Raw genomic sequence first — 57,671 nt, 5'->3', positions numbered from 1 at the left:
AAATGCTGTAAGGTTACGATAGATGGGATGCAAGTGACAGTACCAGAGCATATGTCTATTTTAGAAGCGGCTAGGCAAGCTGGCATCTTGATTCCGACATTGTGTCATTTGAAGGATATTAATAGGATAGGCGCCTGTAGAGTATGCATTGTAGAGGTCAATGGCAGTGTACAAACGGCATGCACTTACCCTATATCAGAGGGCTTGATGATAAAGACGAATACGGCTAAGATTAGAGCACTACGCAAGACGATCTTAGAGCTGATTATTGCAAATCACAATGCAGAATGTATGATTTGTGTGAGATCACAGACTTGCGAATTGCAAAATATTGCTAAAAATTATGGCGTTTCAGAAAATAATTTTACGAAGCAGTATAACAGTGAACCGCTGGACATGTCATCCAATTCAATCGTGCGCGATCAGTCCAAATGTATTTTGTGTGGACGCTGTGTTTCCGTTTGTCAGAATATGCAGGCTGTTGGGGCACTTGGATTTATCGGAAGAAGTGTCAACATGCATGTTGGACCACCTTATGAAAAAAAGCTGGCGGAATCGATATGTATTAATTGTGGTCAGTGTATTATAAATTGTCCTGTGGGGGCGCTGAAGGAACGCGATTATATAGAGGAAGTGCAAGCTGCTATTGAGAATCCGGCAATAACAGTGCTTGTTCAAGCAGCACCGGCGGTTAGAGCAGCAATAGGTGAAATGTTCGATTTTCCAATGGGCACTTCAGTCACTGGTAAGATGGTTGCAGCGTTAAGAAGACTTGGTTTTGACCGTGTCTTTGATACAGATTTCGCGGCGGATGTGTGCATTATGGAAGAGAGTGCGGAACTGCTCAATCGGATTAAAACAGGCATGCATTTACCACTCATTACAAGTTGTTCATCAGGATGGATTCAATTGGCAGAGACCTTTTATCCAGAATTCATGCCGCATTTATCTTCTTGTAAATCGCCTCAAAATATTATGGGTGCATTATTAAAAAGTCATTATGCTGAAATAAATGGGATTGAACCTGAGCAACTCATGGTGGTCTCAATCATGCCCTGTACAGCTAAGAAATTTGAAGCAGGTAGAGAGTCGCTTGAAGTCGATGGCATTCGCGATGTGGATTACAGCTTGACCACAAGAGAACTGGGGTACATGATTAAGCAAGCGGGAATCGAATTTGCAAACCTTGCAGATGAACAGTTTGATGATTTCTATGGTGACTCAACGGGTGCGGCAGTGATCTTCGGGACCACAGGTGGCGTTATGGAGGCTGCCATAAGAACTGTTGCAGACGTTATGAACGGTACGAATATCGAAGCGGTTGACTATAAAGAGGTCAGAGGAATTCAAGGTGTGAAAGAAGCGGAAATCAAAATTACACCTGAATTTACAGCTAAAGTTGTGGTGGCGCATGGGGGGAAAAACATAAAAAGTGTTATGGAACGACTTGCTAGGGGTGAACTCAATGAATATCATATGATAGAATTCATGGCGTGTGTTGGCGGTTGCGTGAACGGAGGCGGTCAACCTATCGTAGATGCAAGAGCAAAAATGGGTATAGAGGTTAGTGCCAAACGCGCTGAAGCACTCTATCAAGAAGATGCAAATGTCCTTCGCTATAGAAAAGCGCATCAAAACCCTTCTGTGATGAGGCTTTATGAATCCTATTTAGAGGCTCCAAATAGTCAGAAAGCACAACGTTTGTTTACTCGATGAGTATACCATAGTTTTCAAGTGTAATACGTCTGTAAAGAGTGGCTAAATCGTCATTTCCAGAAATTTCAGAGAGCATAACGCTTTTCTTAAGAAGATCCAGATAATCGTTTTTCTTTAGGCGATAAGCAGAGATGCCTTTTCGATAGTAGATATTTGCAAGACCATACAAATTTTGATGTGTTCGTGAAAATGCAATGCAGTCATCCGAAACTTGGATGACTTTTTTATGTTGATTTGAAAGATGATAATTGTAAGCCAGATTGTTGTAAATTTTGATGATCAGCTTTTGTATCCGTTCCTCAAGCGCAAAGTTTTGAAGTAGATATTTTAAGCAAAACTCAAGAACTTGATTGCTCAGCGTTTCATGTTTGACATCGTAAAGAATGATGCCAAGAAACAAAAGAATTCTAATTTCAAAAAAATTGTATTTGTATTTTTGAAAGTTGAAGGGTGAAAAGTTAATTAAGGTCTTATTAAGCGCATCTTTGAGATGAGAATAGGCTTGATTGCGCTGAACAATATTGCCATCAAAATAGATTTGGAGACTGGTCAAGTAGAGTTCAAATTGTTCGAGTTCAAGCATGTTGTATAGTGTGTTGTCAAATTGATTTTGAATTTTGAAATGTGCTAACTGTGCTTTGACCTTATCTAAGTCTTCAAGCGTGTAAGCGGTGATGATTTGGTCTGTGTGCTCATATAAATCATTCAGCGTTTGATTCGTCCTATAAGAGGGGAGTAATTTAAGAAGATCTTCTTTATAGACAAGTGACATGAGCTCTAGAGTATCGTATCTAGGCAATACACTGCCATGTTCAATTTTACGCAGCGTGTCCTCGTTTAAACCGACGGTATTTTTAACTTGAGCTTGTGATATACCTTGATTTTTACGAATTTCTTTTAAGCGGTTGCCGAAATCAATCAGGTTATAAGAAGCAAACATATAAGCCTCCTGTCAAAATCCCGACTTACATCGGGGGTATCGTTTCTGATTCTAGTTTATAATAAACCTGTGATGAATACAAGATTTGTGATCATTTTTGACCAAGTAGTTTCCCGACTTATATCGGGATCATAGGTTCTGAATTCCTTATAAAATAGCATTGAAAAATACTTTTTATTGGGAGGACGGATATGAAAAAGAAAATGATTATGGCTCTATTAGCACTTACAATTTTAACGAATGCAGGTGTTGCAACGCTTTACGTTCAAAGCAATAATGAAATCTTAGTTGGTGAAAACGCAGATGTTCCAAGACTCGTATAGAGCTTAATAATGTTAAATATGGAGACCTTACAATTTTAAACTTTCCAGTACTATTTTAAGTGTCGCTATCCTTAAGAAGTCCCTTAAAATCGATGTAATAATTGATTTAAAGGGATTTTTTTTGGTGAAATCATGGGTTTGTTCAATGAATTGTAACAATTTAGACATGAAATAGATAAGAAGTGAAGGGTAAAGTGTGGTATTTTGTTAGTAAGAACCTAACTAATCAATTGAGGAAGTGGATGAAAAGATGCGTCATGAGAATAGCCTCTTAAAACTGGAGACCCTTTTAGAAGCACTAGCTGAGCTGAAAGGTCAATGTGCAGTTCAATTGATTCACGATCTAAATTCAGATCAACTGACCGTTAAACAACTTGAGTATTTGAAACTCATCGATGAATTTGAAGCAACCACAATCAGTAACTTAGCAGAGATTTTAGATTTAAAAAAGCCGACGGTGACTGAGACCGTTCATAAACTTCAAAAACTAGATTGTGTCATGAAACATCAGTGTTCTATGGATGGGCGTATTTATTATATTACCCTGACGGATAAAGGGGAAAAACTAGCGCGATTGGATCAGAGGAGTTACAATTACTTGGTTGAAAAAATTGCGGAGAGGTTAGAAACAGAGGAAATTGAGCTGTTAATTTTATTACTTGAAAAGTTGACGATATGAGCTGAACACATAGAGAAATAAGGAGAGGAGGCTTTCATATGAGAAAAGAAGAAATTAATAAGAGGTTAAACATACTGGGTGTGACCGATATGGTTTTGTTTAAGGGCACTGAAATAACGATTCGAATTGCAGAAGAGCCCAATAGAGATTTAGAGAAAAGCCTCATGGCGGATTCGTATTATGCACTGGGGCTCACGGTAAAAAAAGCCTCACAAAGTCACCAATACCAAATGGACGATTTTTATAAAGCAGGGGTCTTGTTAACGGTAAAAAGCGTTAAGTTGGAGCAAGGTTTTTATATTTTAGATGTTATGGCCATTGAAAAAGCAAAGGTTTCTCAATTTTTTGAACTCGAAGGGGAACTTAGAGCCACTTATGCTTTTGAAGAAGATGTTGTGGATTTAGATGAAGCAACACTTCATGAGATGCTAAAGACGATTAAAACTTTGGTTAAAGAAATAAGCGTTTATTTTAAGGGATCAGAACCGTTTGTACAGTATGTGGAAGAACTCAATAACTTGCCTTTATTGTGTGGGGTGTTGCTCCAATATATGCAAGTTAAAGTTGAGGATAAGCAAGCGGTATTTGAGACTTATAGTTATAGTGATAAAGGCATGAAGATGATTGATCTCTTGATTAAGCAAAAGGAACTCTTCGCGTTTCAGAAAGAAATTTCTGAGAAATTTTCGACTGAGGCCAATCAAAATTATAGAAAAGCTTTTTTAAGAGAACAATTAAGGGCCATTCAAGAAGAACTTAATGAAACAGAAGGGATTTCTAATAAAAAAGATTTTAGAGAACGTATAGAGACTGCTCTGATGCCAGAGGACATTAAAAAGGTCGCTTATGATGAGCTCTCTAAATTTGAAGGTTTGTCACCTCAAAGTGCGGAGAGAAATGTCGTCGTCAACTACTTGGAGTTATTATTAACGCTTCCGTGGGGAAAACACAAGGCGAAAGAAATTGATATAGAAGCCGCAAGAAAAGTGCTTGATAGTGAACACTATGGTTTAAAAGAGGTTAAAGACCGCATTATTCAACATCTTGCGGTTATGAAACTCAAAAAAGAAAAGCAAGGTTCTATTTTATTGCTCGTTGGACCTCCTGGAACAGGTAAAACAAGTTTGGGTAAGAGTATTGCAACAGCACTTGATCGCCCTTATGTGAGAATGAGTCTCGGGGGGATAAGAGATGAGGCTGAAATAAGAGGTCACAGACGGACTTATGTGGCTGCTTTACCAGGGCGGATTATCCAAGGCATGAAAAAAGCGGGTCAAACGAATCCTGTATTCATTTTAGATGAAGTGGATAAGCTCATGGTGAGCAATAGTGGTGATCCAGCAAGTGCATTGCTTGAAGTACTCGATCCAGAACAAAACAATACTTTTGCAGATCACTTTTTGGAAGTGCCGTATGATCTTTCAGATGTGTTCTTTATAGCAACTGCAAATAATTTAAGGGGTATTCCAGGACCTTTATTAGATCGAATGGAAATTATTCAGCTATCCAGTTATACCAACCAAGAGAAGTTTCATATTGCTGTGGATCACTTGGTCAGCAATGTTCTTGAAGATCATGGACTTACATCCTATCAACTTCAATACAGCGATGACGCTATTTTAAAAATTATCGATGATTATACAAGAGAAGCGGGCGTTAGAGGACTTAAACGTGAACTTGCAGGTGTTGCAAGGGTATCCACTGAAAAAATCGTTTTAGGAGAGGTGGACTTGCCACTGGTGATTGATGAGGCAAAAGTAGAAGAATTTCTTGGACGGCCAAAGGCAAGACATGATTTAATTGGCAAAAACAATGCGATCGGTGTTGTGACTGGGCTTGCATGGACGCCAGTGGGTGGCGATATCCTCTTCATTGAAGGGTCGTTTATGCCAGGAAGCGGACAGATGATTCTCACGGGACAACTGGGTGATGTAATGAAGGAATCCGCAAGGATTGCACTCAGCCTTGTGAAATCGAGATTGGCGTTCCAAACTGCAAATTTTGAATTTGCAAAAAAAGACCTTCACATTCACGTGCCTTCGGGATCCATTCAGAAGGATGGGCCATCTGCTGGTGTAGCGCTTTTTAGTGCGATTTCATCCCTGGTCTTGGGTAGAAAAGTACCCTCGGATATTGCTATGACAGGTGAGGTTACATTGCGAGGCATGGTAATGCCAGTAGGCGGCATTAAAGAAAAAATCATAGCAGCTCATCGAGCAGGTGTGAAAAAAGTTTTAATACCGACTGAAAATATGAAAGATTTAAAAGATATTCCAAGTGAAGTAACAGAGGCAATTGTGTTTAAACCAATGGATACAATAGAAGAAGTCATTAAAGAACTCTTTGATCTGGATTTGCCATCAGATCAAGTGCTACAAACACATGCTTTTGGTGAGGTTCATAATGCACTATAGGCCTCTTAAATTTTAAAATATAAGAAACCCAGCGATTAGATATTTAAAGTACCTTAAAATATCTAGATCACTGGGTTTTTTATATCATTAATCTCAAATCGCAAGAGGGGACTTAAGCGATTTGATTTAAATGGATTGAGTCAGTATTTCGGATTGCATTTGTTTCATAATGCTGAGCATGACTTCATCTGTTTTCATCATGCCTTCATTAGAGAGTATACGCAAATTATCAATAGTTCTTTCAACGGTGTCTCCGATAATGCCGTTAAAAGTGGGAACACATATGTCTGCGATGGATAGAATTGCGGATTGAACTGCTGCTTGAGCGGATGTTGCGAGTTTTAGCGAACAGCCTACTTTTGCGCCATCACAAATCATGCCGCTGGTATTGGCAAGCATGTTCTTGATCGTACTGCCAAGCTGTTCTTGTGTGGCACCCATGAGCCAAGCGAGACCAACGGATGCACCTGTACCAGCAGCCACGCCACATCCACATAAAGCGGATAATCTACCGATGGCATTTTTGATGTAACTGTTGACAATATGGCTCATGGCGATGGCTTTGGCAAGATGATCATCATCAACGGGATGGAGTTCACTATAGGCAACAATGGGGAGAATGGCGGTGAGACCATTGTTACCACTGCCATTTGAACTCATTACAGGCAAACTGACTCCGTCCATTCTTGCATCAGAAGCCCCTGCTGTTAAAATCATAGCGCGTGTGGATAGGTCGTCTGTAAGCGCTTTTGAATTTTTAAGGGTACGTCCAACTTGCATACCAGATTGATGTGTCAAACCATATTCTGCAACACTCCGATTCATGGTGGCACCTTCTATTAAAAAGGCAAGTGAATCAAGGTTCATGTGCTCAATGTTTTCGATCAGGGTTGATACTGACAAATTGAAGAGTGGATTTTCTTCAGCAGTACAGGTGTTATTGTCGATGTGATCGAGTATAACTTGTTGATCTGTCGACAAGAATACAAATTGGTTATGACGGTGCATAATGATCACTTTAGCGGTACTGGTTACCGTTTTTATGGTAACTTCAATGTCAATTTTATGAGGTGTATCTTTGATATCTAGCTTGAGTATGCCTTTGACAATAAGGTCTTTGGCGATTTGTACATCTTGATCAGTTACAGTGGAAAGCACTTTTAAATCATTTTCACTTTTACCACTTGTATAGCCGAGTGCAGCCGCAATAGCGAGCCCAACTTCTCTCGTGCCTGGAATACCTACTGCGAGTCCATTTTTATAGATATTTGGACTGACAGATACGTTAATTTCTTTAAGATCACGCATATCTTTCAAAAGTTCTTTTGCTTTTGCTACTGCCAGCGCAACGGCAACCGGTTCTGTACATCCCATTGCAGGGACGACTTCCTTTTGAAGTGTTGATAAGATCAAGTCTTGAATTGCCTTTGGATTGTTCTTAAATGTATTCATCGGTTTTCACACTCCCTTAATTGAGATTTATTACTGTTAATTATATGAGTTGCAAGGATGATGCCAATGAAATCGGTCTGTTTCTGTCTTAAAATGAGACTGAAAAGCAAATTAGGAATGCAATAAAAATAAAATTCTCAAAAAGAGACTAAAAAATCTCTTAATGAGAACCTCGATAGAAAACTTTTTAGATCTTAATAGATATTGTTGTGAATTTCTGTAAAGGCTATTAATCAATGCTTAATTATGTGATAAACTGAATTTGACAATAAACATAATAAGGAGTCCGTATGCAATCTAAAAAACAGTTTAAACAGCAATCTAAAAAGAAAAAAATAAATGACCATCCAGTTTTGGATACCTTGGTATTGGCGGTTATCATTTTTTCGATGTCTGTTATACCACTACTGGTTAGAATTATACCAGTTGAGTATCCAATGGATCAATATTCTTGGTATGTGAATCAAACAGAATTCTTTGACGTATTCGCTATGATTAAGTCAGAGGCAATCGTTTTGGCGGGGATATTGTCTTTGATGCTGATCAGTTATTATTATTGGCGTGTGATTGGGGTTAATCAATTTGTAAAAGCTTCAAATATAATGGCATCATCTTATGGGGTATTGATTATATTGTCAACGGTGTTCTCGATCTCTATGTATACATCCGTGCACGGCTTTTTAGAACGTTATGAAAACGTATTCGTGTTGTTATCCTATTTGGGTGTATTCTTACTTTGCTCTGCATTTACTTGGAAGGAGGAGCTGCTCAGAAAGGTCATATTTGCATTTTTAATTTCCAATATAGTGCTGAGTATTATCGGAATCTGTCAATACAATGGGATCGATCTCATTTTTAATGAACAAATGAAGCCCTTGATTACTTCAGGTGCTATTAAAGATCTCAATTTTGATTTGACAAAATCATTTGAGTACACGGCAATATTTCAAACCCTTTATCACAGCAATTATGTGGGCCTTTATATTGCTTTGAGCTTACCTTTATTTATGACGCTTTTTCTCTATGAGAAAAGAAAATGGCTCAAGTGGATTTATTTACTCGCTAGTTTTATGATCGTGTTCAATCTCTTTGGTTCCATTTCAAGAGGTGGTATTGTAGGCGTGATTGTGGGAGTTCCCCTATTTATCATTCTAAATTTTAAAATAATATTTAAGAAGAAGAAAACCTTTGTCGGCCTAATGCTCATCATCCTTTTGGCAGTAGTGGGCATCGAGTGGTATTCTAATGGCTTTATGATGGCTCGATTTAAACAAATTATAACCGATACCCATGCGGCCAGTGCGCTTGAAAGTATTGAACTTGGGGAGAATAACATTACAATTGGATACAATGAACAATTATTTAAAATAGATATTATAAATCATGCAAGTGATAACTGGATTCTAAAATATTATTTAGAGGATCAACCTGTTTATCCTAGTGGTATAAACTCAGAAGGGCACGCTTATTTTGATGATGAAAAGCTTAAAGATATATCGTTATTTTTGTATCCAGATAATGACGCGATGAATTTGGTCGTTTTAATTGACAACGTACCTTGGATTTTTGGATATGACGCGATGCAATTGAAATACAAAAATATATATGGAAAGTACACAGAGCTACAGGTTCCAGAAATTTTTGGATTTTCAGGTATGGAAAGATTGGGGTCTGCTAGAGGCTATATATGGTCAAGATCCTTACCAGTCATATTAAAACGACCTCTTTTAGGATCTGGGCCAGAGACGTTTGCGCTCGCCTTTCCTCAAAATGATTACGTGGGCAAATATCGCGCCTATAATACAACCAATATGCTTGTGGATAAACCACACAATTTATACATCCAGATTGCAATTTCTACTGGATTAATCTCACTGGCCATATTCTTAGCGCTTGTATTTTATAATTTTAAAAATGTGTTCAGTGTGATCAAATCTCGCAGAGTACAATTTGAATTAGAAAAGAATTATCATCAAGTCTTACTCTATGGCTTCACAGCTTCAATATTTTCGTTTTTAATCGCCTCATTTTTTTCAGATTCAAACGTCCATGTATCTATCCTATTTTGGGTGATATTAGGATTGTCATATTCGATTACACGGGTTTATAAAGAAGAAGGGGCTGTCGGGAAATGAGATAACTTGATAAAAGCTTGAAAAAAAGCAAAGATTCCTCAATAAAGGTCGTTTCAACAAACGAAATTATTTGAGGAATCTTTTTTTAAAAAAACTATTTCTGTTTTTTTCACACCTAAAATACTTAATGAATAGGCCACTTTATCGTTTTGTGATAATTACAATTGTTCTCAAGAATGAACTTGGTCAAATTTATTTTTTACTACAATAAGATCCTCTAAGCTCTCAAATAAAGCGTCGACGATATCGGGGTCAAAGTGCTTATCTCGACCATCCCTAATGATTTTTAATGTTTCTTCCAAAGAGAAAGGTTCCTTGTAAGGTCTTTTTGACAGTAAAGCATCAAATACATCTGCAACGGTTACAATACGAGCACATAGTGGAATTTTTTCGCCCGAAATCCCAGCGGGATAACCAGAACCGTCATATTTTTCGTGATGATTTTGGGCAATGTCGATCCCCATAGCAAAGAGGCTTCGCCCTTTATTCTTTACATTTTCTTCAGCTTCGATTAAGACATTAGCGCCATAAATCGTATGTGTTTTCATGATTTCGAATTCTTCTTTTGTGAGTTTACCCGGCTTAAGCAAAATATAATCGGGTATTCCAACTTTGCCGATATCGTGCATTGGGCTAAATTTTACAAGGTCAGTGATATAGGCGGTTGTGAGAATTTCTTTATATTTAGGATTTTCTTTTAAAGTTTTGGCAATGATATTCACGTAACTGCTCATGCGTACTAAATGTTCACCAGTATCTTCATCTCGGGCTTCGCTTAACTTTGCAAGAGCGAGGACGCTGGAGTAAACTAAATCGTCCACAAATATATTTTTTTGAAAAGATAGGGCAATGGAGTTGCTGATGATTTTTAAATATTCTATATGTTTTTTCTGGTAGACATTGAGGTGATCACTTGAGAAAAATATAAATCCGAGAGGTTTCCCATTGGCTTTAAGTGGTAAGGTGATAGAGGCTTTTACACCATGATCCAACAGAATTTGACTGTATTTTTTGATAGGTCGATCCAAAAAATAGGCTTCAAAGTCGTTGATGATTCTAGGCTCTTTGAGAATCATGATCTGCTCTAAACTTGTTTCAGATAAGAGCACTTCGTACCCGAGAAGCGCTTCGGAAAGCCCTTGATGAGCGTGTTCTGAAATGCCATAAGAGGCGATAACTTTTGTGGGGTTACTATTTTTGAGCAATGCAATGCCAATGTAGGAATAGGGTAAAAAATGATTAAATGATTTATAGATATAATGAAGCGTGTCTGTAAAAGAATCGTAGGTATTAATTTTTTCGGTGAGTTCTAATGTCTCTGTAAAACCCACAAACATGGATTCCACTTCATCTGCAATTGCATTCCCCTGATTCAAACTATGAGAATGATCATGTTCGAGTCCGAGGTTATCAATATGTCTATAAAAAACATTTAAAGCTTTAAAGAGATCAGAGTACATTTGATACATTAAGAAACTGGTGAGGATAATAACAAACCCCATAAGTAAATAAGTCAAGTTTCTATAAATTTCGTATTGATGAATCATATGATCTTCAAATACTTGAAACATTGAATCAGAATGCAAGAGAAGTGCCTCGTTGTTTTCATTAATATAGACAAGCGCATCTTTAAATTCAAAACTCTCGTAATTAAATTCGATGACGTCTTGAATAGATTGATCAAAAGTGCTCCAAATATCTATTATGGAATTGAGCTCAGGTTCAATCTCTTTTAACAAACGCTTTGGAATTTTTATAAGTTGATCTTCCAAAGCGATAGTGCCGGTGATCAGATTTTCATAGACAGATTGATAGCTGTTTGCATCCTCGAGAAGTGTTCGCTTTATGATTAAAAGCTTTTGTCTTAAAATTTCATCTGTTTGAATAGGCATCTCGGAATTCAGTTCTTGATTAATGACATAAAGTCGATTGGAATTTTTTGAGAGAGACTGTGTCAACATACGTTGCTTGCCCAATATATTAATGACTTTTGCATTGGTTTTAAGGATTTCACCAGCATAGATCGATATGATAAAGATAGAGCTGACACCAAGAATGATAATCAGCAGATAGATCAAAAAACGCTTTTTTATAGTTGTAAATGATTTTTTGTTGTTTTTAGATTGCAAGAGAACCTCCAAATCAATTTAGATATAAAAGATAACTTGTATAGAGTTTACCATATTTTTAGAGGATAATTCAAAAAAATGAAAGGGGGGTGTTATTCATCTAGAAAACTAGATGAACAACACCCCCTCTTTAAAGCGTTTATCGATTAATGGGATCCAAAGCTTGATTTAATTTCAATACTATTTGTAGGACAAACTTCGACGCATTTTAAGCATTTGGAGCAATTAAAAGCTTCACTAGGAGTGCTCTTTTGAGCTTTATAAAAACTATAGTTTTTATCCATTTTTGTAATGTAACAAGTTTTATCACAAAGACCACAAGATGTACATGAATTTTTAGCCGTTTGGATCTTAAATAAACTATATTTATTAAAAAAGCCCTGAGCCCAAGAAATGGGACATCCTACTTTATAATAATTATACATATGTTGAGCAGATTGGTCGGCAGACATACCTTTAGTCATCCGTTCCATGATAAAGCCCATAGGGCACATCCATTTACAAAAAGTTTTACCCATAATAACACCAAGTACGCTTGCAAGACCAAAGATAAGCCACAAACTGATGTTAAAAGTGAAAATTGCAGTTACGGTGATAAAGCCGAAAAAAAGTTGAATCCATTGGCGATAGGGGATTAGTTTTGACATATAAGCTCCTTTAATACATGCGTTACCCCGGTGTGAGGGGGGTAAAAATAGTATATCATAGGTTTGTAGTAGAAATCAATCGTTATAATATGGTATGATAGAATAAAAAGGTAGGGACACGAAATGGATACTAAAGAGATACTTTTAAAATTTTCAAACGAGTTTGAAGGCGCACTTATTGCACCTCATGGGACAGCTCTAATTGGTGGTGAAGAGGGCATGCTAGCGCCTTATGATATGCTCTTAGGGGCACTTGGTTCTTGTTTATACGCTACGTTCTTGGGCATAGCAAAGAAAAAGAGAATTGGATTTGAACGCATAGAACTTCTTGTGACAGGAGAAAAGAGAACAGAGGTGCCAACCACATTAAAATGGGTCAATGTAAAGTTTACGGTCATAAATGCCGAAAAAGAATTAGGGCTGACACAAGCGGCTAAACTTGCAACAGAATATTGTTCTATCTATCAGACGATTTCACACGTGGCTGAAATGTCCTATGAAGTTGATTTTATGTAGAAGGGACTCAGATTTTTAAAAAAAGAATGCTCTATTGGATCGTTGTCCACTGAGCATTTGTTTTACCGGATCCCGTTTTCGTCTAACCGCTTGGAGCAGGTTGATTACGCCTACTCCAAGCGGGACGAAAACTATGAGATAAAAGGGAAGCATACTAGCGACTGCGTCTAAAGTTTGAACCTCTTTCGACTTGATTGTTAAAAGCGCTTAAATGGTTTTCAGAAGCATTTCCAAGGGATCCAATTACAGCTTTAACATCTGATGGAAGGTCTTCTTTTAAGAAGGCTTCATACATGGCAATGTTGTCTTTTTCATAAGAGCATCTCCTTTAATCAATCAACACATCAAAGTGTGTTTTGTTGTTTTCTTCTATGAGGACACTATACTGCTGAAATGTGAAGACAGTATGGAGATGATATGTTTTGTATAAGGAAGTGATTTAGATGAGTTTTAAAATCAATATGCCTGGCATTCAAAGTGGTCCAAGTCAGATTGGGCCTAGCAAGAGTTATTACGATGCTCAAGCTAGATTTCAATCGATATTGGAAAATAAATTGAATGTGAAAACAGCTTCGCCTATGCAGTCTGTTCAAAATTCAAGTGGTATAAATGCTGAAGATCAGGGCTTTAATGCTCAAAATGTGATGATTAAAAGTGGCGTATCGGCAGAAGTTTTAAACGAGAAATTGATGGGAACAGCTTTGGAGGGTTTGGGAAGTGATTTCGCCTTGGCAGAGCAAAAATATGGGATTAATGCATGGTTTTTAACGGGGCTTGCCATACACGAGTCTGGGTTTGGAACGAGCCGAATTTCTCAAGATAAAAACAATCTCTTTGGATTTAAGGCTTATGATGCCAGTCCGTATGCCAGTGCTACCCAGTTTACCAGTAAAAGTGATAGCATAGATAAGGTGGCGCAGTATTTATCAGAAAATTATACGGATCCTTCTGGCAAGTATTATAATGGTACTTCGGTAGATGATATTGGCAAGCGTTATGCCACAGATCCGAACTGGTCCAATGCACTTCAATCTAGAGTGGCACAATTGATGAAATTAGGTTAAATTTATAAGCTGGAAATGAGGATAGAATAGAGATGAGTAAAGTTTATTTTAAAAGGGTGATCAGTAACGATTCAGAGGCACTGAGCTTGGCGGCAAAGGTGTTGTTTGAAAAAATAATAGAGTCAACGGCTCATGTGTTCTCAAAAGAGGTCCCAATCAAGGTCCATTTTGGAGAAAAGGGCAATACCACGTTTGTACCCGCTGTGTGCTATGAGGGCATCATAGAGACGCTAAAAAAAAATAAAATTAAGCCGTCTTTCATAGAGACAAATGTGCTCTATAGAGGTTCAAGAACCACTAGAGAAAGCCATATTGCGCTGGCAAAAGAACATGGTTTCACAGCGCTTCCGATCATTATCGCAGATGGTGATCATGGGGAAGCTTATGATGAAATTGAGATTCATAAGTCTTTTTTTGAAACTTGCAAAATAGGACGAGAATTTTCTAATTATGACCAGTTTGTGGTGACGAGTCATTTTAAAGGTCACGGTATGGCTGGCTTTGGTGGTGCTATGAAGCAGTTGGCTATGGGATTTGCAGCAAGAGGCGGAAAACTTGCACAACATTCTGGGATTAGTCCTGTGGTAAAGGCTTCTAGATGTATAGCTTGTGGCTTATGTGTTCAAAAATGTGATGTGGATGCGATTGAACTCGGTGAAAAAGCGGTTATTATTCCAGAAAAGTGTGTGGGTTGTGCAGGTTGTATAGCCGTGTGTCCAGTTGGCGCTATACAGAACGATTGGAGTGGCGAAAACTTCAAAGAAAAAGTAGCTGAATATGCATATGGCGCACAGCTCGGTAAGGATAATATTTATATCACCTTCTTGATCAATGTCACTGAAGAGTGTGATTGCATGGGACAACATATGGAGCCTGTTGCTAAAGATATTGGCGTATTTGCTTCTAAAGATCCTGTGGCGATTGATACAGCATGTCTTGATATGCTCCAAAGAGAACATGGACACCCTATTTTTGATGCGGGTAGAGTGACGATTAAACATGCTGTTGAGATTGGGTTGGGCTCAGATCAAGTGGAGCTTGAAGCAATTTAGATTTGGATGATGCAGTCATTTCTGCATATAATATTTGTGATCCTAAAAAAACCCCAGAGGGCTTTTACGTGAAGTTTGATCTTCTACATCGCTAAAGCTGTTTCTGGGGTTAATCTAATTATAGGTCAATTTTAATCCTATTTTAATTCGAGTTTGTTTATAATTAAGTTCAAAGCAATCGAAACTAAGACTCTTGGCCTTGGTTCATTTGGGACATGAATGCTGCGGCCATTTCAGCAGCTTTTTTCATTTCTGCTTCAATCAGCTGTTTACAGGTTTCCGACTGACCTTCTGCGACCGTGACACGAGCACTGGTTTTAGCAACTTCTAATTTGACGAAGTCAGTGGTCAATATTTTTTCAAGTGTCTCCTTGATCATTTTTTTAGAATCGTCTTTAATTAGATATTCAGAAAATTGATCATGTATAGCGATGACAATACGACCTTCAGCATCAATTTTTATGTTTTTGATAAATAATTCGAGCATAATAATACCTCCATTTAAACTATAATTCTATTTTATTTTAGCACTTTTTAGGATTTATACAACCGTTACAAGAAAGGAATGCAAAATGAAAAACTTAATTCATAAATTAGGAAAATGGTTAGGAAATGCGTTGGGGATCATGAAACAATCCATTGAGCGCTTTCCATTGACGCTCCTTATGACGAGTGTACTCGTAATGCTTTTGATTATTTCTGTTCATGCCAATCATCCTGACGATTATCAAAACTATCTTATGGTATTTGCGCTTGCAATGCCTTTTTCGGCCATACTGAAATTGTGTTACGAAAAAACGGTAAGGCTAAACTTAGGCATTCAGGTTATTTTGACAGTGGGTTTTTTAGTAAGTTACTATCTTGTGATTCCAGAGTTTAAACCGGATTTTTTTTGGAGCCAGTATTTTGTATTATTGACATTGCTCTATGCGGTGTTTTTCTTAGTGCCCTATTTTCCGAAGCGAGAAGGACTTTCCCTTGCGTTGGTAGAGCGTGCAGGTAAATTCTTCTTAACGGCTTTGTATGCATTTGTACTCTATCTTGGACTTAATGCGGTGTTTTTTTCTATAGAGAGCTTATTTGAACTCCATTTTCCATCGGAATTACCAGCAGATTTATTCTTTTGTGTTTCCGGTTTTTTTGGTGTACCCTATTTTTTAGGCAGTTTACCTGAAGCTCAGCATCAAGAAAAGCCAGAAGCTTTTTCAAAGATTTTTAAAACACTACTGCTCTATATATTAGTGCCCATTCAGTCGATTTATACTTTGATCTTGTATGCCTATTTTGTTAGATTGCTTGTGCTTCAAACCCTCCCAGAAGGGCTTATCGGCAATTTGGTGCTCTGGTATGCATTGTTGAGTTTCTTAACACTTTTTAGTGTAAAGGATTTAAGAAATGAAGTGCCATGGCTCAATTCGTACATGAAGATTTTTTCGGTTGCGATGGTTGTGCCTATGGTGATGCTCGCCATAGCAATGGGTATTAGAATTCATTATTATGGTCTTACCATGGCAAGATATCTTTCAGTTGTGGCAATGATTTATCTTGTAATGGCGTATGTACTTTTGCCAATTAAGAAAAGAGATGTTTCTATACCGCTTTACATCGTGGCGATATGCATGCTTACAGTGAGTTTTTTTGGTATGTTTTCTTGGAATAAAGTGGTTCTTAAAGAACAGATGGGAAGGCTTGAAAACCATTTGATCGAAGCGGGGTACACATTGAATGAAAAAGCATGGGTAACACCAGATGTGGTTTCGGACGAACAACAAGAGCTGATTTCTAGCAGTTTAAATTACCTTGTGAACCATTATGAGGTAGATGAAATTGCACTATTACCTGAGGGTTTTGATCTGGAACATGCAGATCAATATTTGGGGTTTGAGCTCAAAAATCAATATTCACGTTATGAAAATCAGAATTATTTTAATAAATCCTTTGTAGAGGATCAGAATACGCCTATAGAGGTTAGAGATGTCGACTATGTCGTGATGATTAATCGATATGATACTGTATCCTATAATTTATATGAAGATCATGTGGTACTTGAAAAAACGGATCCTTCTGGGAAAACGGCGCCTTCTGGAAAAGGGGATTCGGTTGCAAGAATGAAATTGACAGTGGATGGCTTCCTTGCAGGGGAACTCGATGTAGATGCACTTGCAAGAAAAGCATATGAAGAGAATGAAAGTAGCCAAACACTTGAATTTGCAACATCGAGCGGTGCTATAATCACATTGACATTTGACTTTATCGAAATAGCTGGCACGACAAAGCATACTGGAGAATTTGACCGTATTGACTACTACCAATGTTGGTTAAAAGTAAGCAAGAAATAAACAAAAACTTAAAGTTTCCTTAATCTGCTTTTGATGTTGCTGATATATCATGTACTTATTCAATGTGAATTCAGAGTAAACATCGAGGAACTCATGGCAATTTAATGCCATATCTTGATTATGATAGAAGTAGATGAAGAGCAGAGTTTGGGAGGCAAAGATTATGAATGCAGTTATATTTGATTTTGATGGCACAATTATCAATACGAATGAACTTATTAAAGAGGGCTTAAATAATTTTGCACAGAGATACAGAGGATACAAATTGGTTGCAGAAGAACATCGAGCGCTTATTGGAAAAACGTTAGAAGATCAAATGGCTTATATTAATCCTCACAAATGGCAGTTGATGAGCAATCATTTTAAAATATGGTATACACATCATCACAATGCAAAAACCTGTGCGTTTCCTGGGATGATCCGATTAATCAAAAGCCTTTATGAACAAGGGGTGAGACTTGCAATTGTCTCTAATAACAGCACGGCTTCTCTTGACATGGGACTCAAGCATTTGGGGATTGAAACTTACTTTGAATACGTGATTACGAGAGATGACGTGGAAGAGACCAAGCCGTCTCCAGAGGGGATTCAAAAGGTTATGGAACTCATGAATCTTGAAAATCATGAAGTGATCTATATTGGGGATACTGCAAGTGATATCTATGCGGCAAAAAATGCAGAGATTCCTAATGCAATTGTTGGCTGGAGTAATATAGGGGATGAAGCGATCATGATGCTACAACCAGATTATGTTTTAAAATCGCCATCGCATCTTCACGATATTATAAAAGAACATAAGTGTCAGGTGGCATAATAAAGTGACAAGAAGCAAATACTGAAAAGTCGAAAACTCGAAGCTGGATCATTGTCTTGACCAGCATTCGGGTTTTTTTATGCGATGCAGCAGGGGCATAATAGAGATAAGGCTAAAAGTAAATCTTTTGTGAATGATCCTAAATAGCGTTGACGCCTTTTTCAAAAAGGAGTACGATGTAGATAAAAGTAATCCCGATTAAAATGATAGGATATAAATGGAGGTTGAATATGACATCAGATATAATAAAAATACGCGATTTGAAATCAAGTGTGGCAGGGCAACAAATTCTTAAAGGCATCAATCTTGATATTAAAGCAGGGGAGATACATGTGATTATGGGCCCAAACGGTGCGGGTAAATCGACGCTAGCCAATGTTTTAATGGGTCATCCAGCTCATACAGTAGATGCGGGTGAAGTGACTTTTATGAGCAAAGATTTACTGGCTATGAAAGTAGATGAACGCGCTAAAACAGGCCTTTTTCTATCGTTTCAATATCCAGAGGAAGTTCCAGGCGTAACTGTTGAAAACTTCCTTCGGACGGCTAAAAAGGAAGTTGCAGGTATTATGCCCATGGCGCTTTCTTTTAAAAAAGAACTCCAAAGCAACATGGAAATGCTCAATATGGATTCCAAATATCTTGAAAGATATCTCAATCAAGGCTTTTCTGGTGGTGAAAAGAAGAAAAATGAAATTCTCCAGATGGCTGTGTTAAAGCCTAAGCTTGCTATTTTAGATGAGACGGATTCAGGGCTTGATATTGATGCGATCAGAGTGGTCTATGAAAGTGTTCAGAAGTTATCTAGTGCAGATAACGCCATTTTAATTATTACGCATTACAACAAGATTCTCAGCTATATCACGCCTGATTATGTACATGTTCTCGTGGATGGTAGAATCGTTAGAAGTGGTGATGTGTCTTTAGCTGAGGAGATTGAGTCTAAAGGCTATGAACAAAGAGAGTGGTGATGATATGGCAAAGAAATCTTATATTGAGGAAGTAGATCGTGGAGTCTACGATATAATTAATAGAGAAGATCATAAATATAAAGCGGCGAAAGGTTTAACGGAGGAGATCATCCGAGAGATTTCAAGAGAGAAAGATGAGCCTGCGTGGATGCTTGATTATAGATTAAAATCGCTTGAAATTTTTAATGCCAAACCGATGCCCACATGGGGAGCAGATTTAAGCGAACTGGATATGGACAATATTGTCCATTATGTAAGACCGAACACGGGGATGAGTACGTCTTGGGATGATGTGCCAGATGACATTAAGCAGACATTTGACCGATTGGGCATCCCAGAAGCTGAGAGAAAGTCACTTGCAGGTGTTGGGGCGCAATATGATTCAGAAGTGGTCTATCATTCCATGAGAGATGATTTAAAGGCCAAAGGCGTCGTTTATACAGATATGGATTCTGCAGTTAAATCATATGAAGGTATTGTTAGAAAATATTTTATGACGATGATTACCAATAGAGATCATAAGTTTTCTGCGCTGCACGGTGCCGTGTGGTCTGGAGGGTCGTTCGTCTATGTCCCCGAGGGAATAGAGGTGGATTTTCCATTGCAATCCTACTTTAGACTCAATGCTAAGGGTGCGGGACAATTTGAGCATACGCTCATCGTGGTTGAAAAAAATGCCAGTCTCCATTTTATTGAAGGTTGTTCGGCACCCAAGTATTCCGTTCAAAATTTGCATGCAGGGGCTGTGGAACTCTTTGTCAAGGAAGGGGCTAAGCTCAGATACAGTACGATTGAAAACTGGTCGAGAAATATGTACAATCTCAATACAAAGCGGTGCATGGTTGAGAAGAATGGCAAAATAGAATGGGTATCAGGGTCGTTTGGTTCGAAAGTTTCCATGCTTTATCCCATGAGCATTTTAAAAGGTGAAGGTGCGTCGTCTGAATTTACAGGTATTACTTTTGCGGCTAAAGGGCAGTATTTAGATACGGGCACTAAGGTGGTTCACGCTGCGCCTAACACCACTTCAATCGTGAATTCTAAATCCATTTCAAAAGATGGTGGTCATGCCTTTTATAGGGGGTTACTCAGAGTGACTCCAAATGCCATTAATGTGAAGTCCACGGTCAATTGCGAGTCGTTAATGCTGGATAATCAGTCCAAGTCGGATACGCTTCCTATCATTGAGATCGGTAACGCAAAAGTGGATATTGGTCATGAAGCTAAAATTGGTCGAATCAGCGATGACACGATTTTTTATCTCATGAGTAGAGGGATTAGTGAAGCGGAAGCTAAGGCGATGATTGTTAGGGGGTTTGTGGAGCCGATTACAAAGGAACTCCCTCTTGAGTATGCTGTGGAACTCAACAATTTGATCAACTTAGAATTAGAAGGGACCATAGGTTAGATTAGAGGAGGCAGATATGAATTTTAGACAACATCATCAAGATGCATTTAATAAAATGGAAACGCCGGTTTGGAATCGTGTATCTTTGCCGAATGAATTGTTTCCAAAACCGAATTATAAAGTGGAAGCTTCTATTACAAGTGATTCAGATTATGTTAACGTTACAGCGTTTTGCGATGCTATTGACAGCGATGATTCGATAGCGCAACTGGAGTTTACTGCTAAAAAGCAGCTTGGACCAGTTTTTAAACATTATATAAACGGTTATGCCAATGCGGGTTATGTGGTCAAGTCCACATCCAAAGCATTTAAGCCGCCTGTGGTGGACATTCACTACGTCTTAGGCGGCGAAACACATACGCTGATTGATAATCATGTGATCATTGCAGAAGCTGGGGCTAAATTAGATGTGATTATAGACTATCATGTTGAAAAATCAGATTATAATAAATCGGAAAACACACTTGAACAAACTGCACATTACGGCATGACGCATATTTTTGCAAAGCGCGGTAGTCGCGTGAGAGTGTTTAAATTACAGCGTTTAAATAAATCAGCCTATCATTTTGATCAAGTGTTTGCAAGTGTGGAAGAGAGCGCTGTAGTGGATGTTTTTGATGTCCAAGTGGGGAGCCAATTTAAAGCCATTAGCCATGAATTTGACTTAAAAGGCAGACATAGTGAAGGCCATATTAAAAGTATTTATTTTGGAGATCAGGATTCGAAATTAGACTTATCCTTTACGATGAATCACCGTGGGAAAAAGTCAAACTCCAGTATCTTATCTAAAGGCGCACTGGATTCAAATGCGTTAAAAGTGTTTAGGGGCAATTTGTTCTTTGAAACGGGAGCGAGTCAGTCCGTGGGCAAAGAAGAAGAGTTTGTAATGCTCCTTGGAGATAACATCAAGTCGGATTCTATCCCTGCGCTGATGTGTGCTGAGGACGATGTCATCGGGGCACATGCTGCCAGTGTTGGACAGGTTGATCTCAATAAACTTTTTTATCTCATGAGCCGAGGTTTTTCTGAAATAGAAGCTAAAAAGTTGGTGATTAAAGCCTCTTTTGAGGAAATTTTAAGCGATGTACCTTATGAGGCATTTAGAGTGACAGTAGCTCATGAAGTGGACAGAAGAGTGTGTTGATAGAGGTTTGTGATTGGAGGTTAAGCATGAACGAAAAGGCTTTAGAAAGTGCTTATAGAGCTCATTTTCCAGTTTTCAGGGTGCATCCCGATTTGATTTATCTCGATCATGCAGCAACGAGTCAAAAGCCCTTGAGCGTTGTTGAGGCAATACAGAATCAGATGGTGTCTGAAAATGGAAGTCCACATAGAGGTGCACATCAACTCAGCGTAAAATCAACTGAAATTTACGAGGGGGGCAGACAACAGGTGATGGCTTTTATAGGAGGCCTTGATCCGAGAGAAATTGTATTTACGAAGAATACGACTGAAAGTTTGAATTTGATCGCTTATAGTTATGGGATGACCTTTTTAAAACCAAAGGATGAAATTGCAATTTTGATTTCATCGCATCACAGCAATATTGTGCCTTGGCAAGTGGTGTCTCAAAAGACAGGTGCAAAGCTGGTCTATCTGTTGGTAGATCAAGAAGGAAAGCTTCCAGAGACAGAACTTAAAAAAATAAATGAGCGTACCCAAATAGTGACTTTTCCTTGGGTCAGCAATGGTATAGGGACAAAATTGGAACCCCGACAATTGATCAAGAAAGCACATGAAATGGGGGCGATAGCCATAATTGATGCGGCACAGGTGGCTGGACATGAACGCATAAATGTAATTGAATTAGATGCAGATTTTCTTGCTTTTTCAGGACATAAGATGTTTGCACCTCAGGGGATCGGTGTTCTATACGGCAAGTATGAACTGTTAGACAAGATGCCACCCTTTTTAACAGGAGGTGATATGATTGAATATGTCACTTGTTTCGAGACGACCTATGAAGCAGTGCCTAAGCGATTTGAAGCAGGCACTCAAAATGTCAGTGGTGTGAAAGGATTAGTAGCGGCGATTGATTTTATAGAACAGATTGGACTGGATGCCATTAAAACGCATGAACATAAGCTGACACAATATATGATGATGCGGTTAAAAGAACTGTCTTTCATCACGATCTATGGGCCGGAAACCTTGAACGATCGTGGCGCGCTTGTGGTCTTTAATGTAGAAGGCATTCATCCACATGATGTGGCTTCTATTTTAGATGATCACGGCATTGCTATTAGAGCTGGTCATCACTGCACTCAACCATTGATGCAACATCTGGGATTAACGGCAACGTGTCGAGCAAGCTATAGCATCTACAATTCAGAACGCGATGTGGACGATTTGGTGAAAGCACTTTATAAAGTAAGGCAGGTGTTTGGATATGATGACTGATTCGATTTATACAGAAATTATTATGTATCACAATAAAGAGGGACACAACAAGCACTTGCTTGATCATCCTTCACATGTGGAGCGTGGACACAATCCTAATTGTGGGGATGATCTGACGCTCCAAGTGGAAGTGGAAGCAGGGTTCATAAAAGATGCCTCCTTTGTGGGGAATGGTTGTGCCATCAGCACAGCAGCGATGTCTATTATGATTGATTTGGTTAAGGGAAAATCTGTAGAAGATGCAAATCAACTTGTAAAAGACTATTTAGAAATGATCAGAGGGCATGAACTTTCAGCGGAGGCGCTTGAAAGCTTAGAGGATGCACAGATCTTTGCATCGCTTCAAAAGATGCCTGCACGTGTGAAGTGTGGCACTTTGGGATGGCATTGTATGCGTGTTGTTTTGGAATCTCAAGATTCAAGTGAATCCAAAATAACTTTAGATCACAATATATAAAATGAAAGTTAGAGGGTTTATGCGAAACGGACTTTTCACACTTTAACCCGTGAAGTTTTTGAAAATAGTTTTAAGGTCCAGTCTCTTTAGTATGTGTCATTATGTGCATACTAAAGAGACTGGATTTTTTGTGATGAAGATTTTGTGCTGGAGATATCTGTATGGATTTTGGGTATCCATAGTTATAGCGAAATATATTCGTGATATAACCCTTGAGGAGATGTCCCCCACTTCTCTAAGTGGGGGTTCATATTCCTAATTCAGTGGGAGTCCAAACTTCCACTGAATGCAATCCGATAGGATTGTGCAAGTGTTACGAAGGTAGCGAAGCGGACTGAGTATACGCTTTGATTATGGGTATACAGTCAAAATAATATTGGGCATAGAAATTTAGCAGGGACGGTGTTTATATGTATGACATTAGAGATGTTTTGAGCAAAGGCATTGAGGTTGCAAAGAAAAAACGAGCTATTTATGAAAAAATTAAAGAAAATAGTGGCGATGTTAGAGTCAGAATGATGGTTCAAGTGATGATTATAGCGGTAGATACAGATATCAAACACTACCAAAATATGATCGCCAATATCACAGATGAGATGGCAGAGGCTATTGATTTTGGCACATATGATAAAATTTCTTCGCTTGTAAATCAGTTTTCACGGCTTTTCACGGCGCCTCAGATTAGGGACCGCAAGATTCTGTTGGATTATGCTATTGAGATTGAGAAATCTATTTATGCACTTTTGGTAGACATAAAAGGCAGATTGGTAACCAGTGAGCTCATAACCAGTTCTATTTCGTATTATGTTTTAATTGAAATGATAGAGACAAAACAAGCCTTTATTACAGAACTTGAAGCATTTAAGCAGATTCAGAACACCACTTAAAAACATTTGGTGTCTTTTTTTGGACGTTCTATGCAAAAAAATATAAAGGATAATCTTTATATGCTATAATGACTCAATACTTTAGCCTTAAATTCGGATGTTTTACTCTAATCATATACAAAGGTGTATTAAAGAAGACCTAGTCTTGAGGGGGTCTTCTTTATATGAATTTAAATGGTGTTATGTTATAATAATTCTAATGTTTATTCATGCGCTGATTGGGTTATAAATGATACGAAACAAAAACAACGGAGGTTTTTTATGAGTGTTAGAAAACAAGAGCATAACCTTTATGCTTTGAGCATACATATGAAGTATGGAGAGGTGCTGCATATTGATGACATCAGTAAGGAAAGAAAAGATAGCTATTTAAAACTCTGCACAGAGCCTAATACCTCTATTATAGTAGAAGATGATGACAGTATTCGCAACCTGTTAAGCCAAGACGTGGCAAAAATATCGGTGAAAGAGTACTCACATGAGTATAGAGGTTATTTTTTTCCTATGAAAAAAGGACTTTTATCAGAAAGTGCGATTGGTAGACGCTTTTATAGTATGACGATTAAGCTCTTTGTGTTATTTTCAGTATTAATTGTTTTAGGCATTTTGGGTCTTAAAGTCGCTGAAGGCACGTTCGTAGATGTGATGTTTGATCCGATCTTGCTAAGGGCACTCTTAAATGAAATGCTCGATAGGATAGGCGAGCTTTTTAAATATACGATTATTTTAACAATACTTTCCAATTTGTTGGATTACGGATTGAGCTATAAAGCTTATTTTCCAGTGAATCAAGAGGGTACAGAGCCCATTGAAATCACAAGAGTGAGTAATACAGCGGTAGTGCTGGTCTTCGCACTTTGCTACGCGATTGCTGTGAGGATTGTGAGTGCCGTGTTTTTGCTTTAATTAAAATTTGAATAGGGTTATAAAAGATGGGGATAGAGCTTGTCTTTTTATGCATAAAAGTTATAGTATATCACAGGAGGATTTGAATGAAAAAAATAAGTTTGTTACTTGTAACGACGATGTTGTGTATGACGCTTTTCTTGACAGGGGGATTGGCATATGCAGTGGTGCCTTATTCAGGTGAAGTGATCGCTTTGGGGTTAAATGGGGCAATGGGAATCATCATTGGACCAGGTGAGAAAATATATGTTTCTGATTATAGTGGGAACAAGATCGTCAAGATGGATAAAGATGGTTCTAACCTTACGACGGTGACGACAAATGTGTCCCAACCAGTAGGGATTGCTTTTGATAGCAGTGGGAATTTGATTGTAGCGGAACATTCGGGCCAAAAAATTGCAAGCATCGATTTGGTAGGCAATAAAACGATTCTTAAGGGTACTGGTCTTGGGTTAATGACGGGCCTTGTTGTGGACAGTAACGACAAAATATATGCAGCGGATTATACTAATGGTAAAATATACAAAATGGATGCAGATGGTTCTAATAGTGCTGTATTCACAACTTTTTTAATTGGATCAACACCAAATTCGACCTCGCTTATTGGTATGGGCATTGATGTGAACGATAATCTTTATATAGCAGATCAAAGAAATAATAAAATCGTAAAAGTGGATTCAAGTGGTGTGCAATCGGATTTTGCAAGTGTAAATTCTCCGTACTGGGCCTCAGTAGGAAAAGACGGTTATGTGTATGTTTCTTCGGCAACGGATAAATCAATTCAAAAATTTGACTTATCAGGCACTAAAATTGAAACCTATAGTACTGAAACCTATACGCCTTGGGGGACCCAAGTTGATACTGGCGGGAGTATTTATTTTACTTCCAATAGCACGAGTGTCAATAGAATCTTGGGTTATGCGGATACAGTAGATAGAATTCATGTAAAAATAACGCTATTATATGATATGGTCAATGGCCCAGCAGATCCATCTGCATTTACATTGAGTGGCGTTTCATCCAATCCTCAAGTGATAAGTGCAGTGGTCAGTGGTTCGGTGATTGATTTAACTTTAGATTCTAATATTGAATCTACAGATACAGCGGTAAAGGTGAGTTACACGAAAACAGGGACGAATAACCTTGTTGAGCAGGGCACGAGTACAGAGGTTGATGCGTTTTCAAATTTGTCCGTTAAAAATCACATCGTCAGTGTGACCAGTGTGGGAACGCTTTCGACAATCCATGTGGATAACGGAACTGAATTAAGTGCAGTGGCTTTACCAGCGACAGTTTCGATTAATTTGAGTAATTCAACCCCGTCCACCACCAGTGCAGCAGTGGTATGGGATGGTGGTACGCCTGCTTATGATGGCAATACTGCAGGGACGTATACTTTTAGTGGCGCTTTGAGTTTAGGGCATGATGTCTACAATCCAAATAACTTAAAAGCAAGCGTTAGTGTTGTAGTGGCATCTCCTGTAATGCCAACGATCACAACCATGAGTGCGATAAACGTCATCACAGTGCCAAATGGCACAGTGCTCAGTGCAGTGGGATTGCCAGCGACGGTTTCGTTTAGTTTGAGCAATTCAACCACAAGCAGTGCAGCCGTGGTATGGGACGGCGGGACGCCACCATATGAGGGCAATACTGCTGGCACCTACGTGTTCGCGGGAACGATCGCATCGTCAAGTGACTATTTAAATCCAAACAACTTAAAGGCAAGTGTTAATGTTGTAGTGGCATCTCCTGTAATGCCAACGATCACAACCATGAGTGCGATAAACGTCATCACAGTGCCAAATGGCACAGTGCTCAGTGCAGTGGGATTGCCAGCGACGGTTTCGTTTAGTTTGAGCAATTCAACCACAAGCAGTGCAGCTGTGGTATGGGACGGCGGTACACCACCATATGAGGGCAATACTGCTGGCACCTACGTGTTCGCGGGAACGATCGCATCGTCAAGCGACTATTTAAATCCAAATAACTTAAAGGCAAGTGTTAATGTCGTGGTACAATCATCAGGGGGCAACGATGATGATAAATCTAGTGGAGGAGGATCATCGTCTTCTTCTGGAGCCGTTATTGATAATGCAATGGTTGAAGTCAATGGTGTGAAGCAAAAAGTTTCTAATGAAGCAAGAACGATTGAAAATGGTAAATCTAAAGTAAAAGTGATAATAGATGATGTGTCTATGCAAAAGGTACTGGATGAGTTGCTCAAAACAGCAGCCGGTTCACAAACACCTATTAGAAACTTGGCGACGATTAATGTACAAGATACGACAGCAGATTCCACCGTAATTGGTCTTAACGGCGCCACGGTAAAACAAATGGATCAAAATAAATTTGATATTTTGATTAATGCGGGCAATAAAACTTATAGAATTCCAGCGGAAGAATTAACCGTAGATGCAATTGCAAGTAGGCTCGCAGTGGCTCAAGATAATTTGAAAAGTATTCAGTTTTATATTCAGCTGGATCATTTCACCACAGCAGAACAAGCTGAGATCACTCAAAAAATAGGGGACAATAATGGAAAAATAATGGTGCCACCTACTCAATTTAAAGTATCTGCAGTTGTGACTCGAAATGATGGGACGACTGAGACCGTTGCCATTGACACCTTCAAACAGTATGTAAAAAGAGGATTTGAAATGCCAGAGGGGGTAAATATCTCGGATATCACCACTGGGATTGTCTTTGATCCTGAGCGTACCTACAATCAAGTACCGACAAGAGTATACACTGAAAATGGTAAAATATATGCAGAAATTAATTCTTTAACCAATTCAATTTATTCTGTGATCAGCAATCCGATAACTGTGAATTCAGTGGAGGGACATTGGTCTGAATCAACAGTGAATGATATGGCATCGCGCCTCATTCTTGTGAATTATGATCAATTTAATGCAGATCAAAATGTGACAAGAGGAGAATTCGCCACCTATATGGTTAGAGCGCTTGGACTTTACAGAAGTGATGCTAACTTTGAAACTACATTTACAGATATTAAAAAGACGGATCAGAACGCTATTGGAATTGCACTAGCAAGCCATTGGGGATTCGTCAGTGGTTATGAAGATGGTTCTTTTAAACCAAACAGTGAAATAACACGAGAAGAAGCCATGGTGTTATTTTCAAAGGCAATGGAACTTGCAAATTATGAGGGGATTGCTGGATCTTCAGGTTTTAAAATCGAAGACAATGAAAGTGTTTCAAATTGGTCAAAACCGTATATTCAAAGTGTATTGGATGGGAAGGTCTTTGTAGGGCGTTCCGATCATGATTTGGGATTAAAAGAGAATTTAACGCATGCAGAAACTTTAGCAGCACTTAGAAACCTTTTAATCAAAGCGGGACTAATCAATGAGTAATAGAGATTCAGTATAAAAGCAAAAAAAAGCCTCTGTCATGAACTGACAGGGGCTTCGTTTTAGTTGTTTTTCTGAGGCTTTGACGATGATTTGGATTGGGAAGCCTGTTTGTTTTTAGCATTTTGTGCTGTTTCCCAAGCTTGATAATCTTTAAGCAGGCGAAGAGCCCTTTTAACTTTTTTATCCTTAACACTTGAAGTGTCTTTGAGAATTCTTGACATGTGCATCATCTGAATTTCAATATATTTAGGATTATTAAGTGGATTAGAACTAGGTGCTTTTTTAGATTTTTTAAGGGATGCGGACATGGCTTCCTTAAACATCAACAATTGAAAACTGTTTTTCTTTTGCTTAGGCACTTGCTTTGACGTTTCATAGACTTGTGTAAATAGTTTTTCTAGATTCTTTTTTTGGTATTGATACAATGCGAAAGCGCCGCCAATCGCTAAGACTAAAATCACACCAATAATGATCATACTTGTTGTACTCATTCTGCACACTCCTTTTAGCTAATACAATTACTATTTTAACATGTATTCAGTAAGAAGAGAATTAAAATTAAGATAAAATGTCTATAAAAATTTTATCAACAGACTCTATTAGATGATCTTTTCGCCTTGGTATACTTCGCCACCGGCATCCTTTAAAAACCCATAGCGTTCCGTCCATAATGTTTTGTATTTAATGGCTTGCGCATGAACCGCTGAAATGTCTGTCTCTAATGTTTTTGTTACTTTCCCAGGAACGCTGAGCACAAGAGAAAATGGTGGCACTCATGCCGATAAGGCAGTGGTCTTCTATCGTACATCCGTGAACTACAGCATTGTGACCAATAGTGACATAATCTCCAATTTGGGTATAAATGCATTATAGCAATTAAACAGAAGAAAGGGATGTGACTTTATGAGAGATAAATTGCGATCAATTCTCGGCATAGAAATTAGTGCAGACGCAGATGAACACATGAATATACAGGATCGAAATACAGTGTTTAATTTCGGCGTTATTTATTTACTTGTTCAATTGTTTTTTTATTCATTTGCTAGTGGATTGCATGCGGGTATGGCGGGGAGTTTCTGTAATGAAATCGTCTTTGGTGGCATTCTGATATTCTTAATCGCTTTGAAATTCAGCAAAAAAACATTTTGGGTAGAGGGATTCTTGATCTTTTTAATGATTACAAGGGCTTTTGATTTCGTCATGTCTCCGAGTTCTGTACAATCTGCTTTGATGATTACCTTGATGGTTTTTATACTTTATTATTTTGTACTGGATTTCGTAAGGTTACTTTTTCCGATGGGCATACTTGGGAGTACCCTGTTGATGGGCTTTTTTTATAATGGCACTAATGAACGCGACAAAATTTTTAGCATTGCTTTGGTTTTATTGCTTTCTGTTTTGGCGACATTCTTTGGTAGAGATCGGTATTTTGCACATCATAGAAGCATTCAATTGACTCAAAAGCAAGAAAAACTTATGGATGAACTCAACGTCGCCAATTATCACTTAAATGGGGAGCTCTTAAAGCAATCGATTCACCTTATGAATATCGAAGAAGCGGAAGCGAAGTTTAGAGCTTTAACAAGTGCTATAAATGCAGCTATTTTTCTCATGAATGAAGAAGATCATGTGGTTTATTCCAACCATTGGCTTTACAATAATTACGGCATTCGAGTTGATTCTGTTCAAGTGATGAGTGATTTCAAAAAAATATTTACTGAAGAAGCATACGGACGGTTACATGCTTCGTATCGAGCGACGCAAAAAACATCAGAAAGCACAATCTTGAGAGAAATTCCGCTTAGACTTTCAAATGATGTTCAGATTTGGCTAAATGTTAAATTTACCACTGTGGACACAAGCGGTGTGTTGATCACAGGTTTTGATGTCACTGAGCGCAAAAGAAATGAAGAGCGGATTGAAAAATTATCGGCGGTTAAAGACATCTTGATCAAATTGAATCCCCTGATGCTTCAAAAGATGGAGATGATTGACCTCTTCGAATACGTGCTGACGCATATGATGACTCACATTACGCATGCTGATCTTGCCTGTATCTTAAAAGTGGAAGATTCAAAATTAAAGGTGATTGCTTGTAGAGGCTATGATCGAGATAAAGCGGATTCTTATCAAATTGAATTCGAAAAGTCGTTTGTCTATAAAGTGACAAATGGGGTGTTTTCTAATCCGATTATCATCAATGATATTCAAGAAAAATTTACGGATGGTTTTGCTGAAATTCTAAAAAATAGTGAAAACTTACCGATACGCTCTACCCTGAGTACCCCGATAATGGTTGATGGACTACTTTATGGACTGATTAATATGGATGCCTTTAGGAGTCATGTCTTTTCAAATGAAGATATCGAACTTATGACATTTTTATCAGAACAATTGGGGAATGCCATAAAAAATCAACAAGCCCTCAAAGCGCACATATAGATATAACGCATGTTTGCGAAAGGCTACTCGACAATGGTAAAAAGCGCCTTTGAAGAGTGCTCCGATTTGAAATTTGCATGATCGCCTCTTCCCATGTCTACAGAGAATCCAGCACTTTTAATTCTGCCCTCAATACATTGTCTGCAATGCGCGGCTTCATCACCTGTACAAATTTTATCTTTATAAAGTTCATATTTTTCTCTGACATCAGTAGGAGATAAGTTGGGCATAACCACATTTGCACCAGCTTTGAGTGCTTTTTCGCGTCCTTTGGGATCGAGGGTTCCCATTGCTGTAGTGGATGGGAGCAGTGCCTTAGGAACGAGTAAGCGCGTCAATGCAAGCAAGATTAGGGTTTTTTCCACAGTACCGCCATGTGCCCCTTTAAGGGGTGTGTGTTCATGGGGAATGTATGGACCGATGCCAATCATTTCGGGAGATAATATTTTTAAAAATCTTAAATCCTTGACAAGGTCTTCATCTGTTTGATTAGGTAAGCCAACCATGAAGCCAGCGCCAACTTGGTAGCCTAGCGCTTTTAATGTGTAGAGACATTCTCTTCTATTTTCAAAACTCATATTTGGGTGCAAAGATTCATACAATTCTTTAGAAGCGGTTTCGTGTCTTAGAAGATATCGATCCACACCTGCCATTTTAAGCGCAACATAGCTTTCCCTAGAACGTTCACCTATCGAAAGCGTAACGGCGCAATCTGGATGTTGAATTTTTATAGCTTTTATAATTTCAACTAAGCGTGCATCCGTATAATAGGGATCTTCCCCTCCTTGCAATACAAAGGTTCTATAGCCTAATTGATAACCTTCTTTACAACAGGATAAGATCATATCTTTGTCAAGTCGATAGCGATCCACGGTGGTGTTGAGGCCTCTGATGCCGCAGTAGTTGCAGTTCTGCTTGCAATAATTCGTAAATTCAATGAGACCTCTCATGTAGACGGCATCCTTATAATGGGATGCTTTTTTAGAAACGGCTTTGTCGAAAAGATATTGCAGGTCTTCGGTTGATTTTATTTCGGTTAATATCATTAACAGTTGATCATCCGTTAAATTTGCCGTATCGTATAAAGTGTCAATTAAGCTTTTAATAGAATTCATATGACCTCCCAAAAAATAAAAAAATGCTTCTAAGAGCACGTGAAAGTAATGGGAATCCATATAAAAAGGTCACTACTTCCTTTGAGTTCAGATATTTCTTAGCCCTTAGGTTGAATGTTGTATGAATCTCATCTATTAAAAGTCAAAACAATCAAAAGATAAGATAGATTACTTGTTAATAATTTATCAAATAAATTGCATTTTGTCAACGGTTTATACTTAGAGAACTGTGACAATTTTGTAAAAACAAAAAAATAAAGTGTCAAAAGTCGAAAAGGATAGCTTAAGGAGATTAACATGGAGTATTTAAAAGGGATACAAAGGTTTGAACCGATCAATGAACAGGAAATAAATGATCGGTTGGTCATTTTAGAATTTATAGCGCATCACCCTAAAACCATCCTCACTCGTGAAAATCAAGTAGCGCATTTGACAAGTTCTGGGTTGATTATGAATGCGGATTTGAGTAAAGTTTTAATGGTTCATCATAATATTTACAAGACGTGGACGTGGACAGGGGGACATGTAGATGGTAACGCAGATTTTTTAGAAGTCGCCATTCGGGAAGCGATAGAAGAAACTGGCGTGAAAGCCATAAAACCCTTTTCAGAAGAAATTATTTCAATAGATATCCTTCCTGTATATGGTCATATAAAAGGAAGTCGGTATGTCTCTGCTCATTTACATCTAAATATCACGTATGTGCTCATAGCGGATGAAAACGAGGCGCTTGTTGTTAAACCGGATGAGAACAGCGGCGTTAAGTGGGTGCCTGTTACGGCATTAGAGGCACATTCCAATGAACCTTACTTGATTGATATCTATCGTAAAATTATCGATAGGGTAAAGTTGTAAAGATGCGTGCGAGAAAGGCAATATTGTAGCTTGAAAGCGTAAAATTTTGAACAAATCACGAAAACGTTTGCATGATATTTGTGAATTTTAAAATGTAGTCAAATAGATATTTAAATTATGAATCGCCTTAAAAGCTTTGAAAAGTAAGCTTTTAAGGGGATTGTTCTTTATTGACCAAAGCAATAAAAAATAATAAAAGAATAAAATTGACAATCAGTTGCACAAATAATATAATATTTAATGAAAACGGTTGCATAAAAGTGACCTCATTTAGACTCAAGGGGAGGATTCAAATGAAAAAAATATTAAGCTTATTATTAATCTTAGTCATGGTATTTTCATTATCAGCATGTGGTGCTAAAACAGTGCCCGTTACGGAAAAGACTGCTGATGGTACTTCGGAACAGGCCGCAAACCCAGATCAAATTGCAAACCCAGATCAAACTGTAGAGCCTGTGGAAATTAGCATATTCCAATTTAAGGTCGAAATCGTAGAGGCATTAAATCATGCCATTGCACTTTATGAAGACGAGCATCCAAATGTCAAGATAAACCTGCAAACAGTAGGGGGTGGGGATGACTATGGCGCGGCATTAAGAGCACAATTTCAATCTGGAAATGAACCCGACATCTATGACGTCGGTGGTCCACAAGATGTTAAGGACTGGATGGATAAGTTAGAAGATTTGACAGACGCACCATGGGCAGGATTGCCGCTTGATGGCGTGTTATCCGGTGTTACAGTAGAAGGTAAAGTGTATGCATTACCTTATAACATTGAAGGATATGGTCTTGCTTATAATAAAGCAATCTTTGAAGCATCAGGTGTTGATGCAACAACCCTTACAACATTTGATGCGCTTGAAGAAGCACTTCAGATCATTCAAACTAAAATAGATTCAGGGGCATTAAAAGAACAGTTTCCATTACTTGAAGCACCTGTTGAATATGCAGCAAAAGAGACTTGGGTAACTGGATTACATGCTTCAAATATTGCATTTGCAAGTGAATTTGCAGGCGCTATTGAGACTTTTGATGCGGCGAGCATCGAGTTTAAACATGCAGATGCTTTAAAAGCGTATATTGACTTGATGGCTAAATATTCATCAAATGCTGCAAAACCTTCTGGACTAAATGCTGTGGATTATTCTACTCAAGTTGATGAAGGTATTGCAATTGAAAGAGTTGCAGTAATTCAACAAGGCAACTGGATTTACGGCGGTGTAAAAGCAATTGATGAAAATGTTGCTAATAATTTAGGATTTTTACCAATTCCTCTAAAAGGTGTTAAAGAAGACTCAATTGCAATAGGCGTTCCTATGTACTGGGCGATCAATAAAGATTCAGAGGCAGCTAAAAAAGCAACCGCTAAAGATTTTTTAAATTGGCTTTATACTTCTGAGGAAGGTAAAAAAATCGTTGTAAATGAAATGTTCTTCATTCCGCCGATGAGTGGTTATGACAATGTTCAACCTGCTGATCCACTGGCTCAAGATATTCTAAGATTCGCAAGTGAAGGCAAAACAATGCCTTGGGTATTCATGGGTTATCCTACCGATTGGGGTCAAAGTGTCCTCGGTGAGCAAATTCAAAAATACTATGCGGGTGAAACCACATGGGAAGAACTCATTCAAACCGCTAAAGACAAATGGGTAGAAATGAGATAATGATGTCATTTAAGTGGGGGCCTAGTCCCCCACTTTTTTTACAATAGATCATTACTTTTCGTCCAGCTTGGAGCAGGAGTCTTCAACCTGCGATAAGTGATTAGACGGACAATGATGATAACCAGATCATTTTACGAGGAGGCTTATCATGAAACGATCCAAATTAGGGTTTTGGATTTTTGTAGGACCTATATTTTTAGCATTTCTCATTGTAGTGATTATTCCTATGCTGAGAGGGTTTTATTTTTCATTTACGGATTGGAATGGGATCTCTAACGAAGTGACCTTTATTGGCCTTAGCAATTATGGAAAAGCATTTAGAGATCCAGAATTTTTTGCAGCATTTAAATTGACAGCGACCTTTGCAATCCTATCGGTATTTACAATTAATATAATGGGATTTTTATTGGCGTTGCTTGTAACTCAAGGGTTGAGAGGCGCTAATTTTCAAAGAAGTGTTTTTTTTATGCCCAACCTCATTGGCGGCCTAATTCTAGGTTTTGTTTGGCAATTTATTTTCGTAAAGGCATTTGACAATATTGGGAGCACTTTTAATTTACCGTTCCTTGAAGGTTGGTTATCCACCACGACCACAGGATTTTGGGGACTTGTGATCCTCATGTCTTGGCAAATGTCGGGATATATGATGATTATCTACATCGCTGCGATTCAAAGTATTCCAGAATCCTTGATAGAAGCGGCTAAAATTGATGGTGCAAATGGCTTACAAAGGTTGAAATTTATAACGGTGCCCATGGTCATGCCTGCATTTACTGTGGGATTGTTTTTATCTTTATCCAATTCTTTCAAACTCTTTGATCAGAATTTAGCGCTTACGGGTGGGGCCCCTTATGGTTCCACAGAAATGATGGCACTTAATATTTATCAGACTGCTTTTTCGAGAAATCAGCTTGGATATGCACAGGCAAAAGCAGTGATTTTCTTGCTTGCTGTGGCAGCAATTACACTCACACAGATTTACTTGACGAAGAGTAAGGAGGTGGAACTCTAATGAAATCAGAAAGACGTATCAAGATTGTATTAGCTATTATAAGCTGGTTTTTAGCTTTGGTTTTTCTGTCACCTTTTTATATCGTGTTGACCAATTCGTTTAAAACTCAAAAAGGGATATTCATCGACATCATGCGACTGCCTTTTGGTGAATACTTCAATCCTTCTAATTATGTAGATGCTTTCGAAAAACTGGACTTTATAAAATCATTTTCCAATTCGTTGATGATCACAGTGAGCAGCTGTTTGATGATTATATTACTTGCATCTATGGCGGCATGGATGATGGTCAGAACGAAATCAAAGTCTTCTGCAATCCTTTACTATGTATTTGCAGCGGCTATGCTCATTCCGTTTCAATCAGTGATGTTGCCACTCATCAATTTGATGGGGAAAATACACTTTTTAAATCCCGGTGGACTTGTTTTTATGTACATTGGGTTTGGATCAAGTCTTGCGATCATCCTCTATCATGGGTTTATCAAGGGCATTCCACTTGAACTTGAGGAAGCAGCTCTTCTTGACGGGTGTAACGTTTTTCAGATTTATTGGTATATTGTATTGCCGCTTTTAAAACCAATTACGGTTACAGTGGGTATACTCAACGTCATGTGGATTTGGAACGACTTTCTGCTGCCACAATTGGTAATTAACAAACCAGGATGGCAGACGATACCCCTTAAAATGTTCTACTTCTTTGGTCAGTTCAGTAAAAAATGGCATCTTGCGCTTGCAGGGCTTGTGATTGCCATGCTACCGATTGTCATATTTTACTTTTTGATGCAAAAGCATATCGTCAAAGGAATTACTCAAGGGGCTATAAAATAGGCTGTGAATGCGCTTTATATTTGGGTAAGAATATTAGTGTTATTCAGATGTACAAATATTTGATATACTATATAGATATAATTTAAAACCAAGTGGTTATTAGGAGATGTTAGTATGCCAATTACGATTAAAGATGTTGCTAAAATTGCAAGTGTATCGCCCTCAACGGTTTCGCGGGTAATTAGCAACAATCCAAGTATATCTGAAGAAACTAGAAAGAGAGTTTTTCAAGCAATGGAAGCGCTTGATTATAGGCCCAATGCCATTGCAAGAAGCTTGGCAAACCGTAGAACGAATACCTTAGGGCTCATTATTCCGAACTCTGAAACGGATTTGTTCGATAATCCTTTTTTTATCAGAGCAATGCGTGGGATCAGTATTTATTCGCAAAAAAGTGGCTATCATATCATGTACACGTACACGCGAAATGAAGCAGAGGAATTGAAGTTTTTAAAGGACTACGTGCATTCTAACCTAGTGGATGGCATTATTTTAATGACCACGATGGAGAACGATGCCTGCATTGAATATTTAAAAAACGAAAAATTTCCTTTCGTGGTAATTGGTCGTCCTGAAAAGGCAGATCATACCTTGTGGGTGGATAATGACAATTTTCAAGCGATGTACAATATGGTAAATCTTTTGGTAAATGAAGGCGTCGATAGATTTGCATACATTGGTGGCAGCATGGCTTATAATTTTTCTAAGGATCGTTTTGAAGGCTTTAGAAGCGCCCTAAATGTCAGAGGAATCTCTATCGAACCTGAAATGGTAATTCACGAGGCAGAAATTTCAATTCGCAGTGGTTATGTGGCCTGTGAAAAGATCTTTTCCAAAGGAATGCCCGCCGCTATTGTGACCACAGATGATCTCCTAGGGCATGGTGCATTAAACTATCTTGAAACCCATGACATAGAGGCGGTTAGAGTCACTGGATTCAACAATATCTCTATGAATGAGTTTCATAAGAACTTATTGACGTCGGTTGATATCAACTCAGAGATGTTGGGATATAAAGCTTCTAAGTTGTTGATCGAAAATCTAAAAAACACATCCAAAGTCAATCACTATATAATAGAAACCAAAATAGTTGAAAGATAATATGAATATGAAAAACCTCAATAGAAAGAAGGCGATACTATGAAGAAGAGAAGTAGTGGGATTTTATTACACATATCATCACTACCAGGTGATTATGGCATTGGTGATTTTGGTAAAGGGGCTTATGATTTCATTGATTTTTTAGAGCACTCTGGGCAATGTTATTGGCAAATACTACCGATTGGGATTACTGGATACGGTGATTCGCCTTATCAATCTTTTTCTGCTTATGCAGGAAATCCTTATTTTATAGATCTTAATGAACTCATTCAACTGGGGTATTTAGATAGAAAGCAAGTTGAAAAGGCGGATTTAGGAAATCACAAGCATAAAATTGACTATAAAAAGTTGTATGACTATAAAATGCCGCTCTTAAAAGAGGCGTATGAAAATGCCAAGATTAAACTGAGACACGAACTCGATCGCTTTTTGCAAGCTGAAGGAGATTGGCTTGAGAATTTTGCGCTCTACATGGCGCTCAAAGGGTTTAATGGCAATCAGTCGTGGACAAATTGGACAGAGGGTTACGAAAATAAGGGCACAGAAGCCGCTTTAGCGTTCCAAAAAACGCACGAGTCTGAAATTTACTTTTGGATCTTTACACAGTATTTCTTTTTCAAGCAATGGTTTGCGCTTAAAGCAGTGGCCAATAGCAAAAATATCCAAATCATTGGAGATTTGCCAATATACGTAGCAGAGGATAGTGCGGACGTTTGGGCGCACCCAGAGTATTTTAAACTAGATGCCAAGCGGAGACCCACTTGTGTTGCAGGTTGTCCACCGGATGCTTTTTCTGCTACAGGTCAGCTCTGGGGGAATCCTATTTATGATTGGCACTATATGGCGCAGAACGCGTTCAAGTGGTGGATCAACAGAATCGATTACAGTTTAAACCTTTTCGACATGATTAGGATTGACCATTTTAGAGGCTTTGATGCTTACTGGGAAATTCCTTATGGGGATTTAACGGCTGAAAATGGCAAATGGGTTAAAGGGCCGGGCATTAAATTATTTGAAGCAATTCAAAAAGAACTGGGCGATGTGAATATCATCGCTGAAGATTTGGGCTTTTTAACTGAAAGTGTGATTGAACTCAGAAAAGCCACAGGATTTCCTGGAATGAAAGTGCTGGAATTTGCATTTGATACGCGTGAGGAAAGTGATTATTTACCACATAATTTCGATAAAGATTGTATCGCCTATACAGGCACTCATGACAATGACACGATAATGGGATGGATGGACCATGTGATGAAATCCGATCGGGAGTTTGCAGTGGAATATCTTAAACTCGACAAGCACGAAGGGTATAACTGGGGCTTTATCCGAGGAATTTGGTCTTCAACGGCTTATTTGGCGATCGCTCAAATGCAAGATTTTTTAGGGCTTGATTCCAAAGCGCGAATGAATACGCCATCCACACTTGGTGGAAACTGGGTTTATAGAATTTCGGATCGGGATTTGACAAAGGGATTAAGTGAGCAGATAAAACATATGACAAAACTTTATGGACGGTTATAAAAATGCGCTCTCGTTTGAAAATTAAATGAGAGCGCATTTTATATGATGATTAGCCTAACTACCTATCTATTTGATTAAATTAGTGATGATAAACTGACTAGGTTAAGTGGTAAATTTTGATTAAAAATGCGCTAAGTAAATTTTAAAGTCTGGATACCGATAAAATTCTATTTATAGTAAACAGCACTTCTAGATGTTGGCCACCATCCGAAGAAAGGCTCGCGTCCGATAGTTGACTTCTTATATTCCAGATGGTAAACAATTTTTACAGTTTCATATCCGTTTTGAATCATATTTGATCGAACCGAATTAAAATATATATAGTCTTCCATCATTTGGCTTTTCAACATCATCATAGTTCCACCGTATATTGTACCTATAGCATTAACTTTAAATGCTTCTGTCAGAATAGCTACAAACACTGAACCGTCTTTTGCAGTTGCGGCACCAAGTAATTGATTGCAATATCTATCCATCGATTTTAAATCGATAGAATCCCCACCTACAACTTTTGTGTCTCCGACTGATAATGCAAAACTTTGACTAACGATAGTTGACATAAGTAAAATGATTAATACTAATGATAGTGATTTTTTTGACATATTATCCTCCTGTGAAATAGTTGGCTAACCTCCTTGATAATAACATTAAATATATATTTTTTCAAGCTACTTTGAAATATTATAAATGTATTCAATTTCTGCATATATTCAGTTAAAAGATTTATTTTGAAAGATTTGTGACGGTAATGGGTTTAAGCATAGATCTATGAGTCAAATGGTAATACTGATTATCAAATGATATTAATGAGTTGTAATGGCGAAAATGCGTTTATTAAACTTGAAAAGGAATCTTAAAAGTGTGATAATTAGGATACCGAAAGGATTTTGAAGATGCTTACTATTTTATTCGAAATAATACTATTTGCAATGGCTATGACGTTTTTAATGGCATGGGGATATGTTAAAAAGCAAAGGCAATCGGAAGAGCTTGTCGGTGATTTGATGCAAAATTGCGAAAAAAAAGTACGTAAAGCTTTCAAAAAAAATGATTTTTTAAGCTATGTTGAACTTTCAGAAATGATCAAAGGGACAAAAGCATCTTTGTTTTGGAGTAAGAAAAAAGCAGTGGTCAACGATCCCACTGGCATTTTGGACACAATTCTTACAGAAATGATGAGCAAGGGTCTGATCACCGAAGGCAAACAAAAAACTTATCGTTGGGTACAGGGAGGAGATTTATAATGGGAAATGTATTAAGTGGGTTACAACCAGAAAGCGTTTTTGAAAATTTTGAAGCACTCACAAGAATTCCAAGAGAATCCGGAAATGAAGGTGCCGTGGCAGATTATCTTGTTTCGTTTGCCAAAAATCTAGGGCTCGAAGTGATTAAAGAAGATTCGAATAACGTTATTATCAAGAAACCAGCTACTCCGGGTTATGAAAATGGGCCGACTGTAATCTTACAAGGTCATACGGATATGGTTTGTGTCAAGACGGATGATTTAGAATTTGATTTCAACAGCCAACCGATACCGCTTGTAATCGATGGCGATTTTATAAAGACAAAAGGAACGACGCTTGGTGCAGATAATGGGATCGCTGTGGCGATGACCATGAGTATTTTAGAGTCTAAAACTATGGAACATCCATCACTTGTGGCACTTTTTACAGTTGCTGAAGAAACGGGTATGGATGGTGTGATGTCTTTAAAACCAGAAAATGTGAAAGGCGATATTTTGATCAACATTGACTCAGAAGAAGAAGGCACGCTTTTAGCTTCATGTGCAGGTGGCGTCAACAATATTATTGAATATCCTTTTGAAACTCAAAAGACGACTTTAGATGAGGGTTTTAAACTTGTAATTCAAGGCTTAAACGGTGGACATTCAGGTATAGAGATCAACAAAAATAGAGCAAATGCGATTAAACTCATGGGCAGAGTTTTAAAATCATTTGAAAAACACTTCAAATTTGAAATGGCAAAGATTTCAGGTGGCGAAAAGATGAATGCTATTGCAAAGAGAGCGGAAATGACATTTGTAGTGAGAAGAGCGGATGTTGAAACTTTGGAACAGTTGGTGCCATTGCTTCAAGAGATGTTTGTAAATGAATTTTTAGCAACAGATGGTGGCATTGAGCTCGTCTTAAGCGAAGTGGAGACCCCTAAAATGGTTATGACCGAAAAATCCGCAAGAGATATTGCCAATATCATTAGATTGGCGCCATTTGGTGTAGAGACCATGAGTGGTGGCATTAAAGGATTAGTGGAGAGTTCAAATAATTTAGGCGTTTTAGAACAAACGGAATTTACTTTAAAGTTAACCAATTCGGTAAGAAGTTCTGTTAATTCTTTAAAACTAGAAATCAGTGAAAGATTTGAAATCATAAGTGAAATGACGGGTTCTAAGAACTCCTTAGAGTCGGATTATCCAGAATGGCAATTTAAATTAGAATCTCCAATCAGAGCATTGATGAAAACAGTCTATGGCGAAATGTTCAATAAAGAACTCAAAGTAGATGCGATTCACGCGGGGCTTGAATGTGGCTTCTTAAAAGAAAAAGTAGGCGATATCGATATGATTTCTTTAGGACCAAATCTCTATGATGTGCATACCCCGTTTGAAAAATTGAGCATATCCTCCACAGAGCGTGTGTATGCATTCTTGTGTGAAGTTTTAAAACGTTTGAAGTAAGTGGTTCAATATAGGGTGTAATGAATAGCCCCATCACCCTATCTCTCTTTGCTCAAAAGTCCTCGCTTTGGCTGCGGATTGAGCGTCGAAAGATAGGGTGATGGGGCTGTTTTTGTACAATATTGGTCATTGATGACTAAAATCAGGGACACCCCAAAAATAAGGATCATAATCAGCGGATAAATCATCTGAAAAAGATTCTGAATCAGAAGATTCCTTTAAAATATCACGTCCATAAAATGCATTTTCACGATCATATGGACTGTTATCTGTTGAGGGATCGGCAAATGAGGCGCTAAAGAGCGTCAATAAAACAATAGCAACAAGTACAAGCACAATCTCCATCTTTTGAATCATAAAAAAACACTCCAATCTGAGGTTACAGTGTCAAAAGCCAGTTTTGCACGAACCATTTACTCTATTCTGTATCATGAACTTTCCAATCTATCAAAGCGTATACTCAGTCCACTTCGCTACCTTCGTAACCCCCCACGCAATCCGATCGGATTGCATCCAGTGGGAGTTTGGACGCCCACTTTAAGAAGTGGGGGACATCTCTTCAAGGGTTATATTACGCTTGATCAATAGGCATGTCAACTGTTTTAAAAAGGGTTCACTGAATATTTACAAATGATTCTTACTGAGCATTCTAACAGCATATGCATATAAACTGAAAATCGGAATCAAAATGATAAATACAGCAATAAACGAAATGAAGGCACGTAAACTTATAGAAGTCATAGAACTCATATCCAAAAGAGCCCCTATTAATATTAAAATCAGTGGATGCGCATAATATAAGGTCAAGGTGGATTGACTCAAAAAGTCAATTTTTGACCTATGCTGTGCGTAAACAGGCGTGAACGATCTAAAAGCCATCAGCAGGGCAAAACAGGTTAATAAGCTGAATACAATATAGGTTAAGGCAGATAGTTTGGAGTCAATAACGAGACCATTATTGGTGTAGCCGATGAATTGATACGTGTAGAGACTGCCCATAATCACAAAGGCGCTCAGATAGTATAAGGGTGATTTTAATTTCAGATCAAAAGCCTGGGTCATGAGCATGCCGAGCACAAAATAACTGATATAAGTGGTCATGAGCCGATCTTGAAGGGGCAAAGTGATCAAAAGGGTTGAAAGTTGAAGCCCTAAAGCAATTAAGAATAAATTTGTATCGCCTACCTTTTTTTGAAGATAGTGAAGCAAAGGATAGCCGACATAAAACTGGATGATAATGATCATAAAATAAAGATGATAGATAAAATTACCCTGCAATAAACCTTTAATGTAAAATGAGAAGTTGAAAGGGTAGATACCTCTAATTGCAAAGAGGCTATAATAGAGGGTCGCCCATAGGATATAGGGCAGTAAAAGTTTTGGGAGTCTCTTTTTCCAAAACACAAGTGGATTCATGGTTTTATCTCTGTATAGCATGCTGAGTAAAAAACCACTCATAAAGACAAACATGGGCACAGAAGGTTTAGAAAAGCGATTTAGTATAGTGAAGAATAACTGTGGTATGCTGTTTGGAATCAGTGTTACAACAGGGGTTGCAGTTGTATGTATAATAATGACCATCAAACAAGCTGCTATTCTGAAAAAATGAATTTCAGGATATATTTTTTTCATAAAAACCTCCGAGTTATAGTTTCACACTATTATACCAATTTGAAACCTATAACGTCTAGAAATATAAAAAAATCACCGTTCAATGAACGGTGACTATAAGGGTTTTGCAGTTCCGGGGTTATACAAATTAGAATTTGTATGTTGAAACTAAAGCGATTATAACTTTAGTTTTTTAAAAAAACCTTTACTGTTTCTTAAATTTTTCTAAAATCATTTCAGCCACCTGCAGATAAAAACTGGAGTCGATAGGCACTGACTATTTTTTCTACACTATTTTTTTCCCCGATAAAGTGTATTTCTGTTCTAGGAATATAAATGGAAGTATTGGTATCCTTTGAATCCTGAAGCATAGGGATTAAAATGACTTCCCATTTTAAGCCTTTATAATGTAGTGGTGTCAGCTCAAATGAAATGGCCTTGAAGTAAGCCTGAATATATTTGATTAAAATGCCACTGTCAATTATAACTTTGTAATGAGGTTCTATTTTCATTAATACTTGCCTTGAAGTATTTTCATCGAATACTGTTTTGGCGTTATGCCAAAATGACCTTTGAAGAGCTTTATAAAGTACGAGAGACTTTCAAATCCTAAATCATAACATACTTCAGAAACGTTTTTATGAATTAAAAGCTCTTTTGCCTTGTTGAGTTTTAAACGATTGTGATAAGCTTTTGGAGTCATACCCGTTGCACGCCTAAAGATCAAGATCAAGTTTGAAGGCGACATGTTGAGAGCAAAGGCTATTTCCTTAACGGTCAGTTCGGGATCATTTAAATTTGTTTTCAAACATTGTATGGTATATTCTACGGGTTCTTGTTTTTTGCGATTGTCGAAGCTCAAATTATATTGATTGATCAGATTATAAGCAAGTTCTTGGGAACATAGATCGATCAAAAAGTGCTTATTGGGATCATCGCTAAGTGCATATTGCTTGATTCGCTCGATATGTGCATTGATCTGCGGCATGAGTAAATTCTTTTTTACCAAATCAGAAGTCATATCCACATCAATTTCATGTTTGATTTCAACCTTTTTCAAAGTATCTTCAAGCAGTTTATCGCTGAGTTCATAAACGACAGCTATGGTTTTTTCGGGTATTTCCATATGCACACTGGCATATGGTGGCAACAAAATAAAGTCTGATTGAGCATAAGTGAACTCCTTGCCCTCATTGACCTTTATATGCTTGGACCCACTTGAAATCGTACAGAGGCGCGTATATTGATAAGATTTGTAAGTCCCTTTAAAATCCTTGTCTAGATCGTAGTAAAGAATCTTCATATAATCGGTTTCAAGACCATCGTTTTTTTCAAAATATCTGTCGAAGTTTTTGATCAATGCTAAAACCTCCCTCAAAACATAATTAATGATAACTAGTTTTATAGTAACACAGCCATACCAAGGAAGCAATAAATGAAAGTGTGGCAATAAAAAATTGCATAATGAAAAAAGAATACTTTTCTGAATTATCAGATAGTTTTTGATGCGGATAATAATGTATAATAATAAGTGCAAGCACTCTCATTATAAGTGTAGGCGAATAGATTGAGTGCAAAATAGAGAGATAGAGGGAGAAACCATATGACGAAGAAAACGCTGTTATTATCATTATTAATAAGCTGTTTGATTATTGGCGCAGGCATTGCAGTGATCACACTTAATAGACCACAACAAGCTCTAATTTTATCGACGACAACCAGTACACAAGATAGCGGGTTATTGGATAAAATCATGCCTGATTTTGAGAAGGAGACGGGCATAGAAGTAAAAGTGGTCGCTGTGGGAACTGGAAAAGCGCTGCAAATGGGTGTGGATGGTGAAGCCGATGTTCTTTTAGTACATGCAAAATCAAGCGAGGAAAAATTCGTAAGTGATGGTGATGGTTTAGAGCGATTCGATGTCATGTACAACGATTTTGTACTTGTGGGGCCTAAGGGCTCTGAGACTCAAATGGACACGGCTCAAATGGATCATATCGAAGGCGTTTTAAAATATATCAGTGAAAATCAATTGAAATTTGTGTCAAGAGGTGATGATTCGGGCACAAATAAAAAAGAAATCAGTTTATGGAAGGTATTAGAGCTTGAGCCGAGTGGAGAGTGGTATATATCTGCAGGTAAGGGTATGGGTGATGTTTTGATGATGGCGAGTGAATTGAGGGCTTATACATTGACGGATAGAGCCACTTTTCTAGCGATGCAAGATAAATTGGACTTAGAAATTGTCTATCAAGCAGATGAAGCATTGCTCAACTATTACGGTGTGATTGCGGTCAATCCTAATAAAAATGATCAAATCAATTCAAAAGGGGCTCAGCAGTTTATTAAGTGGATTTTATCTGCTGAAACGCAAAAGAAAATCGGCGAATTTGGTGTTGAAAAATATGGTCAACCCTTATTTTTCCCAAATGCAAAATAAGACGTGCTCACTAAGGAGTTAGCCATATGAATTTTATCACAGAGGGCTTTAAAGAAGCGTTAACGCTTTTGATGAGCTTTGATAAAGAGGTATACACGATAATGGGTCTTTCCATCGGGTTGTCTTTAATGTCTACCTTTTGCTCTGCGTTACTGGGGATTCCATTTGGGATCTATCTTGGCTTAAAAACCTTTAAACTCAAAAGGGCATTTACTCGATTTGTCTATACGGCTATGAGTTTGCCGCCAGTGGTTGTGGGACTTGCTGTTGCCATTTTTTTCTCCAGAAGTGGTCCGCTTGGGACGTTTGGATTGATGTTTACCCCCACTGCGATGATCATTGCCCAAGTTATATTGGTGACCCCAATTATCATGGGCATTGTCTTTAATGCTTCTAAGGAAAAAGGCAGAGCGATCTATAACGTGGGAAAGACTCTAGGGGCAAATCGCTTACAGATTTTGATGTTAATGATTACAGAAATGCGCGTAACGATTTTGATTGCAGTTGTTACAGGGTTTGGAAGAGCGATTTCAGAAGTGGGCGCTGTGATGATTGTTGGTGGTAATATCAAAGGTCATACTCGGGTGATGACGACCTATATTGCTATGAACAACAGTATGGGGAATTATGGGATGGCCATTGCCATGGGCATGGTTTTACTCATCATTTCATTTATTGTCAATTCAATCCTCTATCATTTCACCGCAGGAGACTAAAATGGACATTGAATTGACGCATGTATTAAAAAAATATCAAAACAAAGTGGTCGTAGATATCGAAAAAGCGACTTTCAAAAGTGGAAAAGTCTATGGCGTTATAGGGGAAAATGGTGCAGGTAAAACCACTTTGCTGAAAATGATTGCTGGACTTGAACCCTATGAGCGTGGCTCAATATACTATAATGGGAAGTGTTTAGAACAAACAGATCTTAGACGTGTTACGTATCTAAGCCAAACCCCTTATATGATGCAGATGAGTGTATATAACAACATAGCTTATCCACTTAAAATAAGAGGTTTTACGGATGCTCAAATAAATAGTTCTGTTAATGCAATTCTTGATGAGTTACAGATGGACGCTTTGGCAAATCAGATGGCAACCCAATTGTCTGGTGGTGAATCTCAAAAGGTAGCATTGGCACGTGCTTTGGTATTTAACCCAGAGGTTCTTTTATTAGATGAGCCCACAGCAAGTATCGATCAAAACACGATTAAAGTCATTGAAAGTACAATCGCAAAGCGCAATAGAGAAATGCATATGACCGTGATTACCATTTCACACGATCGGGATCAAATTAACCGTATGTGCGAGGAAATTGTCACCATGGAAAGGGGTAAAAGTAATGTATACAGTAGGCATAATCACGGCGAGTGATAAGGGGTCCAAGGGAGAACGTGAAGATTTAAGTGGTAAAGTCATTTCTGACAGCGTAACCGAAGCAGGCTATCAAGTCTTAAAATATATAGTAGTGCCAGATGAAAAAAGTGAACTTGCAAAGGCAATGGTCCATATGGCAGATGAGCTTGGTGTTAATTTAATCTTGACAACAGGAGGGACTGGTTTTAGCAAGCGGGATGTGACACCAGAGGCGACTTTAAGCGTCATTGAAAGGGAGGCACCTGGCATAGCAGAAGCGATTCGCTATAACAGTTTAAAAATTACACCTAAGGGGATGCTCTCAAGGGGGGTATCTGGTATTAGAGGCAATACTTTGATCATCAATATGCCTGGGAGCCCAAAAGCAGTCAAAGAGACTTTAGATTACATTTTAAGTCCCGTTTTTCATGGCATACAAATCCTTATAGGGGATGATTCTGAATGTGCCGCGCCTATGACTAAAGCCTAAAAGAAAGGATCTTAAAAAATGAATTTTTTCAAAATTAGAGCTTTAAATGAAGCACAAGCCATGCTCTATCAAGAAGCTTCAAAAATAGAACTTGAGACAGAACACGTTCCAATTGGAGCCTGTTATGGTCGTATTGCTTGTGAAAACGTGTATTCAGAAGTCGATATCCCTTCTTTTGATAGATCAACAGTGGACGGATACGCCGTTAAAGTAAATGATGTGATGGGCGCTACAGAAAGTATTCCTGCAATGCTAACCCTTAAAGCGGAATCTGTTATGGGGGAAGTGATGCCGGAAACCCTTCAAAAAGGCGAGGCTATCTATGTCCCTACGGGTGGCATGCTTCCTCTTGGCTCAGATGGGATGGTTATGATTGAACATTCTGAACAGATGTCTTCAGATTTAATACTGATTCATCAGCCCATTGCATTTGGAGAAAATATTATTTATTGTGGGGACGATCTTAAAAAGAGCCAGTTGATCATAGAATCTGGTAAAAAAATAAGTGCATACGATATGGGGCTATTAGCAGGGGCTGGAATTTATGAGGTGTCTGTGTATAAAAAGATCAAAGTGGCCATTTTATCCACAGGAGATGAACTTGTCGATTGTCATTTGCCCATGGAAATGGGGCAAATTAGAGATATCAATGGTTATTCACTCATGGGCCTAGTGGCAGAACTTGGCGGGGAAGTCGTCCACAAGGCCATTATTCGCGATGATATGGATGCACTTAAAGCGAGTGTTGTGGAATCACTGGATAAAGCAGATTTAATCCTTTTATCTGGGGGCAGTTCAGTAGGTGCAAGAGATTTTACGCATAAAGTAATAGAATCCTTTGAAGATGGCGAAATCTTAATCCATGGCATATCCATCAAGCCAGGGAAACCGACGATTGTAGGTAGAGTTCAAAACAAACTCATCTTCGGTTTGCCTGGACATCCAACGGCATCTGCCTTGGTCTTTGAGATACTTGTAAAACCCTATATGGAGAATGTGAGCAAGCTCAAAACAACATCTGTAAGGGTAAAAGCGAAAATTACTGAAAGTATTCATTCCTCTTCTGGAAAAGACACTTTTATTATGGTGAACCTCACCTATGAGGGTGACGCATTAAAAGCCAAACCGATTCTTGGAAAATCGGGGCTCATTTCTTTGATGACCAGAGCCTCAGGTTATATCCACATAAACAGCGAACAAGAAGGTCTTTATAAAGAACAAGAAGTGAGCGTTTATTTATTTAAAAGAGGTGAAATATAGTGACTCAAAGAAATGTTTATATTTCCAATATGCCGCTTGATGAGGCTTTAAAACTCTATAGAGCACAGCTTGAAAATCCACTTAAAGTAGAAAATGTGCCTGTGAAATCGACACTGCATCGCATTACAACGGGGCCTGTTTTTGCACATCGATCATCTCCAAGTGATCCTTGTGCTGCAATGGATGGGATTGCAGTGCTCTCTGACAGGACGCAGGGCGCAAATGAAAAAAATCCGATGCAATTATCAGAGCATGAAGATTATGAGTATGTCAATACAGGCAATTTGATGCCTAAAGATAAAGACAGTGTCATTATGATTGAGGATGTAAAGCCAATCCATGAGGGCGTAATTGAAATCGTGGAAGCTGCATACTCATGGCAGCATGTGAGACAAGTGGGAGAGGATATTATCGCTTACGAGATGCTTCTACCTTCATGCCATAAAGTGAGACCTATGGACTTAGGGGCTTTAATCAGTGGGGGCGTGCCTTCAGTGGATGTCTTTGAAAAATTAAAAGTTGGCATTTTGCCCACTGGAAATGAAATCGTTCAAGAATTCGATGCGTTATCACGTGGTAAAATAATAGATTCGAATTCAAGTGTAATAGAAGGTTTGCTCATTGAAATGGGGTGTTTGACAAAGATTTATTGCCCCTGTCAAGATGAGCCAGAAGCCCTAAAAGCGGCCATAGAAAAAGGGCTTGTCGAAAATCATATGCTGATTACTATTGCAGGATCTTCAGCAGGCGCCAAGGACTATACCGTAAGTACCATTGAGGCACTTGGTGAGGTCATCGTGCATGGTGTCGCTATAAAGCCTGGAAAACCGACAATTCTAGGCAAAGTTAACGGTAAAAGTGTGGTTGGACTTCCAGGTTACCCTGTATCTGCATTTTTCGCATTTGAAGCATTCGTGAAGCCCTTGATCGAAAGTTGGCATGGACAGATGGATGCGATGTCCATCCATGAAGGCGTATTGACCCAAAGAGTGGTCTCCTCTCTTAAACACGAAGAGTTGGTGAGAGTGACTTTGGGAGAAGTCAATCACAAATGGGTGGTGACACCTCTAAGTAGAGGGGCAGGAACTACCATGAGCCTAGTGAAAGCAGATGGCATTTTGACGATACCACGGCTTTCGGAAGGCATTGAAAGAGGTGAAAAGGTCAGTATTAAACTGTTAAAACCCCTTCACACCTTATCAGAAAGGCTTGTGGTGATCGGCAGCCATGACTTGCTACTGGATATGATTGCAGATCGAATGCCGATGACTTCCACGCATGTGGGGAGCCTGGGTGGGATCATGGCGCTAATTAAAGACGAATGTCATATGGCACCCATTCATTTAATTGATGAAAAAACGGGTATATATAATATCAGCAGTGTTCAGCGTTTTTTTCCAAAGCGGAAAATGATACTGATCAAAGGCGTCAAAAGGTTACAAGGTCTTATGGTGAGAAAAGGTAATCCTAAGGCAATTCATACTTTTCAAGATTTGATGAGAACAGAAATTGTGTTCATCAACAGGCAAAAAGGTGCTGGCACAAGGCAGTTGCTTGACTATGAACTCTCAAAATTAGGAGTTAATAGCGATCAAATAAAGGGTTATCATCGAGAAGCGGTCACGCATATGGCTGTTGCAGTCACTGTTGCATCGGAGAGTGCCGATGTTGGACTTGGTGTTTATTCTGCGGCAAAATCCATGAACCTTGATTTCATTGAAGTGGGCTATGAATCCTATGATTTTTTAATTGCTTACGAGATGTTAAATGATTTTAGAGTACAGCACTTTATCGAACTGATAAAATCGCCTTATTTCAAAAAACAAATGACAGAAATTGGTGGTTATTCATTAGAAGAAACAGGTGACATCGTTGAGATCGGAGAAGCTTATGATTGATGGCTATGGTAGAAAGATAAATTATTTGAGATTATCGATTACGGATCGTTGCAACTTGAGATGTCAATATTGCATGCCGGAAGAAGGTGTCGAAAAACTAAAACATAGTGATATCTTATCGTTAGAAGAAATTGATGAAATGGTAAGTGCTTTTGTAAGCCTTGGCATTAATAAGATAAGAGTGACTGGTGGAGAACCCTTAGTCCGAAATGGCATCGTTTCTCTGATAGAAATGATTCGCCGGCATCCTGAAATTAAGGATCTTGCGCTTACAACAAATGGATTGCTCTTAAAACAAATGGCGAAATCCCTTAAAGAAGCTGGACTTGATCGCGTCAATGTCAGTTTGGATTCCCTTAAACCTGAAAAGTATTTTAGGATGACGCGGGGCGGTTCGCTGGAAACTGTACTCAGCGGTATCGAAGAAGCCAAGCGTGTGGGTTTAACCCCTATTAAACTCAATGTGGTCATCATAGGGGGCTTTAATGACGATGAGATCGTGGATTTTGTCCGCATGACAGAAGACGAAGCCATAGACGTGCGTTTTATTGAACTCATGCCAATAGGAGAAGTGGCAAAGTGGTCCATTAAGAATTATTTGCCGAACAAGGTGGTACTTGAAAAGGTACCAGAGCTCATCCCCGTGGTCAGTCAAGATCCCGCTTCACCTGCTCAATATTATAAACTGCCAAATGGCAAGGGCAAGGTGGGGTTGATCAGCCCAATTTCATGTAAATTCTGTACGAATTGCAATCGGATTCGGTTGACTTCAGAAGGTAAATTAAAATATTGTCTGCATTCGGATGAAGAATTTGATTTGAAAAAAGCATTAAGCGATAAATTGGATTTAACAGAATATATACAGCAGTCCATTTTAAACAAACCCTTAGAGCATCACATTGGAAAAGGGGATATTGTGATGAGAAATATGGTTCAAGTTGGCGGTTAAAGAGACTCACTTGTAGGAGGATTCATGATATTTACACATTTTAACGAAAAGGGCAGAGCGCACATGGTGGAAGTTACAGAAAAGGCGGAAACGCTTAGAGTTGCTTTTGCAAAAGGCGAAATTCAGATGAATCCAGCCACGATTGAGGCGATCAAAGCGAGTTCCATAAGCAAGGGAGATGTGCTCCAAGTCGCTCAAATCGCAGGGGTTATGGGCGCAAAAAAGACCAGTGATTTGATTCCGATGTGTCATCCGCTGATGTTGACACATGTTTCGTTAGACTTTGAAATCTTAGAAGATCGAATCTTGATTGAGGCGACAGTCAAAACATTTGGAAAGACAGGTGTGGAAATGGAAGCCCTAACGGCTGTCAATATAGCAGCGCTTACGATTTATGATATGTGTAAGGCAGTGGATAAGGACATGGTCATTGATCATGTTAGGCTTGTTGAGAAAACCGGTGGCAAGTCAGGACATTATAAAAGAGCGGGGGAAGCGTTATGACGAAAGCTAAGGGCAAGGTCCTTGCCGTTAACATAAGCGTGGAAAAGGGTGTCGTTAAGGACACGATTTCAGCAGGTGAATTCAGAGAAGGCCATGGTCTAGTCGGAGATGCACATGCGGGCAAATGGCATAGACAAGTGAGCTTGTTAGGGCAAGAGAGTGTGAATAAAATGACTCAAATGGGTGTTGAAGGTTTATGTAGCGGCAAGTTTGCTGAAAACCTTACCACAGAAGGGATTTGTTTATATAAGCTCCCTGTGGGTACAAAGTTAATGATCGGTGAAACGATACATGAAGTGACTCAAATCGGTAAAGAATGCCATCATGGCTGTGCTATAAAAGTTCAAGTCGGTCAATGTATCATGCCCAAAGAAGGTATTTTTACAAGGGTGCTAAAGACTGGAATCGTGAAACCAGGCGATGAAATTATCATACTGAATGATTTAGGTGTGATGGCGTAAGAAAAAGAGTTTAACGCAATAGGTACCAAAATCCGAGTCAAAACATCTAAAGCCAAGTGCCATGATTTTTGACCAATGGGTAGAATGGGAAACCGTGATGCCTCCCGATATTTGGAAAGGATTTGGAATAAATGTCACATTTATAAGCAGTGCAATGCATTGCGCCAAATTTAAAAGGAGGCTATTTATGTACGGTTATCAAGGTCAAGTATTAAGAGTTAATTTAACAAAAGGTGTTTGTACTGTGGAAGCACTTGATGAAGCAAAAGCAAAAAAATTCGTTGGGGGTAGAGGCCTTGGAACAAAGATGTTCGTGGATGAAGTTTCTCCTAATGTGGATGCTCTAAGTGAAGCCAACAAATTATTTATTGTCACCGGTCCTCTCACAGGCACACCAACGCCTACTGGTGGCAGGTATATGGTCATTACTAAATCACCACTTACAGGCACAATAGCTTCTTCAAACTCTGGTGGCTACTGGGGACCAGAATTAAAGTTTGCAGGTTATGATGCCATTATCGTTGAGGGTAAATCAGAAAAACCAGTTTATCTTATGATTGAAGATGAGAAAGTTGAAATCAGAGATGCTGCCCATATTTGGGGCAAGGTCGTTTCTGAAACCACGGATATCTTGAAAAATGAAGTGCCTGAAAAGTCTAGAGTACTCACCATTGGACCTGCTGGTGAAAAACTTTCTAAGATGGCAGCGATCATGAACGATAAGGATAGAGCGGCGGGGCGGTCAGGCGTAGGTGCTGTAATGGGCTCTAAAAACCTCAAGGCGATCACAGTGAGAGGTTCTAAAAAAGTTGAAGTTGCTGACGCTGAAATTTTAAAAGAAGTGGTTAAAGATTGTAATGCGAAAATTAGAGAAAATGGTGTTACAGGACAGGGATTACCGACTTATGGCACAGCGGTACTTGTGAATATTATCAATGAAAACGGTGTTTTCCCAGTGAACAACTTCCAAACTTCTCAGTTTGATAGAGCTGAAGAACTCAGTGGAGAGACGCTTACAGAAAAGTACTTGGTTAGGAAAGATCCTTGCTATAGATGTCCAATCGCTTGCGGTAGATACTGTAAAGTGGATGATATCGAGGGTGGCGGTCCAGAGTACGAAACTATTTGGGCATTTGGTGGAGACTGTGGCGTGTCCGATATGGGCTCGGTAATTAAAGCCAACCATTGGTGTAATGAAATGGGATTAGATACGATCACTGCGGGTGCAACGATTGCAGCAGCGATGGAACTCTATCAAAAAGGGTATATCAAAGATTCTGAACTCGATGGTTTATCGCTTGAATTCGGAAACAATGAAGCCGTTGTGGAATGGACGAAGCGCATGGGTATGAGAGAAGGCTTTGGAGATAAAATGGCGGATGGTTCTTATCGTCTTGCAGACTCTTATGGCGTTCCAGAGCTCTCAATGACGGTTAAAAAGCAAGAACTACCAGCGTATGATCCAAGGGGCATTCAGGGTCAAGGCTTACAGTATGCGACTTCCAATAGAGGCGGTTGTCACGTTAGAGGGTATATGATTTCACCTGAAATCTTAGGATTACCTGAAAAATTAGATCGTTTTACTTTAGAAGGCAAAGCGGGTTGGGTTAAAATATTCCAAGACTTAACAGCGTTTATTGATGCTTCTGGTCTTTGTCTATTTACTTCATTTGCTATGGGTGCAGGAGACTATGCGTCTATGATCAATGGGGTTATCGGGACAGAGTGGACAGCTGAAGATATCCTTTTAGCAGGCGAGCGTATCTGGAACATCGAAAGAATCTTCAACTTAGCTGCAGGGATTGACTCATCACAGGATACACTTCCTAAGAGACTTTTAGAAGACCCAATCGAAGACGGACCATCTAAAGGCAATGTCGCTAGATTATCTGAGCTTTTACCTGAATACTATGAATTGAGAGGCTGGGGTGCAGATGGCATTCCAACACAAGCACGCAAGGATGTTTTAGGACTTTAATGCTTGCAATAAGGGGCCCTTTCGGGCTCCTTTTCTTGCATAAAGAACAAATCTTGTCAAGGTATTCATAGGAGATGGGGAGGGCTAAATGTCAATAAAGAAGGTTTGCTTGGAGCTTACAGATGCCTGCAATCTGAACTGCACGATGTGTTATCGACATTCATGGCATGAGCAGACTCAGCATATGCCAAAACTGATGGTTGAAACGATATTAAATCAAATTGAAGGGATTGAAAGTATAGAGGAGATTGTTGTGGGGGGAATTGGAGAGCCTTCTATTCACCCTCAAATCATAGAGGTTTTAAAGCGGCTTAAACCTTATAAAGTGAGTTTGACGACAAACGGTGTGAGTTTAACAGCACCGATCAGAGAAGCCATCGTAGAACATGTGGATCAATTGGTGATTTCAATAGATGGTCTTGCTCAAAATTTTTACGAAATTAGAGGGATTCATTTAGAAACCGTTTTGGAACAAGTGCGTTTAATTAATGAACTTAAGAAAAGTAAATTAAACGACTCACTTCAATTGATTTTTCAAATGGTTTTATCGGAGACGAATAAAGAAGATGTCTTTGGCATTATAGATTTAGCAAGCAAATACGGTGTTTCTCAACTGATAATTTCGAATATTTTACCTGTTAGCCTAGAAGATAGTGCGCTTTGCTTATATGCTTTAGAGACTAATGCTTATATGAACGCGTATTATAATCAAATTCGGACCTATGCCATTGGAAGAGGACTTGCAGTTAGGCTTTCTGAAAATCGATTAAAAACAGAACGGCGATGTCGTTTTGTGGACAATGATACCCTAGTCATCAATGCACGTGGCGATATAGCACCTTGCTATCGATTTGCGCACAGCGGGACAGAGGTTGTTTTTGGACGCTTAAAGACCATACAAGCCCATACTTTTGGAAATGTATTAGAGGCGGGATTAGAAAAAATATGGCATTCAAAAGCGTATACAGACTATCGTCATATGGTTTATAACAATCATTATCCATCTTGTACAGATTGTGACCTAGTCGATGGGTGCGACATGGTGAATGACACTTATGGAGATTGCTATGGAAACGCCCCTTCTTGTGGAGATTGCCTGTGGGTTAGAAATTTAGTGTATTGTATCTAAAGTTGAAGTGTCAAAAGCTGGCGTGTCAAAAGTTTATAGGCGTATCTTGACGAGCACTATGGATTTCAAAGTGAGGTGTGTATAAAATGGAAATAAAGGTAAGATTATTTGCAACGTTGCGAGAAGGGCGTGGAAAAGAACTCATGATCTCTCTTGACGATCATCCGACGACTCAGATGATCATAGATCAACTCAACATAAAGAAAGAAGATGTGGCGATTCTACTCATCAATGGAAGAGATGGCGCTTTGGATCGTGTTTTAGAAAAAACAGATGTGGTTTCCCTATTCCCACCAGTAGGAGGTGGTTGATGATGGATCGTTATCAAAAAAACAGAGAAATGCTATCTCAAACAGAATGTGATCTCTTGAGGTCTAAAAAAGTGTGCATTGTGGGTTGTGGTGGACTTGGTGGATATGTCATAGAAATGCTTGGGAGACTGGGCATTGGTCAGCTCACTGCTATTGATGGCGATACATTTGACGAGACTAATCTCAACAGGCAGCTGCTCTCGCTAGAGGATAACCTCGATCAAAGCAAAGCTTTTGAAGCCAAACAAAGAATGGCAGCGGTCAATTCAGAAGTGGTCGTTATCCCTGTTGAACATTATTTGACAGCAGAAAATGCCATGGCACTTTTAAAACATCATGATGTGATTGTGGATGCTACAGATGGCATTGAAGTGAGATTTATGCTCCAAAAGACGGCAAAAGCACTCGGAATACCACTGGTCTATGGTGCAATTGCGGGCTGGTATGCTCAGGTGTGCACCATAATGCCTGGAGAGGATACGTTAGACCAAATTTACAAATCTCATGAGGGTAGAGGTGGTGAACAAACACTTGGAAATCCCTCTTTTACACCGGCGCTTGTGGCATCTATGCAGGTGAGTGAAGTCATAAAGCTCTTATTAAACAGAGGGGATTTACTTCAAAGAAAAATGCTTATGATAGATTTATACCTCAATGATTTTGATTTGATCCATTTCTTGTAGTAAGATAGAAGTGAATGATAGATCATTCAGAATAAAAGATTAGGGGTGTGACAATGCAAACTAAACAGGTGTTATTGAGATCAATTCCCAGAGTGGATGATGTCGCTAATCATAAAAAAATAGTTGCAATGATGTCTGTTAGCAGTCGACAAGTGATCATGGACGCCATAAGAAAAATCATCGATCAAAGAAGAACTGAAATTTTAACGATAGCAGATAGGGCAGACACATCAGACACAATCGTTAACGTAGATATAGAATGTATTATAGAAGATGTGATCCAAGAGATTTATAAGTCTAATGCAATGCATTTAAAGCGTGTCATCAACGCCACAGGCGTTATTTTACACACCAATCTTGGAAGAGCGCCCCTTTATGGTGAGATCAAAGAAAGTGTTTGGGAAATCGCAGAAAACTATTCAACTCTAGAGTACAATAGTTTAACGGGGAAAAGAGGCTCACGATATGATCATGTGGCAGATATTCTCACAAAGCTTACGGGTGCTGAATCTGCAATGGTGGTCAATAACAATGCAGCGGCAGTTTTACTCATACTGAGTACTTTGGGTAAAGGGAGGGATGTCATCGTATCACGGGGAGAATTGGTTGAGATCGGCGGTTCATTTCGAATCCCTGAAATTATGGCGCAAAGTGGTGCTCGCTTAGTGGAAGTGGGCACAACCAATAAAACGCATTTCTATGATTATGAAAGGGCCATTGTATCGGGTGAAACAGGT

At 38.6% G+C, this 57,671-nt stretch carries 55 protein-coding genes and 1 riboswitch (2 of these 56 running past the window's edge); of the genes, 41 read left to right on the top strand and 14 right to left on the bottom strand.

The window, feature by feature from the left end; translation table 11 throughout:
- On the top strand, positions 1-1,716 hold the 3' portion of the coding sequence (locus F3D3_RS06855) for an NADH-dependent [FeFe] hydrogenase, group A6 (protein ID WP_069872400.1). It extends 3 nt beyond the left edge of the window; 1,716 of the gene's 1,719 nt are visible here — the last part of the coding sequence; its start codon lies off the left edge, out of view; it ends in the stop codon at positions 1,714-1,716.
- On the opposite strand, the gene F3D3_RS06850 is transcribed toward F3D3_RS06855, so the two are convergent.
- Positions 1,706-2,656, bottom strand: coding sequence for a helix-turn-helix transcriptional regulator (locus tag F3D3_RS06850; protein WP_069872398.1), 951 nt, complete (start codon positions 2,654-2,656; stop codon positions 1,706-1,708). The genes F3D3_RS06855 and F3D3_RS06850 overlap by 11 nt on opposite strands.
- Before the next feature lie 191 nt (positions 2,657-2,847).
- Between F3D3_RS06850 and F3D3_RS24905 the strand changes: the two genes are divergently transcribed.
- The 3 genes from F3D3_RS24905 to lon all read left to right on the top strand — a co-directional run bounded on the left by F3D3_RS24905 (position 2,848) and on the right by lon (position 6,072).
- Positions 2,848-2,979, top strand: a complete 132-nt coding sequence (locus tag F3D3_RS24905; protein ID WP_255364378.1) for a hypothetical protein — start codon at positions 2,848-2,850, stop codon at positions 2,977-2,979.
- A gap of 250 nt (positions 2,980-3,229) precedes the next feature.
- Positions 3,230-3,658 (top strand): MarR family winged helix-turn-helix transcriptional regulator, encoded by a 429-nt coding sequence (locus F3D3_RS06845; RefSeq protein WP_069872396.1) that lies wholly within the window; start codon positions 3,230-3,232, stop codon positions 3,656-3,658.
- 38 nt (positions 3,659-3,696) lie between these two features.
- A complete protein-coding gene (lon, locus tag F3D3_RS06840; protein WP_069872395.1) occupies positions 3,697-6,072 on the top strand; it encodes an endopeptidase La in 2,376 nt (791 codons plus the stop codon).
- A 126-nt stretch (positions 6,073-6,198) separates the two neighbouring features.
- Here lon and F3D3_RS06835 read toward each other — a convergent pair whose 3' ends face one another.
- Entirely contained in the window at positions 6,199-7,524 is a 1,326-nt protein-coding gene (locus F3D3_RS06835) for a serine dehydratase subunit alpha family protein (protein WP_069872394.1), read from the bottom strand.
- Positions 7,525-7,814: 290 nt separating this feature from the next.
- Here F3D3_RS06835 and F3D3_RS06830 point away from each other — a divergent pair, with 290 nt between their 5' ends.
- Positions 7,815-9,659 carry an O-antigen ligase gene (locus F3D3_RS06830; protein WP_069872393.1) on the top strand — a complete coding sequence of 615 codons (1,845 nt, stop codon included), beginning with the start codon at positions 7,815-7,817 and terminating at the stop codon, positions 9,657-9,659.
- A gap of 170 nt (positions 9,660-9,829) precedes the next feature.
- Here the strand turns inward: F3D3_RS06830 and F3D3_RS06825 are convergent, their stop codons facing one another.
- Entirely contained in the window at positions 9,830-11,788 is a 1,959-nt protein-coding gene (locus tag F3D3_RS06825) for an HD domain-containing phosphohydrolase (RefSeq protein ID WP_069872391.1), read from the bottom strand.
- Between the two features lie 146 nt (positions 11,789-11,934).
- Positions 11,935-12,435 (bottom strand): 4Fe-4S binding protein, encoded by a 501-nt coding sequence (locus F3D3_RS06820; RefSeq protein ID WP_069872389.1) that lies wholly within the window; start codon positions 12,433-12,435, stop codon positions 11,935-11,937.
- Positions 12,436-12,558: 123 nt separating this feature from the next.
- On the opposite strand from F3D3_RS06820, the gene F3D3_RS06815 reads away from it, so the two are divergent.
- Positions 12,559-12,951 (top strand): OsmC family protein, encoded by a 393-nt coding sequence (locus F3D3_RS06815; protein WP_069872387.1) that lies wholly within the window; start codon positions 12,559-12,561, stop codon positions 12,949-12,951.
- Positions 12,952-13,105: 154 nt separating this feature from the next.
- On the opposite strand, the gene F3D3_RS24070 is transcribed toward F3D3_RS06815, so the two are convergent.
- Complete coding sequence (locus F3D3_RS24070) at positions 13,106-13,246, bottom strand: hypothetical protein (RefSeq protein ID WP_175438317.1); 141 nt, start codon at positions 13,244-13,246, stop codon at positions 13,106-13,108.
- Between the two features lie 148 nt (positions 13,247-13,394).
- On the opposite strand from F3D3_RS24070, the gene F3D3_RS06810 reads away from it, so the two are divergent.
- Both F3D3_RS06810 and F3D3_RS06805 read left to right on the top strand, forming a co-directional pair.
- On the top strand, positions 13,395-14,015 hold the full coding sequence (locus tag F3D3_RS06810; RefSeq protein ID WP_084388872.1) for a glucosaminidase domain-containing protein: 621 nt from the start codon (positions 13,395-13,397) through the stop codon (positions 14,013-14,015).
- 32 nt (positions 14,016-14,047) lie between these two features.
- A complete protein-coding gene (locus tag F3D3_RS06805; protein ID WP_069872386.1) occupies positions 14,048-15,067 on the top strand; it encodes a DUF362 domain-containing protein in 1,020 nt (339 codons plus the stop codon).
- A gap of 184 nt (positions 15,068-15,251) precedes the next feature.
- Here F3D3_RS06805 and F3D3_RS06800 read toward each other — a convergent pair whose 3' ends face one another.
- On the bottom strand, positions 15,252-15,554 hold the full coding sequence (locus F3D3_RS06800) for a hypothetical protein (RefSeq protein ID WP_069872384.1): 303 nt from the start codon (positions 15,552-15,554) through the stop codon (positions 15,252-15,254).
- Positions 15,555-15,639: 85 nt separating this feature from the next.
- On the opposite strand from F3D3_RS06800, the gene F3D3_RS06795 reads away from it, so the two are divergent.
- The 10 genes from F3D3_RS06795 (at position 15,640) to F3D3_RS06750 (ending at position 28,629) form a co-directional block, all read left to right on the top strand.
- Complete coding sequence (locus tag F3D3_RS06795; protein ID WP_069872383.1) at positions 15,640-17,406, top strand: DUF4153 domain-containing protein; 1,767 nt, start codon at positions 15,640-15,642, stop codon at positions 17,404-17,406.
- 163 nt (positions 17,407-17,569) lie between these two features.
- Positions 17,570-18,220: an HAD family hydrolase gene (locus F3D3_RS06790; protein ID WP_069872381.1), complete on the top strand. Its 651-nt coding sequence runs from the start codon at positions 17,570-17,572 to the stop codon at positions 18,218-18,220.
- 230 nt (positions 18,221-18,450) lie between these two features.
- Entirely contained in the window at positions 18,451-19,191 is a 741-nt protein-coding gene (sufC, locus tag F3D3_RS06785) for a Fe-S cluster assembly ATPase SufC (protein ID WP_069872379.1), read from the top strand.
- Positions 19,172-20,599 carry a Fe-S cluster assembly protein SufB gene (sufB, locus tag F3D3_RS06780; RefSeq protein WP_304456022.1) on the top strand — a complete coding sequence of 476 codons (1,428 nt, stop codon included), beginning with the start codon at positions 19,172-19,174 and terminating at the stop codon, positions 20,597-20,599. The genes sufC and sufB overlap by 20 nt, the downstream gene beginning before the upstream one ends.
- 16 nt (positions 20,600-20,615) lie before the next feature.
- On the top strand, positions 20,616-21,743 hold the full coding sequence (sufD, locus tag F3D3_RS06775; protein WP_069872378.1) for a Fe-S cluster assembly protein SufD: 1,128 nt from the start codon (positions 20,616-20,618) through the stop codon (positions 21,741-21,743).
- A gap of 26 nt (positions 21,744-21,769) precedes the next feature.
- Positions 21,770-22,999, top strand: a complete 1,230-nt coding sequence (locus F3D3_RS06770) for a SufS family cysteine desulfurase (RefSeq protein WP_069872376.1) — start codon at positions 21,770-21,772, stop codon at positions 22,997-22,999.
- Positions 22,989-23,456: a Fe-S cluster assembly sulfur transfer protein SufU gene (gene sufU, locus F3D3_RS06765; protein WP_069872374.1), complete on the top strand. Its 468-nt coding sequence runs from the start codon at positions 22,989-22,991 to the stop codon at positions 23,454-23,456. Before F3D3_RS06770 ends, sufU begins: the two co-directional genes overlap by 11 nt.
- A 410-nt stretch (positions 23,457-23,866) precedes the next feature.
- Positions 23,867-24,343, top strand: coding sequence for a hypothetical protein (locus F3D3_RS06760; protein WP_069872372.1), 477 nt, complete (start codon positions 23,867-23,869; stop codon positions 24,341-24,343).
- Between the two features lie 261 nt (positions 24,344-24,604).
- Positions 24,605-25,249: a hypothetical protein gene (locus F3D3_RS06755; protein WP_069872370.1), complete on the top strand. Its 645-nt coding sequence runs from the start codon at positions 24,605-24,607 to the stop codon at positions 25,247-25,249.
- Positions 25,250-25,335: 86 nt separating this feature from the next.
- The gene (locus tag F3D3_RS06750; RefSeq protein ID WP_069872369.1) at positions 25,336-28,629 is read left to right on the top strand and encodes an Ig-like domain-containing protein; all 3,294 of its coding nucleotides are present in this window, start codon (positions 25,336-25,338) and stop codon (positions 28,627-28,629) included.
- A 59-nt stretch (positions 28,630-28,688) separates the two neighbouring features.
- Here the strand turns inward: F3D3_RS06750 and F3D3_RS06745 are convergent, their stop codons facing one another.
- Together F3D3_RS06745 and F3D3_RS24595 are read right to left on the bottom strand one after the other, a co-directional pair.
- Positions 28,689-29,120 (bottom strand): hypothetical protein, encoded by a 432-nt coding sequence (locus F3D3_RS06745; protein ID WP_069872367.1) that lies wholly within the window; start codon positions 29,118-29,120, stop codon positions 28,689-28,691.
- A gap of 108 nt (positions 29,121-29,228) precedes the next feature.
- Positions 29,229-29,402 (bottom strand): hypothetical protein, encoded by a 174-nt coding sequence (locus F3D3_RS24595; RefSeq protein WP_242877099.1) that lies wholly within the window; start codon positions 29,400-29,402, stop codon positions 29,229-29,231.
- A 130-nt stretch (positions 29,403-29,532) separates the two neighbouring features.
- Here F3D3_RS24595 and F3D3_RS06740 point away from each other — a divergent pair, with 130 nt between their 5' ends.
- Positions 29,533-31,071: a GAF domain-containing protein gene (locus F3D3_RS06740; RefSeq protein ID WP_069872365.1), complete on the top strand. Its 1,539-nt coding sequence runs from the start codon at positions 29,533-29,535 to the stop codon at positions 31,069-31,071.
- Between the two features lie 23 nt (positions 31,072-31,094).
- On the opposite strand, the gene hydE is transcribed toward F3D3_RS06740, so the two are convergent.
- On the bottom strand, positions 31,095-32,177 hold the full coding sequence (hydE, locus tag F3D3_RS06735) for a [FeFe] hydrogenase H-cluster radical SAM maturase HydE (protein WP_069872566.1): 1,083 nt from the start codon (positions 32,175-32,177) through the stop codon (positions 31,095-31,097).
- 306 nt (positions 32,178-32,483) lie between these two features.
- On the opposite strand from hydE, the gene F3D3_RS06730 reads away from it, so the two are divergent.
- The 6 genes from F3D3_RS06730 (at position 32,484) to malQ (ending at position 39,169) form a co-directional block, all read left to right on the top strand.
- The gene (locus F3D3_RS06730) at positions 32,484-33,041 is read left to right on the top strand and encodes an NUDIX hydrolase (protein ID WP_069872364.1); all 558 of its coding nucleotides are present in this window, start codon (positions 32,484-32,486) and stop codon (positions 33,039-33,041) included.
- A 293-nt stretch (positions 33,042-33,334) separates the two neighbouring features.
- Positions 33,335-34,708 (top strand): ABC transporter substrate-binding protein, encoded by a 1,374-nt coding sequence (locus tag F3D3_RS06725; protein ID WP_084388870.1) that lies wholly within the window; start codon positions 33,335-33,337, stop codon positions 34,706-34,708.
- 148 nt (positions 34,709-34,856) lie between these two features.
- Positions 34,857-35,720 (top strand): carbohydrate ABC transporter permease, encoded by an 864-nt coding sequence (locus tag F3D3_RS06720; RefSeq protein ID WP_069872362.1) that lies wholly within the window; start codon positions 34,857-34,859, stop codon positions 35,718-35,720.
- A complete protein-coding gene (locus F3D3_RS06715; RefSeq protein WP_069872360.1) occupies positions 35,720-36,547 on the top strand; it encodes a carbohydrate ABC transporter permease in 828 nt (275 codons plus the stop codon). Before F3D3_RS06720 ends, F3D3_RS06715 begins: the two co-directional genes overlap by 1 nt.
- Positions 36,548-36,661: 114 nt before the next feature.
- Positions 36,662-37,648 carry a LacI family DNA-binding transcriptional regulator gene (locus tag F3D3_RS06710; RefSeq protein WP_069872358.1) on the top strand — a complete coding sequence of 329 codons (987 nt, stop codon included), beginning with the start codon at positions 36,662-36,664 and terminating at the stop codon, positions 37,646-37,648.
- A gap of 39 nt (positions 37,649-37,687) precedes the next feature.
- Positions 37,688-39,169 (top strand): 4-alpha-glucanotransferase, encoded by a 1,482-nt coding sequence (gene malQ, locus F3D3_RS06705; protein WP_069872356.1) that lies wholly within the window; start codon positions 37,688-37,690, stop codon positions 39,167-39,169.
- 167 nt (positions 39,170-39,336) lie between these two features.
- Here the strand turns inward: malQ and F3D3_RS06700 are convergent, their stop codons facing one another.
- Positions 39,337-39,771 (bottom strand): hypothetical protein, encoded by a 435-nt coding sequence (locus F3D3_RS06700; RefSeq protein WP_069872355.1) that lies wholly within the window; start codon positions 39,769-39,771, stop codon positions 39,337-39,339.
- 291 nt (positions 39,772-40,062) lie between these two features.
- On the opposite strand from F3D3_RS06700, the gene F3D3_RS06695 reads away from it, so the two are divergent.
- Both F3D3_RS06695 and F3D3_RS06690 read left to right on the top strand, forming a co-directional pair.
- Positions 40,063-40,413, top strand: a complete 351-nt coding sequence (locus F3D3_RS06695; protein ID WP_069872353.1) for a hypothetical protein — start codon at positions 40,063-40,065, stop codon at positions 40,411-40,413.
- Positions 40,413-41,864, top strand: coding sequence for an aminoacyl-histidine dipeptidase (locus tag F3D3_RS06690; RefSeq protein ID WP_069872351.1), 1,452 nt, complete (start codon positions 40,413-40,415; stop codon positions 41,862-41,864). The genes F3D3_RS06695 and F3D3_RS06690 overlap by 1 nt, the downstream gene beginning before the upstream one ends.
- A gap of 126 nt (positions 41,865-41,990) precedes the next feature.
- Here the strand turns inward: F3D3_RS06690 and F3D3_RS06685 are convergent, their stop codons facing one another.
- The 4 genes from F3D3_RS06685 to F3D3_RS06670 form a co-directional block, all read right to left on the bottom strand.
- Complete coding sequence (locus tag F3D3_RS06685; protein ID WP_069872348.1) at positions 41,991-42,221, bottom strand: hypothetical protein; 231 nt, start codon at positions 42,219-42,221, stop codon at positions 41,991-41,993.
- Positions 42,222-42,488: 267 nt separating this feature from the next.
- Complete coding sequence (locus tag F3D3_RS06680) at positions 42,489-43,496, bottom strand: acyltransferase (protein WP_069872346.1); 1,008 nt, start codon at positions 43,494-43,496, stop codon at positions 42,489-42,491.
- Between the two features lie 215 nt (positions 43,497-43,711).
- The gene (locus F3D3_RS06675; RefSeq protein WP_069872344.1) at positions 43,712-43,987 is read right to left on the bottom strand and encodes a hypothetical protein; all 276 of its coding nucleotides are present in this window, start codon (positions 43,985-43,987) and stop codon (positions 43,712-43,714) included.
- Positions 43,987-44,835 (bottom strand): AraC family transcriptional regulator, encoded by an 849-nt coding sequence (locus F3D3_RS06670; RefSeq protein WP_084388869.1) that lies wholly within the window; start codon positions 44,833-44,835, stop codon positions 43,987-43,989. The genes F3D3_RS06675 and F3D3_RS06670 overlap by 1 nt, the downstream gene beginning before the upstream one ends.
- A 243-nt stretch (positions 44,836-45,078) precedes the next feature.
- Here F3D3_RS06670 and F3D3_RS06665 point away from each other — a divergent pair, with 243 nt between their 5' ends.
- The 14 genes from F3D3_RS06665 to selA all read left to right on the top strand — a co-directional run.
- On the top strand, positions 45,079-45,915 hold the full coding sequence (locus tag F3D3_RS06665) for a substrate-binding domain-containing protein (RefSeq protein WP_069872343.1): 837 nt from the start codon (positions 45,079-45,081) through the stop codon (positions 45,913-45,915).
- 26 nt (positions 45,916-45,941) lie between these two features.
- Entirely contained in the window at positions 45,942-46,631 is a 690-nt protein-coding gene (locus tag F3D3_RS06660) for an ABC transporter permease (protein ID WP_139132041.1), read from the top strand.
- A 1-nt stretch (position 46,632) separates the two neighbouring features.
- Positions 46,633-47,289, top strand: a complete 657-nt coding sequence (locus tag F3D3_RS06655; protein ID WP_069872341.1) for an ATP-binding cassette domain-containing protein — start codon at positions 46,633-46,635, stop codon at positions 47,287-47,289.
- A complete protein-coding gene (locus F3D3_RS06650; RefSeq protein WP_069872339.1) occupies positions 47,258-47,761 on the top strand; it encodes a molybdenum cofactor biosynthesis protein B in 504 nt (167 codons plus the stop codon). Before F3D3_RS06655 ends, F3D3_RS06650 begins: the two co-directional genes overlap by 32 nt.
- An 18-nt stretch (positions 47,762-47,779) precedes the next feature.
- Positions 47,780-49,021: a gephyrin-like molybdotransferase Glp gene (gene glp, locus F3D3_RS06645; protein WP_069872338.1), complete on the top strand. Its 1,242-nt coding sequence runs from the start codon at positions 47,780-47,782 to the stop codon at positions 49,019-49,021.
- Entirely contained in the window at positions 49,021-50,919 is a 1,899-nt protein-coding gene (locus tag F3D3_RS06640; protein ID WP_069872336.1) for a molybdopterin biosynthesis protein, read from the top strand. The genes glp and F3D3_RS06640 overlap by 1 nt, the downstream gene beginning before the upstream one ends.
- Positions 50,912-51,868: a GTP 3',8-cyclase MoaA gene (gene moaA / locus F3D3_RS06635; protein ID WP_069872334.1), complete on the top strand. Its 957-nt coding sequence runs from the start codon at positions 50,912-50,914 to the stop codon at positions 51,866-51,868. Before F3D3_RS06640 ends, moaA begins: the two co-directional genes overlap by 8 nt.
- Positions 51,869-51,892: 24 nt before the next feature.
- Positions 51,893-52,372: a cyclic pyranopterin monophosphate synthase MoaC gene (moaC, locus tag F3D3_RS06630; protein WP_069872333.1), complete on the top strand. Its 480-nt coding sequence runs from the start codon at positions 51,893-51,895 to the stop codon at positions 52,370-52,372.
- On the top strand, positions 52,369-52,833 hold the full coding sequence (locus tag F3D3_RS06625) for an MOSC domain-containing protein (RefSeq protein ID WP_069872331.1): 465 nt from the start codon (positions 52,369-52,371) through the stop codon (positions 52,831-52,833). Before moaC ends, F3D3_RS06625 begins: the two co-directional genes overlap by 4 nt.
- An 18-nt stretch (positions 52,834-52,851) precedes the next feature.
- Positions 52,852-52,971: riboswitch (molybdenum cofactor riboswitch) on the top strand.
- Between the two features lie 49 nt (positions 52,972-53,020).
- Positions 53,021-54,811 (top strand): aldehyde ferredoxin oxidoreductase family protein, encoded by a 1,791-nt coding sequence (locus F3D3_RS06620; protein ID WP_069872329.1) that lies wholly within the window; start codon positions 53,021-53,023, stop codon positions 54,809-54,811.
- Positions 54,812-54,899: 88 nt separating this feature from the next.
- Positions 54,900-55,940: a radical SAM protein gene (locus F3D3_RS06615; protein WP_069872328.1), complete on the top strand. Its 1,041-nt coding sequence runs from the start codon at positions 54,900-54,902 to the stop codon at positions 55,938-55,940.
- Between the two features lie 86 nt (positions 55,941-56,026).
- Entirely contained in the window at positions 56,027-56,251 is a 225-nt protein-coding gene (locus tag F3D3_RS06610) for a MoaD/ThiS family protein (RefSeq protein ID WP_069872326.1), read from the top strand.
- A 2-nt stretch (positions 56,252-56,253) separates the two neighbouring features.
- The gene (locus F3D3_RS06605; protein ID WP_069872559.1) at positions 56,254-56,934 is read left to right on the top strand and encodes a HesA/MoeB/ThiF family protein; all 681 of its coding nucleotides are present in this window, start codon (positions 56,254-56,256) and stop codon (positions 56,932-56,934) included.
- 53 nt (positions 56,935-56,987) lie between these two features.
- Positions 56,988-57,671, top strand: the beginning of a protein-coding gene (selA, locus tag F3D3_RS06600) for an L-seryl-tRNA(Sec) selenium transferase (RefSeq protein ID WP_069872324.1). 747 nt of this gene lie beyond the right edge of the window; only the first 684 of its 1,431 coding nucleotides appear in the window; it begins with the start codon at positions 56,988-56,990; the stop codon falls past the right edge of the window.

Source organism: Fusibacter sp. 3D3 (assembly GCF_001748365.1).
Lineage (GTDB): Bacteria > Bacillota > Clostridia > Peptostreptococcales > Acidaminobacteraceae > Fusibacter_A.
Note: the sequence above shows the minus strand (reverse complement) of the source record. Positions and strands in the feature narration are given on the sequence as shown.

Excerpts from the sequence above, each read along its gene's own strand:
- F3D3_RS06850 (WP_069872398.1), bottom strand. The coding sequence starts at position 2,656 with ATGTTTGCTTCTTATAACCTGATTGATTTCGGCAACCGCTTAAAAGAA.
- F3D3_RS24905 (WP_255364378.1), top strand. The coding sequence starts at position 2,848 with ATGAAAAAGAAAATGATTATGGCTCTATTAGCACTTACAATTTTAACG.
- F3D3_RS06845 (WP_069872396.1), top strand. The coding sequence starts at position 3,230 with ATGCGTCATGAGAATAGCCTCTTAAAACTGGAGACCCTTTTAGAAGCA.
- lon (WP_069872395.1), top strand. The coding sequence starts at position 3,697 with ATGAGAAAAGAAGAAATTAATAAGAGGTTAAACATACTGGGTGTGACC.
- F3D3_RS06835 (WP_069872394.1), bottom strand. The coding sequence starts at position 7,524 with ATGAATACATTTAAGAACAATCCAAAGGCAATTCAAGACTTGATCTTA.
- F3D3_RS06830 (WP_069872393.1), top strand. The coding sequence starts at position 7,815 with ATGCAATCTAAAAAACAGTTTAAACAGCAATCTAAAAAGAAAAAAATA.
- F3D3_RS06820 (WP_069872389.1), bottom strand. The coding sequence starts at position 12,435 with ATGTCAAAACTAATCCCCTATCGCCAATGGATTCAACTTTTTTTCGGC.
- F3D3_RS06815 (WP_069872387.1), top strand. The coding sequence starts at position 12,559 with ATGGATACTAAAGAGATACTTTTAAAATTTTCAAACGAGTTTGAAGGC.
- F3D3_RS24070 (WP_175438317.1), bottom strand. The coding sequence starts at position 13,246 with ATGTATGAAGCCTTCTTAAAAGAAGACCTTCCATCAGATGTTAAAGCT.
- F3D3_RS06810 (WP_084388872.1), top strand. The coding sequence starts at position 13,395 with ATGAGTTTTAAAATCAATATGCCTGGCATTCAAAGTGGTCCAAGTCAG.
- F3D3_RS06805 (WP_069872386.1), top strand. The coding sequence starts at position 14,048 with ATGAGTAAAGTTTATTTTAAAAGGGTGATCAGTAACGATTCAGAGGCA.
- F3D3_RS06800 (WP_069872384.1), bottom strand. The coding sequence starts at position 15,554 with ATGCTCGAATTATTTATCAAAAACATAAAAATTGATGCTGAAGGTCGT.
- F3D3_RS06795 (WP_069872383.1), top strand. The coding sequence starts at position 15,640 with ATGAAAAACTTAATTCATAAATTAGGAAAATGGTTAGGAAATGCGTTG.
- F3D3_RS06790 (WP_069872381.1), top strand. The coding sequence starts at position 17,570 with ATGAATGCAGTTATATTTGATTTTGATGGCACAATTATCAATACGAAT.
- sufC (WP_069872379.1), top strand. The coding sequence starts at position 18,451 with ATGACATCAGATATAATAAAAATACGCGATTTGAAATCAAGTGTGGCA.
- sufB (WP_304456022.1), top strand. The coding sequence starts at position 19,172 with ATGAACAAAGAGAGTGGTGATGATATGGCAAAGAAATCTTATATTGAG.
- sufD (WP_069872378.1), top strand. The coding sequence starts at position 20,616 with ATGAATTTTAGACAACATCATCAAGATGCATTTAATAAAATGGAAACG.
- F3D3_RS06770 (WP_069872376.1), top strand. The coding sequence starts at position 21,770 with ATGAACGAAAAGGCTTTAGAAAGTGCTTATAGAGCTCATTTTCCAGTT.
- sufU (WP_069872374.1), top strand. The coding sequence starts at position 22,989 with ATGATGACTGATTCGATTTATACAGAAATTATTATGTATCACAATAAA.
- F3D3_RS06760 (WP_069872372.1), top strand. The coding sequence starts at position 23,867 with ATGTATGACATTAGAGATGTTTTGAGCAAAGGCATTGAGGTTGCAAAG.
- F3D3_RS06755 (WP_069872370.1), top strand. The coding sequence starts at position 24,605 with ATGAGTGTTAGAAAACAAGAGCATAACCTTTATGCTTTGAGCATACAT.
- F3D3_RS06750 (WP_069872369.1), top strand. The coding sequence starts at position 25,336 with ATGAAAAAAATAAGTTTGTTACTTGTAACGACGATGTTGTGTATGACG.
- F3D3_RS06745 (WP_069872367.1), bottom strand. The coding sequence starts at position 29,120 with ATGAGTACAACAAGTATGATCATTATTGGTGTGATTTTAGTCTTAGCG.
- F3D3_RS06740 (WP_069872365.1), top strand. The coding sequence starts at position 29,533 with ATGAGAGATAAATTGCGATCAATTCTCGGCATAGAAATTAGTGCAGAC.
- F3D3_RS06730 (WP_069872364.1), top strand. The coding sequence starts at position 32,484 with ATGGAGTATTTAAAAGGGATACAAAGGTTTGAACCGATCAATGAACAG.
- F3D3_RS06725 (WP_084388870.1), top strand. The coding sequence starts at position 33,335 with ATGAAAAAAATATTAAGCTTATTATTAATCTTAGTCATGGTATTTTCA.
- F3D3_RS06720 (WP_069872362.1), top strand. The coding sequence starts at position 34,857 with ATGAAACGATCCAAATTAGGGTTTTGGATTTTTGTAGGACCTATATTT.
- F3D3_RS06715 (WP_069872360.1), top strand. The coding sequence starts at position 35,720 with ATGAAATCAGAAAGACGTATCAAGATTGTATTAGCTATTATAAGCTGG.
- F3D3_RS06710 (WP_069872358.1), top strand. The coding sequence starts at position 36,662 with ATGCCAATTACGATTAAAGATGTTGCTAAAATTGCAAGTGTATCGCCC.
- malQ (WP_069872356.1), top strand. The coding sequence starts at position 37,688 with ATGAAGAAGAGAAGTAGTGGGATTTTATTACACATATCATCACTACCA.
- F3D3_RS06700 (WP_069872355.1), bottom strand. The coding sequence starts at position 39,771 with ATGTCAAAAAAATCACTATCATTAGTATTAATCATTTTACTTATGTCA.
- F3D3_RS06695 (WP_069872353.1), top strand. The coding sequence starts at position 40,063 with ATGCTTACTATTTTATTCGAAATAATACTATTTGCAATGGCTATGACG.
- F3D3_RS06690 (WP_069872351.1), top strand. The coding sequence starts at position 40,413 with ATGGGAAATGTATTAAGTGGGTTACAACCAGAAAGCGTTTTTGAAAAT.
- F3D3_RS06685 (WP_069872348.1), bottom strand. The coding sequence starts at position 42,221 with ATGATTCAAAAGATGGAGATTGTGCTTGTACTTGTTGCTATTGTTTTA.
- F3D3_RS06680 (WP_069872346.1), bottom strand. The coding sequence starts at position 43,496 with ATGAAAAAAATATATCCTGAAATTCATTTTTTCAGAATAGCAGCTTGT.
- F3D3_RS06675 (WP_069872344.1), bottom strand. The coding sequence starts at position 43,987 with ATGAAAATAGAACCTCATTACAAAGTTATAATTGACAGTGGCATTTTA.
- F3D3_RS06665 (WP_069872343.1), top strand. The coding sequence starts at position 45,079 with ATGACGAAGAAAACGCTGTTATTATCATTATTAATAAGCTGTTTGATT.
- F3D3_RS06660 (WP_139132041.1), top strand. The coding sequence starts at position 45,942 with ATGAATTTTATCACAGAGGGCTTTAAAGAAGCGTTAACGCTTTTGATG.
- F3D3_RS06655 (WP_069872341.1), top strand. The coding sequence starts at position 46,633 with ATGGACATTGAATTGACGCATGTATTAAAAAAATATCAAAACAAAGTG.
- F3D3_RS06650 (WP_069872339.1), top strand. The coding sequence starts at position 47,258 with ATGTATACAGTAGGCATAATCACGGCGAGTGATAAGGGGTCCAAGGGA.
- glp (WP_069872338.1), top strand. The coding sequence starts at position 47,780 with ATGAATTTTTTCAAAATTAGAGCTTTAAATGAAGCACAAGCCATGCTC.
- moaA (WP_069872334.1), top strand. The coding sequence starts at position 50,912 with ATGATTGATGGCTATGGTAGAAAGATAAATTATTTGAGATTATCGATT.
- moaC (WP_069872333.1), top strand. The coding sequence starts at position 51,893 with ATGATATTTACACATTTTAACGAAAAGGGCAGAGCGCACATGGTGGAA.
- F3D3_RS06625 (WP_069872331.1), top strand. The coding sequence starts at position 52,369 with ATGACGAAAGCTAAGGGCAAGGTCCTTGCCGTTAACATAAGCGTGGAA.
- F3D3_RS06620 (WP_069872329.1), top strand. The coding sequence starts at position 53,021 with ATGTACGGTTATCAAGGTCAAGTATTAAGAGTTAATTTAACAAAAGGT.
- F3D3_RS06615 (WP_069872328.1), top strand. The coding sequence starts at position 54,900 with ATGTCAATAAAGAAGGTTTGCTTGGAGCTTACAGATGCCTGCAATCTG.
- F3D3_RS06610 (WP_069872326.1), top strand. The coding sequence starts at position 56,027 with ATGGAAATAAAGGTAAGATTATTTGCAACGTTGCGAGAAGGGCGTGGA.
- F3D3_RS06605 (WP_069872559.1), top strand. The coding sequence starts at position 56,254 with ATGGATCGTTATCAAAAAAACAGAGAAATGCTATCTCAAACAGAATGT.